Below are 55,768 nucleotides of genomic sequence, written 5' to 3'. Positions count from 1 at the left end.
GCGATGCCATCGCCGGTGGCACCGCGCGGGGCGGTGCTGAACTGATAGACCCGCCCGGCCCCGCCAGTGGCAAGTATGGTGGCGCGCGCGGTATAGGCTTCGACCCGGCCGGTCTCCTCGTTCAGGGCATAGACGCCCCAAACCCGTCCGGACCCAGAGTAGCGCAGTTCGTGCCGCCCGGTGATGAGATCGATGCACGAGCGGTGGGGCAGCAGGGTGATGTTGGGATTGGCCAGCGCGGCGCGCAGCAGCGCCTCCTGCACTGCCGACCCGGTCGCATCATCGACATGGACGATCCGGCGATGCGAATGCCCGCCTTCGCGCGTCAGGTGCAGCGCATTGCCTTCGGTGTTGAACGGTACGCCCAGATCGATCAGCCGCTGGATCGCCAGCGGCGCGCGTTCCACCACGAACTCCACCGTTTCGCGCCGGTTGAGGCCCGCCCCGGCGACCATGGTATCGCGGATATGCTCGTCGAAGGTATCGCCTTGGTCGAGGACAGCGGCGATTCCCCCTTGGGCCCAGGCGGTCGATCCGCCGGACAATCCGCCCTTGGCCAGCACCAGCACCCGTCGCTCTTCCGCCAGCGCCAGCGCCGCAGTGAGCCCGGCGGCACCGGAGCCGACAATCAGGACATCGACAGGTTCTTCAACGGATTCAGCATATTCCATCACCGGACCTTGCCGGGACTTGCGCCGTCACGCAAGATTTTGCGCACTGCAGCATGAAGGTCGTTGCCACCCTGCGCTATTACGTATATTTAACGTAGCGGATTGCGGCGCGTCACGGGTAGCCGCAATTGCAACCGCCTCCAGAACGAAGCCTTAATGGCAGTTAACTTGTGTGTCGTATCAAGTTATCGGCCTCTCTACGCAAGGTTCTACCCGAGATGCGCCCGTTTTTTTGTAAACTGAACAGACATCGACCGATACGCTCGAAAGTAACTTGGGACGGGCTGTCCTATGTCAGCAAGTGTCAGGATTGCGGTCAGCCGATTCACCGCCAGCGGCACCGCGTGTGGCGCAAGGAAACCGAAGTCGAAGCCTGATTCGCCGCGCGTAGTACCGTCATGCGCCCGGGCGCTGGTCGCCCGAGGTGAGCGATACGAACACATCCTCGAGGTCCGCCTCGCGGGTGGTGACGTCGATGATGCCGAATCCCTGTCCCTGCACGGCGGCGAGGATTTCGCCGGCGCTGGCGGCGTCCTTGTCGTAAGTGATCTCCAGCCCGCGCTCGCCCATGACCTGGCTCTTGAGGATGCCGGGATGGCTGGGCAGCGCCGCGATGTCGCGATCGAGCGTCAGCGCCAGGATCTTTTCGCGCGCCATGCCCACCAGTTCGCGGGTGGGCTTGTTGGCGATCAGTTCGCCGTGGTTGATGATGGCGATGCTGTCGCACAGTTGCTCGGCCTCTTCGAGGTAGTGCGTGGTCAGGACGATCGTCACGCCTTCGCGGTTGAGTTCGGTGACGAGATCCCAGAGCTGACGGCGCAGTTCGACATCGACCCCGGCGGTCGGCTCGTCCAGCACCAGCACGGGCGGCTGGTGGACCAGCGCCTTGGCGATCAGCAGGCGGCGCTTCATCCCGCCCGACAGCGTCCGCGCATAGGCATCGCGCTTGTCCGACAGGTGAACCGCGCGCAGCAGTTCCTCGCTGCGCCGCAGCGCCTTGGCGACGCCGTAGAACCCCGCCTGGTTCTCCAACACTTCGTAAGGGGTGAAGAACGGATCGAAGACGATCTCCTGCGGGACGATCCCGATCGAGCGCTTGGCGTTGCGCTGGTCGCGATCGATATCGAAGCCCCAGATCGAAACCGACCCGGACGACTTCCTCACCAGCCCGGCCATGATGTTGATGAGCGTGGACTTGCCCGCCCCGTTCGGGCCGAGCAGGCCGAAAATCTGCCCCTCGGGCACATCGAACGACACGCCTTTCAGCGCCAGCTTGCCTTCGGCCTCCCCCGCCGGCGCATAACGCTTGACGACATCGCGGATGGATATGGCGGCTTCGGGCTGGGCGGCTAGGGGCTGGGGGGAGGCGCTGGACATGCCCCGCATGTGGCGCACGAACGCCCGCACGTAAAGGGGCGCTCAGGGACGAGCAGCCGTCTGGAAATCGCCGGAGCGTGCTGCTATGAGCGCGACCATGATCAACCCGCCCGAAACCGTCTTCACCGATTCCCACCGCGTCAGTTGCGACGGCGCTGCCGAAATCCGCACCGCCGGGGGTTACCAGCCCGCCGCGCTGGGCCATCCGCGCGTGTGGCTGGAGATCGACGAAAAGGGCTTCGTCGAATGCGGCTACTGCGACAAGCGCTTCGTCCTCAAGGGCGGCCCGGCCGACCAGCAGGCGGCATAAGCCAAAGCACCGGCGCGGCCTTTCGCATCCGCAAAAGCGCGCCTATATCCGGCGGCATGACCAGCACCGATCCGCGTTCGCTCCTCTATCGCCAGCTCACCCCCGAAGACGCGCAGGCGCTTGCCGCCGAAACGCTCTCGGCCTGCGAAGACGGCGAGCTTTACATGCAGCTCATCGCCAGCGAGGCCTTCGGCTTCGATGACGGGCGGCTGAAGACGGCAGACTATTCGCGCGACGCGGGCTTTGGCCTGCGCGGCGTGTCCGGCGAAATGACCGGCTTTGCCCACGCTAACGAGATCAGCGCATCGGCCATCCGCCGCGCCGGCGAGACGCTGCGCCTGCTCGATCCGGCATCGGGTGCCCGCCCGCCCGCGCCGCGCCACAACAACCGCCACCTCTACACCGATGCCTCGCCGCTCGATCTGGTGCCGTTCGCCGAAAAGGTGAAGCTGCTGGAGACGATCGACGCCACCGCCCGCGCCCGCGATCCGCGCGTTTCGCAGGTCAGCGCGAGCCTGGCGGCAAGCTGGTCGGTGGTGGAAATCGTGCGGCCGGACGGCTTTGTGGCGACCGACGTGCGCCCGCTGGTGCGGCTCAACATCTCGATCGTGGCGGAAAGCAACGGCCGGCGCGAAACCGGATCGTTCGGCATGGGCGGACGCTGGCTTTACGACGATCTGTTCAAGCCGGAAAACTGGAACGAGGGGATCGACACCGCGCTGGCGCAGGCGCTGGTCAACCTTGAAAGCGTGGAGGCCCCCGCGGGCGAGATGACGGTGCTGCTTGGCCCCGGCTGGCCCGGTGTGATCCTGCACGAAGCCGTCGGCCACGGCCTTGAAGGCGATTTCAACCGCAAGGGTACCTCCGCCTTCGCCGGCCGGATTGGCGAGCGCGTGGGGGCGCCGGGCGTGACGGTGGTGGATGATGGCTCGATCTTGTCGCGGCGCGGCTCGCTGTCGATCGACGATGAAGGCACGCCGACGCAAGAGACCGTGCTGATCGAGGACGGCATCCTCAGGGGCTACATGCAGGACCGCCTCAATGCCCGGCTGATGGGCGTGGAAGCCACTGGCAACGGCCGCCGCGAAAGCTATGCCCACGCGCCGATGCCGCGCATGACGAACACCTTCATGAAAGCCGGCAACGACGATCCCGCCGAACTGCTGAGCCGTGTCAAGAACGGCATCTATGCCAAGAGCTTCGGCGGCGGGCAGGTCGATATCGTTTCGGGCAAGTTCGTGTTCTCCTGCACCGAAGCCTACAAGGTGGAAAATGGCCGGATCGGTGCCCCGATCAAGGGCGCGACACTGATCGGCGACGGCCCTTCGGTGCTCACCCGCGTTTCGGGCATCGGCAACGATCTGGAACTGGACCGGGGCGTCGGCGTCTGCGGCAAGGGCGGCCAGAGCGTTCCGGCCGGCGTCGGCCAGCCGACCCTGCTGATCGACGGCATCACGGTGGGCGGCACGGCTTGATGATTTCACGCGGAGACGCGGAGGCGCAGAGATGTCGCTCGGCGCCGCAGGCTCTCTCGCTATTCAACGTGGAGCCATACGCACCCTTGAATTGGAAGGCGGCAAAGCCGCAATCGCAACCCCTCTGCGCCTCCGCGCCTCCGCGTGACCCCCTCTTCCCTCACTCCGACATTCGTCGCCGCTAAGGTCCGGTTCAGCCGACTCCGTCTAGGACGCAAGGCAACCATAGAACCGGACTGGAACCTGGCCATGACCCCCTCATTCTCGAAAATTGCCCGATCGGCCGCAATGGCGGCAACGCTTGCGCTGGGGCTGGCCTCCGTGCCCGCCGTTCAGGCGGCTCCCAAGCTGACCGGCGAGGAACGCCTCGCCAAGATGCTGGAGGGCCGCGTTGCCGGTGAGCCGGTGTCGTGCATCTCGCTCTACCAGACGACCGACACCACCGTGATCGACGGCACCGCCATCGTCTACAAGGTCGGCTCGACTTATTACGTCAACCGGCCGAGCAACGCGAAATCGTTGCGTGACGACGACGTCATGCTGGTGAAACTGCATTCCTCGCAGCTCTGCTCGGTCGACATCGTCGAGACCCGCGATCGCTCGACCATGATGTACAACGGCTTCGTCGGGCTCGACAAGTTCGTGCCCTATCGCAAGGTGAAGCACTGACGAACGCTGCGATGCGCGCCACCATCGCGCGCATCGCGCTAGGCCTGTTCTACGGGATCGCCGGCGCGCTCCATCTGGCGCTGCCGGCCCCGTTTATCGCCATTGTCCCGCCATGGGTGCCTGCCCCGGCGCTGGTGGTCCTGCTGACCGGCCTCGCTGAACTGGCCGGCGCGGCCGGGCTGCTCCAGCCGTGGTCCGCGCCCTTGCGCCGCGCGGCGGGGTGGGGGCTGGCCCTCTATGCGCTGTGCGTGTGGCCGGCCAACGTCCAGCACATGCTGATCGATCTTGCCAGGCCGCCCGGCCACGGCTTGCCGCTGGCCTATCACATTCCCCGCCTTGCCCTGCAGCCACTGCTGATCTGGTGGGCGCTCAAGGCCGGCGGTGCCTGTCCCCGTCGCACGCGCGCGTAAGGCGCGCGCGGGATTTGTGGGTAGGTGGCGCACCCGCGCTTCCCCTTGGCGGCGACCATCCCTATAGGGCTCGATATGTCTGAAACACCCAACACCAACGCCTATGGCGCGGATTCGATCAAGGTCCTCAAGGGGCTCGACGCGGTGCGCAAACGCCCCGGCATGTACATCGGCGATACCGATGACGGTTCGGGCCTGCACCACATGGTGTTCGAGGTATCGGACAACGCCATCGACGAGGCGCTGGCCGGGCATTGCGACCTGGTGCTGATCGAACTCAACGCCGACGGATCGGTCAGCGTCGAGGATAACGGCCGCGGTATCCCGACCGATATCCACTCCGAAGAAGGGGTATCCGCCGCCGAAGTCATCATGACCCAGCTTCACGCCGGCGGAAAGTTCGAGAACACCAGCGACGATAACGCCTACAAGGTTTCGGGCGGCCTTCACGGCGTCGGCGTTTCGGTGGTCAACGCGCTGTCGGAATGGCTGGAACTGACCGTCTGGCGCGACGGCAAGGAACACTGGATGAAGTTCGCGCACGGCGATGCCGTCGGCCCGCTCAAGGTGGTGGGCGATGCCCCTGCCGGCAAGAAGGGCACGCGCGTCACCTTCCTGGCCAGCACCGACACGTTCAAGAACGTGACCGAGTTCGATTTCGAGAAGCTGGAACACCGCTACCGCGAACTGGCGTTCCTCAATTCGGGCGTGCGCATCAAGCTGCGCGATAACCGCCACGAGGAAATCAAGGAACACGATCTCTACTACGAAGGCGGGATCGGCGCGTTCGTGCAGTATCTCGATCGCAACAAGGCCGCGCTGATGGCCCAGCCGATCGCCATTTCCGCCTCCAAGGACGGGATCGGCATGGAAGTGGCGCTGGAGTGGAACGATTCGTATTACGAAAACGTCCTGTGCTTCACCAACAACATCCCGCAGCGCGACGGTGGCACCCACCTTGCCGCGTTCCGCGCGGCGCTGACCCGCACGCTGAACAATTACGCCGAACGCTCGGGGATGCTCAAGAAAGAGAAAGTCACGCTGTCGGGCGATGACATGCGCGAAGGGCTGACCGCGATCGTTTCGGTCAAGCTGCCCGATCCCAAGTTCTCGTCGCAGACCAAGGACAAGCTGGTCTCGTCCGAAGTGCGCCAGCCGCTGGAAAGCCTGATGGGCGACAAGATGAGCGAATGGCTGGAAGAGAACCCGGCTCATGCCAAGGCGATCATCCAGAAGGTGATCGATGCCGCCGCCGCCCGCGAAGCGGCGCGGCGCGCGCGCGAGCTGACCCGGCGCAAGGGGGCGATGGACATCGCCAGCCTGCCCGGCAAGCTGCACGACTGTGCCGAGCGCGATCCCGCCAAGTCCGAAGTCTTCCTGGTCGAGGGTGATTCGGCCGGCGGCTCCGCCAAGCAGGGCCGCAACAGCCACTTCCAGGCGATCCTCCCGCTCAAGGGCAAGATCCTCAACGTGGAGCGCGCGCGGTTTGACCGGATCATCGGCTCCAAGGAAGTCGGCACGCTGATCCAGGCGATGGGCACCGGCATTCGCGACGATTTCAACCTGGCCAAGCTGCGCTACCACAAGATCGTCATCATGACTGACGCCGATGTCGACGGCGCGCATATCCGCACCCTGCTGCTGACGTTCTTCCATCGCCAGATGCCCGAGATCATCCGCGCCGGTCACCTGTTCATCGCCCAGCCGCCGCTCTACAAGGTCAGCAAGGGCCGCTCGGAAGTCTATCTCAAGGACAACGCCGCGCTCGATCGCTATCTGGTCGAAGCCGGGCTTGCCGGGCGGGTGCTGGAAACCAGCGGCGGCGCGCGGTCCGGGCCGGACCTGGAAAGCCTGGTCGAACATGCCGTCCGCCTGCGCAACCTGATGGCCTTCGTGCCGCGCCGCTACGATCCGGTGCTGATCGAGGCGCTGGCGCTGGCCGGTGCGCTGGAACAGGACCTGACCGTCGCCGCCCGCACCGCAGCGCTGGAACGCACCGCGCAGTGGCTGGGCCGGGGCGATCCCGAAGGCAAGTGGAGCGCGCGGCTCAACGAAGAAGGCATCGTCGAAATCGAGCGGCTGTGGCGCGGGGTCACCGATCACCACAAGATCGAGGCGAGCTTCCTCGTCAGCGCCGAGGCGCGCAAGCTGGCGAAGCTCGCCGCCGAGCATGCCGATGCCTATTCCGGGCTCGCCCGCCTTGTCCGTGCCGGGGCGGCGGTGGAAACCAGTGAACCCGAACCGGTCGCCGCCACCGCGACCGAGGATGAAGCCGAGCCGCAGGCTGCCGCACCCGCACCGCGCGCCGCCGCCAGCGACGATGCGATCACCCGGCCCAGCCAGTTGCTCGACGTGGTGCTGGCCAACGGGCGCAAGGGCCTGTCGATCAGCCGCTACAAGGGGCTGGGCGAGATGAACCCGGAGCAGCTTTGGGAAACCACGCTCGATCCGGACAACCGCATCCTGCTTCAGGTGAAGGTGGAAGACGCCGACGTCACTGACGAGATCTTCACCCGGCTGATGGGCGACGTGGTCGAACCGCGCCGCGACTTCATCCAGGAGAACGCGCTCAACGTCGCCAATCTCGACATCTAGGGCAAAACGGATTTATCCATTCATCATCGTCTCCCCGGGCTTGCCCCGGGGTCCCGCTTCTTATGCGGGACTTTCGGGAAAAAGCGGGGTCCCGGGTCGGAGTCCGGGACGACGAAAGGGCGGGCTCGCCACCTGGCGCGGCCAGGTCGAATGGACCGAAGCAAAAGTCGCCGGCCGCGCAGGAACGCTGCCGTCGTTTCAGGGGTTTACCGGACTGGTCCGCAGACGCGGGTGGCAATAATATTGCGGTAGAGTTCGGGTCGGGGTTTCGACGGAAAGGTCAGGCATGGGACAATCATTCGGCATCGCCCCCGGCACCGCCGACTTCGAAATTCTTGCCCATGCGGCGTTCCGGCGCATCCCGGCCCCCTTCGCGCACCATCTTGAAGGCATAGTCGTTTCGATCGAGGAGTTTCCGGATGAGGAAACGGTCGAAGCGGTCGGGCTGGACGATCCCTGGCAACTGACCGGCCTCTATCACGGCCGATCGATGGACGAACAATCGGTGTGGTCAGCCGGCGAATTGCCGCCGCGCATCACCTTGTACCGCCAGCCGCTGCTCGCCGAATGGTGCGAAACCGGGGTGACCCTGGCAGAGCTTGTCACGCATGTCGTGGTGCATGAGGTCGGCCATCACTTCGGCCTGTCCGATGCCCAGATGCACGCACTGGAAGCGCGCGCCGGTTAGGAGCAGAGCCCGCCGCCGCCGTTGCCGACCACCCAGCAGGCGAGCGCCATCAGCAAGCCGGCGTCGCGGTTGGAGCGGAAGCGGGCCAGGACGTTTTCGCCATCGCCCTGCCGCAGGGTCACGACCTGTCCGGCCAGATGGACCGCCATCGGCGCGAGCGCCACGAAGGCCAGCCAGTCCGCCCGGATCATCCAGAACGCCAGGCCCCACATCAGCACCGCCACCGCATAGAACCCGGCCACGCCCCCCGTCACCCGCGCGCCCATGGCGAGGGCAGAGGAGCGGATGCCGACCAGCGCATCGTCTTCGCGGTCCTGCAACGCATAGATGGTGTCATAACCGATGACCCAGGCGATAGAGCCCAGATAGAGCGCGGCGAGCGCGCCAAGGTGGCCGCCGCAGGTATCGACTTCCACCCAGCCGACCAGCGCCCCCCAACTGAACACCAGCCCCAGCCACGCCTGCGGCCACCAGGTGATCCGCTTCATGAACGGGTAGGCGGCGACCGGGGCGATGCTCGCCAGCGCCACCGCCTGCGCCTGCCAGCGCAGTTGCAGCAGGACCAGCAGCCCCACCCCGCACAGCGCCAGCAGCCAGGCCCAGGCCGCGCTGCGCCGGACCCGGCCGCTGGCCACCGGACGGCTGGCGGTGCGCGCGACCTTGCGGTCGAGATCGGCATCGACGATGTCGTTGTAGACGCAGCCCGCGCCGCGCATGGCGATCGCTCCGGCCAGCAGCCACAGCACCAGTTGCCATTGCTGTTCGCCCCCGGCCAGCATCACCCCCCAGACGCACGGCCAGAACAGCAGCCACCAGCCGATGGGCCGATCGAACCGCGCCAGCAACGCGAAATCGCGCCACCGCGCCGGCAGGCGCGCGATCAGGCTGCGATGCTCGCTATCGGGAACTATCTCGGGATCACAGGGCGCAGCGGGCTTGTTCACGCTGCCGCCCTTAATCGATCGTCGCCGCCGTGTCATGGGCCGGTTGCACGCCACCGCCGAACAAGCGACAAGGGCCCGGCCACCCGTCCCCTTGCAGTCGTTCAGCGGATCGCCCCCATGCTTGCAAAAACTCGTCTTATTCCGGCCCTGATGTTGCTCTCCCCCCTCCCCGCCTATGCCGCCGATGAGCCGACGACGCCCGCCGGGCGCGAGGCGCTGGACATCCTGAAAGAGGCGGTGGCCGTGCCCACCGTGATCGGGCGCGGGCAAGTGCCGGTGCTGGCCGAGAAGCTGCGCGCGCGACTCATCACCGGGGGTTTTGCGGCCGACGATGTGCGCTTCGTGCCGGTGGGCGAAACCGGCTACCTGACAGCGCGCTATCCGGGTCGTGACCGCAAGGCCAAGCCGCTGGTGGTGATCGGCCACATGGACGTGGTGGAAGCAAACCCGGCCGACTGGGAGCGCGATCCGTTCACCCCGATCATCGAAGGCGGCTATATCTTCGGGCGCGGGACGAACGACATGAAGGGCGATCTGGCGATGATCGTCGCCGCCGCGATCGATCTCAGGCGCAAGGGCTGGGTACCGGCGCACGATGTCGTGCTCGCCTTTTCCGGCGACGAGGAAACCGCCATGGCGACGACCAAGGCCATGGCCCAGGCACTGTCCGGCGCAGGGCTGGTGCTGAACGGCGATGCCGGCGGCGGCGAGCTGGACAAGGACGGCAAGGCTTATGTCTATTCGATCCAGGCGGGCGAAAAGACTTATGCCGATTACACCCTGACGCTGACCGATCCCGGCGGTCATTCCAGCCGCCCGGGCGCGACCAATTCGATCGCGGCGATGGGCACCGCGCTGGCGAAAGTGTGGGCCAACCGCTTCGCGCCGCAGGTCAGCCCGCTGACCAAGGCCTATCTCGAAGGCACCGCGCCGCGCGCGCCCGCTGACCTTGCCGGGGCGATGCGCGCGTTCGCGGCCAATCCCGGCGACGCAGCCGCAGTGGAAACGCTGTCCGCCAGCCCGGCCTATGTCGGCGTGATCCGCACCACCTGCGTGCCGACCCAGATCACCGGCGGACACGCCCCCAACGCGCTGCCGCAGCGGGTGACGGCCAACGTCAACTGCCGCATCTTCCCCGGCACCAGCCGCCAGGACATCGAGGCACAACTGCGCAAGATCATCGCCGATCCGCAGATCACCATCGCCTTTCGCGACAACGGCACGCTCGAATCGCGCGAATCGCCACTCGACAAGCGCGTGCTCGCGGCCGTTACCAAGGCGGTGCGGGCCCGTGTGCCGGGGCTGGCGATCGTCCCTTCGATGAGCGCGGGCGCGACCGATTCGATGCACTTTCGCGCGCTGGGCATCCCGTCCTACGGCGTCTCCGCCACCTTCATGGACCCGGATGACGATTTCTCGCACGGGCTGAATGAACGCCTGCCGCTGGCGACGATCGATCCCGGCGTGGCGCAGTGGGAAGCCCTGCTGCAAGCGATGGCGAAGTGATCGGGGCACCGCGCTGATGGCCGCTACCCCCGCCTGGCCGCCCCGCAGCGCGCCGCGCCTGTTCGTGCCGGGGCCGCTGGCCGCAGGCGCGCAGCTTTCGCTGGAGGGCGGGCAGGCCCACTATCTCGCCAAGGTGATGCGCGCGAAGCCGGGCGATGCGGTGGTGCTGTGCGATGACATCACCGGCGAATGGGCCGCCGCCGTGGTCGAGGCGGGCAAACGCGATGTCCTGCTGAACGTGCGCGAACGGCTGCGGATACGCGAAGCGGTGCCCGACCTGTGGCTCTGCGCGGCGCTGGTCAAGAAGCCGGCCTTCGATCTGGTGCTGGAAAAGGCCACCGAGCTGGGCGTGGCGCGAGTCCAGCCGGTGCTGACCCGGCGCTGCGTGGCCGACAAGCTCAACGACGAGCGCGCCCGCGCCATCCTGACCGAAGCGGCCGAACAGTGCGCCCGCACCGCCCTGCCCGCGCTGGTCGCACCGGCCAGGCTGGATACGCTGCTCGCCCACTGGCCGGAAGCGCGCACCCTGTTCTTCGCCGATGAACAAGGCGGCGCGCCCGCTGCCGCCGAGTTCGCCGCAAACCCCGGCCCGGCCGCGCTGCTGGTCGGGCCGGAGGGCGGGTTCGACGATGGCGAACGCGCGGCCATTCGCGCCCACCCCCGGGCCCGCGCCATCACCCTGGGCCCGCGCATCCTGCGCGCCGAAACCGCGACGATCGCGGCGGCCGCACTGTGGATGGGCAGCGCCGGAGACTGGTGAAAACACTACGGTGCCGATGCGCCCTTTGTTGCGCGAAGGGCAATTGACTGTTGCCGCAGAAATTATCGCTGGCGAAGCGCAGCGCCGCACCCTACTTCCCGCGCCATGAGCACGCGCGAGGTATCGGATCGGGACGATCCGCTGATCGAAAACCTGTCCCAGCTCGCCGCGCCGATGGCCGCCGGCGAAAAGCCCGCCAGCGCCTGGCGCATCGGCACCGAGCACGAGAAGTTGGTGTACGATACCGGCGATCGCCACGCCCCGTCCTATACCGAGCCGGGCGGCATCCGCGACCTGCTGATGGCGCTGACCGAATTCGGTTGGGAGCCGATCATCGAAGGCGGCAACGTCATCGCTCTCAAGGGTTCGGACGGCAACGTCAGTCTGGAGCCGGCCGGCCAGCTTGAACTGTCCGGCGCGCCGCTGGAAACGCTGCACGAAACCTGTGCCGAAACCGGCCGCCATCTGGCGCAGGTCAAGACCATCGGCGACCGCATCGGCAAGGGCTATCTCGGCCTCGGCATGTGGCCTGACAAGACCCGTGCCGAACTGCCGATCATGCCCAAGGGCAGGTACGAGATCATGCTGCGGCACATGCCGCGCGTGGGATCGATGGGTCTCGACATGATGCTGCGCACCTGCACCATCCAGGTCAACCTCGACTATTCGTCAGAGGCCGACATGGTGCAGAAATTCCGCACCAGCCTGGCGCTACAGCCGCTGGCCACCGCGCTGTTCGCCAATTCGCCGTTCACCGAAGGCAAGCCCAACGGCTTCCTCTCCTATCGCAGCCATATCTGGTCGGACACCGATCCGCATCGCACCGGCATGCTCCCGTTCGTGTTCGAAGAGGGCTTCGGGTATGAGCGCTATGTCGATTACATGCTCGACGTGCCGATGTACTTCGTGTTCCGCGACGGCCGCTATATCGACGCGGCCGGACAATCGTTCCGCGATTTCCTCGAAGGGCGGCTGCCCGCGCTCCCCGGCGAACGGCCGCGTCTGTCGGACTGGCAGGACCACCTGTCCACCGCCTTTCCCGAAGTGCGGCTCAAGAGCTTCCTCGAAATGCGCGGAGCCGATGGTGGGCCGTGGGGTCGCATCTGTGCGCTGCCGGCGTTCTGGGTGGGGCTGCTCTACGATCAGGGCGCGCTGGATGCGGCGTGGGATCTGGTCAAGGACTGGGACATGGAAGGCCGCGAACTGCTGCGCAGCTCCGTCCCCAGGCTGGGCCTCGACGCGCCGCTCCCCGGCGGCGGCACGCTGCGCCGGATCGCCGGCGAAGTGCTGGAAATCTCGCGCGCCGGGCTCGCCGCGCGCAACCGCCTGAACAGCAGCGGCGACAATGAAACCGGCTATCTGGAACCGCTTGCGGAAATCGTCGCCAGTGGCAAAGTACCGGCGGAGAGGCTGCTCGATCTGTACCACGGCGAATGGGGCGGAGATCTGAGCAGGATATACGAGGTGAAAAGCTTCTGATGATCGTCGTTGCCGGACAGTTTCGCTTTCCCGCCGAGAACCTGGAACTGGCGCGCGCCGCCATGGCGGCTGTGATCGCTGGCAGCCGCGCCGAGGAAGGGTGCCTGCGCTATGCCTTCTCCCAGGACGTGCAGGATCCCTGCGTGTTCCACGTCAGCGAGGTGTGGACCGATCGCCCCGCGTTCGACGCGCACATGACCCAGCCGCACTTCGCCGACTGGCGGGCCTCGGCAGGCAGCCTCGGCCTCCACGATCGCGATGCAACGATCTACGAAGCGGAAGCCGTCCAGACGCTTTAGGAGTTACTCGGCCGGGTGAGCCACCGGCGCGCCGCGTGGCTTGAGCGCTGCGAAGACGCGCGAAAAGCTGCGCGTGATAAGCGCATGTTCGCCCATCCAGGCGTGGTATTCGCGGTACTTGGGATCTTCGGCCAGAAGGTGCGCTTCCTCGGTCTTGGCCCGCCAGAAATAGATCGCGTTGACCACCCCCAGCAGCACGGTGTTACGCACCATGTCGGTCAGCGCGTGGCTGGTTACGAGGAACGGCAGCGTCGACACCCACCAGTAGAGGTTCTTCGACAGATAGGCGGGATGGCGGGTGAAGCGGTACGGCCCGTTGGTCAGCACGCCGCGATAGGTGAGGTTGGAGAACCGGATGCCGAACGCGAAAGTCGCCCAGGCATAGATCGCGGTCAGCGCGGTCATGACCACGACCCACAGCCACAGCAGCGCATCGTGCCCCGCCAGCCAGTACGTCCAGCCGTTGGCGTTGACCGAATAACCGATCACATCCTCGCGGCCCATCGTTGCCCACAACAGCGGGGGATAGCAGATCAGCGCCGCCACCCAGCCCGCCAAAAACGGGTTGCCGCTGCGGATATGGGCATCGAGCGGGCGGAAGGTGCACAAGTAGCCGACCGTGCCGATCTGGACGTCGATCACAAACAGCGCCTCGGTCAACACGGTGCCGATGGCGATCGGATCAGTGGCGATGGCGCTGAAATCGGTTTCGACCACGGCCGAAAAGCCGGGCGGCAGGATCGAAATCATGAAGGCCCCGAAGAACGCCTTGATCATCCAGGCGCGCCAGTGCTTCTTCACCTCGTCCGCGTCCCACGCCTCGCGCCCGATCAGCATCGCGCCGAAGTGCCAGGCGCTATCGCGCGGGTCGATCAGGTAACGGTCCAGCCACAGGACGTAGGGAATCGACAGCAGGAACACCGGCACCGCGCAGGCCCCGATGACTTCCATGGCGAAGAGATACTGCCCGTCCCAGTACCAGCGGCCGATGCAGTAGAAGAACCCGATCCCGGCCCAGGTCGCCCACAGCCCGGCGAGCTTGGTGATCGACACATCGAGCGAGGCGGCGAGCGGTCGGGGGTTGTTCCAGTCGATCCCGGTAGAGGGGCGCAAGTGCACCTTGTCGACCAGCACCGACCATGCGGCCATGGCGCTGGTAGTGAACAGCAGCGCGGCAACGGCGGCATAAGGCCCGCTTAGCGGCGCACGAGGGCCCGGCAGCGCTAGCGCATCGGCGATTACCGGCCACGACCGGCAAACCAAAATCCACGCGATCAACGCGACGATGCCGCAAACGCCGACCGCGACGGAGACATCGCTGGACGGCCGGGCGGCGGGACCTGAACCGATACGGGAACTGGGGCTGGTCATGTCCCGGTCCTAGCGGCAATTGGTTAAGAGCCGGTGAGGCACCCTTGGCCGGCCGGATTCGCCGGCCGGGCGCAGGGCAATCTCAACTGAAATCGCCTATCCGTATTGGTCACCCTGAACTTGTTTCAGGGTCTATCGTGCCGCCGGCCCGGACGCTGAATGGTGCTGGACGCCGGAACCAAGCCCTATTCGACGGTGGGGCAAACCGAGCAATGGATGCTGAAACAAGTTCAGCATGACCAAGCTGCGTGTAAGCTCGTCATATGCGATCGCCCGCGGCCGGGTGGCGGCGCTTACCGGAAGGCGCTGATCTTGCCGTCGTCGTCCAGCACATAAAGCGTGTTGTTCGCCACCACCGGGGCCAGCGACACGCCGCTATCGAGATCGCGGTAGTGGGTATAGACGCCGGTGGTCGGATCGACCCAGCCCAGATCGCCTTCGTTGTTGGCCACCCACAGCTTGTTGCCAGCCAGGATCGGACCGACCCAGAAGAACGCGCCCTTGCGCTTCTTGACGCTCTTGTAGCGGGTCAACTGGGTCAGCCAGCGGACTTTGCCGGTCGCCCGCTGGATGGCGAGGATTTCGGCATGATCGTCAAGCGTGAACACCCAGTCGCCGGCGAGCGCCGGGGTGGAGATGCCTGCGAGGTTGAGTTCCCAGATGCGCTGGCCGGTGACCAGTTCATAGGCGGCCATGCGACCGCCCTGGCCCAGCGCATAGACGCGGCCATTATCGATGATCGGATCGGCATCGACATCGGTCAGGCTGCCGACCTCGGTCGAGATCGAGGTGCGTGCCAGCGCATCGGACCACAACTGGCGGCCGTTTTCATAACGGTACGCGACCAGCTCGCCCGAGGAATAGCCGGCGATCACGGTGCCCTGCCCGGCGGCGGGAGCGGCAACGCCGAACACGCCCGACTGCGAGGTGGAGCCCGATTCGTTCCACAGCGATTTGCCGGTTTCGACGTCGAGCGCGAAGATCTGGTTGTCCTGCGTGGTCACGTAGACCGCGCCGAAGCCGATCGTCGGCGCGCCGCGCATGGGCCCTGCCGGCTTGACCTTCCACAATTCGTTGCCGTTGGCCGGATCGAGCGCCGCCACTTCGCCGATGCCGGTGGTGACGAACAGCTTGCCCGCATCGAAGCTGACCCCGCCGCCGAACACGGACGACGAACCATCACCGCTGACCGAAAAGCTCTTCTTCCAGATGGCACTGCCGGTCTCGGCGTTCAGCGCGCTGACCTGCCCCTCGGTATCCATGACGTAAAGCGTGCCACCGGCGATCACCGGGGCTGCAGCAAGGCGGCGCTTGTTCGACGATCCGGAGACCGATGCCGTCCACACCCGCTGCGGCGCGTCGCCCAGCGCGAGATGGCCGTAGCTCTTGCTGGCGGAACCGCCCGCTTGCGCCCAATCGGCGTTGGCCTGCGCCGGCGGCAGCACCACCGTCACCCCGGCCAGCGCGCCATCGACCTTGGCACCGCTTTCGATGCGCGACAGGATCGGCACCCGTTCGCCGACGGTGGGGGTCTTGGGACCGCCCTTGCCGCCGAAAATCTTGCACCCGGACAGACCTGCAAGCAGGGCCACCGCGATCAGCGGCAGCGCCTTGCGGCGCAGATTGGAACTGCCTGCGTTCATTCGCTTACCCTCACCCATTCTTGTCGGCTCCGGTCTCGCCTGCCGGGCCGGTTTCGTCCAGCGGCTGACCCCGTTCATCCACCACATCATCCAGCGAATCGGCACCCAGCACACCGGCAAGCTGGCCGGCGCGGCTGCGCAGGCTATCGGACACGGACTTGTCCTTGGCGATGGCGGCCAGCAACTGGCCGGCCTGATCCGGGTTGCCCTGCTTGAGATAGGCCATCGCCACCAGTTCCCCGGCGACCCCGAACCAGGCATTGCCCGGCGCGGCCAGCGGCTTGAGCCGGTCTATCACCGCCTGCGGCTTCATCGTGCCGAAGCTGGCGGCAACTTGGCGCACGGTTGCCAGATCGCGCAGCGGCTGCGGCGCATCGGCATTTTCGGAGACGGTGCGGTAAAGCTTGATCGCTTCGTCCGGGCGCTTGAGTTCGAGCGCGATGCCCGCCTGCAGCAGCCGCGCCAGTTCGGCGTTGCCGCCCGTGCCCTCGGCAATCAGCGGATTGAGCTTGGCCTTGGCATCGGCAAACTTCGATGATTGCGCCGCGTCGATCGACTGGACCAGTTGCTCGGCATTCAGATCGCGCGCTTTCTTCTGCTCGTGATCCCAGAACAGGTAGCCGCCGAAAGCCGCCAGGCCGACCACCACCGCGGCGATCACGGCCTTGCCGTAAGTGCGGTAGAACCCTTCGACCTGATCGTGCCGCAGGGCATCGTCCACCTCGCGCAGGAAGACTTCCTGCTGGGCGGCCTGCCGCTGGGCCGCCTTGTCGCCGGATGGGGGATTTGTCGGGGTCAGGGCCAAGATCGAGCGCTTTCTTGCGGAACGGGTGCGGCATCCGCCGCGAAGCGGGCTGTTTAGGCGGCGTTGCGCGGGTTTTCAACGAGATTGATCGGTTGGGGCCGGACAGGTGAAGGCTCTCTGAACAAGCGTCAGGGAAACGTGGCGCGACCCATCGCTTCGGCATAGACGGCGCGGTAAGCGGCGATCATCGCCTCTTCGTCATACAGGGCAAGCGCACGGGCGCGATTGTCCGCGCCGATTTGGGTCCGCGCGCCGTCATCCTCCGCCAGCTCGGCCAGCGCCGCCGCCAGCGCCGCCTCGTCGCCCGGCGCGGTGATGAACGGGCGGTTGGAATCGGCCACCATCGCCGCGACATCGCCGACGGCCGGCGAGACGACGGGCAAGGCGGCAGCCATCGCCTCCACCACCGAGATCGGGAACTGCTCGCTATCGGAAGACAGCGCGAACAGGTCCATCAGCCCGACCGCACCGGCCGGATCGGCCACGAAGCCCGGCAGATGCACGCGGTTTGCCAGGCCAAGCGCCGCCGCTTGCGCCACGATGGCCCCGCGCTCCGGCCCTTCGCCCAGGATCACGAGTTGCCAGTGCGGCGGCAGAGCGGCAAAGGCGCGCACCAGCCGGGGCAGGTTCTTCACCGCGCGCAGGCCCGCCAGCGTGCCGACCCAGCGATCATCCGGATGCTTGACCAGCCCCGGCAGCGCATCGGCAGCGGGTTTGCGGGCATAGGCGGCAAGCGCGATGCCGTTGATGATCAGCCGGGTCCGCTGCGGCGGCTGGTGCCAGGCGTCCAGTGCGATCGCCTGCAACCGCTGCGAGGGCACGACCAGCGCCGAAGCGCGGCCGAGTGCGATCCGCCGGAACCAGTTGCGGCGGGGCATGAGCCCGCCCGCCTCGTCTTCGTTGAACCCGTCCTCGTGATGGACCAGCGGCGGCAGGCCGAGCAGGCGGCCGAACAGCCGGTGCGCCAGCACCGCGTCCATCGCCCCCCAGTTATAGGTCAGCACCAGATCGAACGGCTTTAGCGCGCGGGCGATCCGCAGCAACCGGGCAGGCGTCGGCCGACCCTGGAGACCGGGGAAATCGGCGGGATAATCCACCGCGATATCCGCGCCGATCGCCCGGGCCGCGCCGTAAGCGCCGGGCTGCGCCGACACCACCACGTGATCGATGCCGGGCCCGAACGCTGTCATCAGCCGCGCCGCGCGCAGTTCCTTGCCGCCGGCCGAAAAGCTGGAATGAAGATGGAGGACGCGCAGGCGCGCGGGGCTTTGCGGCAAGATCAGTCCAGGCGAGCCAGCAGCCGATCGATGGCCGCTTCGGCCGCGGGTTCGGACAGGGTGGGGGTGTGGCCGACATCGGGCAGCGTGACCGCTTCGGAGCCGGGTGCGCGGCGGACCATCTCGTCCAGCGTCGCGGCACTGAGGATATCGGACAGAGCGCCGCGCACGAACAGCAGCGGCCGCCCGGCCAGCGCATCGAGCGCGGGCCACATATCCGGGATGGCCGAGGTATCGAAATGAGCGAAGGGTTCGGCGATCTTCATGTCATAATCGAACACGATCCGCCCGTTGCTGCCCAGCGTCATGCGCTGCTTGGCAATGCCCAGCCAGAACTCGAGATCCTGCCCGGGATGCGCCACGGCCTGCGATTCCTCCATCGCCCGCGCGGCATGGACCCAGGTAGGAAAGCTGCGCCCCTGCCCGACGTAATCACGGATGCGTTCCAGCCCCGCTGCTTCCAGCACCGGCCCGATATCGTTCAGCACCGCCCCGGCGATGCGATCGGGCTGGAACAGCGCGAGCCCCATCGTCATCAGCCCGCCCAGCGACGTGCCGACCGAAACGAACCGTTCGATCCCCTCCTGATCGAGCAGCACCAGCAGATCGTCGATATACTGGGCGGGAACGTAGTTGGTCGAATCCTTGGCATATTCGCTATCGCCGCGCCCGCGCAGATCAAGGCACAGCACCCGGCGTTCCGGGGCGATCCGTTCGGCCAGCGTCTCGAAATCGCGGGCGTTGCGGGTCAGGCCGGGCAGGCAGACGACTGGAGCCTTCCCCCCTTCTCCGCCCGCGTAATCCCGGAAATGAAGTTTCAGTCCATCGCGGCTCGACCAGAACCGATCTTCGTAGGCTGCCATGCCGCTTTGCAAAGTCCCTCAACCGCGCGCCTTGATTGGCGGCCGCCGCACGCCCACTATCGCCTGATGCGCAGCGAACCGCAAGCAAGCCCCTATCGCCCCGATCCCGCAATCCTCCCTCTGGCCGGGTGGCTGGGCGATCCGGTGGAAGCCGCCCGCTTCCCCGACCACACCCTGCGCTGGCGCAATGATCGCTGGGCCGCCGCCGTCGGCCTTGGCGATCTGACCGATGCGGAATGGATCGCCCACTTCGGCGAGTTCGTCCCGCTGGCCGATAATTTGCCCGGCCCGCTGGCGCTGCGCTATCACGGCCACCAGTTCCGCGTGTACAACCCTGATCTGGGCGACGGGCGCGGGTTCCTGTTCGCCCAGATGCGCGATGCACAGGGGCGGCTGCTCGATCTGGGCACCAAGGGCTCCGGCCAGACCCCGTGGAGCCGCGCCGGCGACGGGCGGCTGACACTGAAAGGCGCGGTGCGCGAGATCATGGCGACCGAGCTGCTCGAGGCGCTGGGCGTGCCGACGTCCAAGACATTCAGCGTGATCGAGACCGGCGAAAGCCTGTGGCGCGGCGATGAACCTTCGCCGACCCGTTCCGCCGTGCTCGTCCGGCTCGGCCACGGCCATATCCGCTTCGGCAGCTTCCAGCGGCTGATGGTGCTGGAAGAGCCCGATCATGCCGCGCAACTGATCGATTATTGCCTGGCCGCCTTCCCCGGCCCGCCCCCGCCCACCGATGCGCCGGGCCGCGACGAGCCGGCGGTGCGGCTGCTGCATCAGGTGGTGGAGCGCATGGCCGATCTGGCCGCCGCCTGGATGGTTGCCGGGTTCGTTCACGGCGTGCTCAATACCGACAACATGGCGATATCGGGCGAAAGCTTCGATTACGGCCCCTGGCGCTGGCTGCCGAAATGGGACCCCGGCTTCACAGCCGCCTATTTCGACCATTCGGGCCTTTACGCCTTTGGCCGCCAGCCCGATGCGGTGCGCTGGAACTGCGTCCAACTGGCGATCGCCCTGCGCGCCCATGCCGAAACCGAAGCGCTGGTCTTCGCGATCGACCGCTTCGGGCCGCTCTATGAGGCGGCGCTGCGGCGGCGGTTCTGCTGGCGGCTGGGCGTCGCGCCGAAGGGGCCAGGGCCCGACGCGGCGCTGATCCAGGCGGCGGAGCAGGCGATGACCGCCAGCGGCGAGGCGCCGGACATCTTCTTCCTGCGCCATCGCGGCGGGCGAACCACCGGCACGGACGATTTCGACACCCTGCTGCGCGGCTACGCCCCGACCTGCGCCGCCGACGATCGGTACGCCGCAGCCGCGCCCGGACTGCTTATCGAGGAAGTCGAGCGCATCTGGTCCGCCATCGCCGAACGCGACGACTGGGACGAACTGCACCGCCGGATCGAAGAAATCCGCGAGCTTGGCCGATACCTGGGAACTCCGCCGGAGCCGGTCCATTGGAGCTTCGAGCGGGGTGCCAGCGCCGCTGATACAGGCAAATGATGCGATTAACGCGGGGTCGTTAGCAACCCGGTAGTAATCGCTATGGCATAGAGCCCTCTATCTCGAAGTTTACCAGCTAACGGATTATTAGCCTTAATGGACGGTCCAGCTACCACCACTGCAATCGAGGGCGCGGCAGCTCCCGGCCAGACAGCGGCAGGTCCGGACGGCCATGGCCGACTGGGCACTGCGGCCGAACGGGGCAGTGCGCGAAGCGCGAACCGGGCCGAGATCGTTTCCTTCGAGCCGGCCACCGGTGCCGAAGTCTGGCGCGGCAAGGCCAGCGATATCGATGACGTCGTGGCCCGCGCCCGGCGCGCCTGGCCGGCTTGGGCCGCGCAGCCGCTGTCCACCCGCATGGAACTGGTCCGCCGCTTCGCCAACGAAGTGCGCAAGGACGCCGATAAACTGGCGACCATCATCGCCCGCGAAACCGGAAAGCCCATGTGGGAAGCCCGGATCGAGGTGGAAAACGTCGTCAACAAGGTCGAAGTCTCGATCCGCGCCTATGCCGAACGGACGGCGCAGCGCAAGCTCGACAACGCGCTGCAGGGGACGATGGCGGTACGCCACAAGCCGCATGGCGTGCTGGCCGTGCTGGGGCCGTACAACATGCCCGCGCACTTGCCCAACAGCCACATCGTGCCGGCGCTGATCGCGGGCAACGTGGTGATCTTCAAACCGAGCGAGAAAGCCCCCGCCACCGGCGAACTGCTCGCCCGCTGCTTCAACCGCGCCGGCATTTCCGCCGCCGTCTGCCAGATTGCCATCGGCGGTCCCGCCGAAGGGCAGGCCCTTGTCGCGCACGACGATGTCGATGGGGTGCTGTTCACCGGATCGGCCAACACCGGCATCACCATCAACCGCAAGCTTTCCAGCCGGCCGGACAAGATGGTCGTGCTGGAAATGGGCGGCAACAACGCGATGGTGGTGTGGGACACGCCCAAGATCACCGATGCCGCCGCGATCATCGTCCAGTCCGCCTTTGCCAGCAGCGGCCAGCGCTGCACCGCCGTGCGCCGGCTGGTGGTCAAGTCCGGCATGTACGATGCGGTGATGGCCGAGGTGAAGAGCCTGGCAGATCGCCTGGTGTTCGGCGCGCCGTTCGACGAGCCGGCCCCGTTCATGGGCCCGGTGATCGACAACATCGCCGCTGACGGGCTGACCGAAAGCTTCCTGTACCTCCTCAGCCACGGCGGCCGCGCGATCAAGCACCTGGTCCGACCGAACGATTCGCTGCCGTTCCTGTCCCCCTCGATCATCGATACCACCGCGATGAAGGACCGCCCCGACGTCGAACTGTTCGGCCCGATCCTGCAGGTCATCCGCGTCGATGATTTCGACGAGGCGATCGCCGAGGCGAACAACACCCGCTTCGGTCTTGCCGCCTCGCTGGTCGGCGGCAGCCCGCAGGAATACAACAAGTTCTGGGCCAACACCCGCGCGGGCATCGTCAACTGGAACCGGCCGACGATCAGCCCCAGCCACGCCGCGCCGATGGGCGGCATCGGCCTTTCGGGCAACCATCGCCCGACCGGCTATTACGCCGCCGACTATTGCGCCTACCCGGTCGCCTCGGGCGAGATCGAGCAGCCGCGCGCGATGATCGGGGTGGGCCTGCGCTGAGCGTGTGGTGCCGGATCAGGCGCCGCTGGTGACGAGATCGACTTCGCTGAGCCCATCGTCGCGCGCACGGGCAAAGGCTTTCCACGCTCGCCCGGCCTTGCGGCCCGCCATCACATAGTCCGCGCCGTCCTGGCGGTATTCGATGGTGAATCCGGCTCGCCGCGCCATCGTGTAGTAGAAGTTCATCACATCGCCGGTCGTCACCGGCGTGACGAAATGGACCACCCGCAGCGCGCAGCCCTTCGCGTCCGAACCGGCCGCTTCCTGCACCGCGCCGCGCGGGAATACCGGCAGGTCGGCGGGCAGCTTCGCCGCCCAGACATTGGAATAGCTGATCCCGGCGGCGCAGTTCGCCGCCACCATCCCGGATCGGCCGGCGACCCGCGCCGCGGTGATCGCCGCCTCTCCCGCAGCTTCGCCCTTGGTGGGAGGCGGGGCCTTGGCCAGCGGCCCGCCGGCGATCCGCGCCGCATCCTGGAGCGCGGCGGCCACCGCTTCGGGGGTCTTGAGATCGGGGGGGATATTGATCGCGCCGGAATTGGCCGAAAGCGCCGCGCCTTCATCGCCCGCCATCTGCGGATCGACCATGATCGGATCGGCGAGCGCCCCGGTGATCGCCGGGTCCTTATCCGCGTCACCCGGCTCCGGATCCCGCGCACCGTCACAAGCGGCCAACGGCAGTGTCGCCGCGCCGACCAGTGCAATCAGCAACGCCCGCAGGATCGGGGAATGGACGGGCGCGGACATGAACGGACGGGCTCCCAGCGGCATAGCCATGATGCGCCATCTTCGCCGTTTATGCCGGGGCCGTAAACTGACAAACGCGATCGGGGTTTGCGGTTGAAGGCACGAAGGAGGCGGGGCAACAGCCAACCAACCTTCGCTCGAAACGAACGGAACGGGGTGGTCAAGCTTAATGCAACGAGGGCGCCTCCGGACCGCCGGAAGCGCCCTCCCGCGTCAGCGGGCGTCCAGGACGCCTGCCGCCACGGCTTCCCCCGCGCGTCGCCGTCCGCGCGCAAGAAGCTTGTTCGCATCGGCCGAACCGGTCGCCCGGAGTGGTCGCTGCATCTTGGTGTTCATCTTTATAGGTGTTTATATGAACGTCCTGCAACAGGACTGTCAGAAACGCCGCCCCGTGAAAAAAGATCACGCGACGCCCCTGCGGCTTGCCTGCACACCGCCGCGCTCGTAAGTCGGAAACGAGGCGGCGATTTCCGCCGATGCAGCGCCCGTTGGCAGAAGCCCGTTTATGTCTCCCCCCGAAAAGCCCAGCCTGGGTGGTCTGCCGCAGGCGCTGGGTGCCTATTTTCTCTGGACACTCTACCCGCTCTATTTCGCATTGCTGCGCGCGGTGTCGGCGTTCGAAGTGGTGGCGTGGCGGATGCTGTTCACGCTGCCGTTCTGCGCGGTCATGATCGCACTGCTGCGCCAAGGGGCGGAACTGCGGGCAGTCCTGCGCAACCCGCGCATGCTCGGAGCACTGGGCTTGAGCGGGGTGCTGATCGGCACGAACTGGCTGATCTACGTGATTTCCGTCACGCACGGCCACATCCTCGCCGCCAGCCTTGGGTACTACATCAACCCGCTGGTCAGCGTGCTCGCCGGCGCGGTGTTCCTGCATGAACGCCTGTCGCGGCTGCGGATCGTCGCACTCGTGCTGGCGGCGGTGGGCGTGGTGCTGCTGGCGCGCGATGCGCTGCCCACCTTGTGGATCAGCCTGACGCTGGCGTTTTCATTCGCCGCATACGGCCTCATCCGCAAGCTGGTGCCGGTTTCGGCGCTGACCGGGCTGACGGTAGAAACCCTCGTCCTGCTGGCACCGGCGCTGGGCATGCTGGCATGGTGCGCGACGAGCCCTGCGGGGCTGGGCATGGGCAAGTCTGTCACGGTCAGCGTGGCGCTGGCTTGCGCCGGGGTGGTAACGGCAGTGCCGCTGATCCTGTTTGCCGCAGCCGCGCGGCGGCTGGACCTGTCTGTGCTCGGGTTCCTGCAGTTCATCACCCCGACCGGGCTGTTCCTAATGGGGCTGGCGCTGTTCCACGAGACCCTGCGGCCGGTGCAACTGATGTGCTTCCTGTTCATCTGGACGGCGATGATCGTGTTCTGCTGGGACCTTTACCTGCAACGCAACAGGGCTGCGCGAGGATAGGGCCAATGCGGGAAATCTGAATCATTCTCCGTTCGGGTCGAGCGTAGTCGAGACACGGAAGGCACAGCGCCAGCGTGTCTCGACTACGCTCGACCCGAACGATGAGGTGGATTTCAAAGCTGCTCCGTCACAGCGCGTGCGCGAAGCGCAGGGGTTCGCCCTGCGCCTGGTTGGCAAGCTGGCCTTCCCACATCGCCGACTGGCCGCGTATGATCGTGCCGATCACCCGGCCCTTCAGCTCCATGCCGGTGAACGGCGACCAGCCGCAGCGGCTTTCGAGCCAGTCCTCGGTCACGGCGAACCGGCCCTTGCGATCGACGATGGTGAAATCGGCATCATAGCCGGTGGCGATCCGGCCCTTCCCGACCAGCCCGAACACGCGCTGCACCCCGGCAGAGGTCATGTCGATCAGCCGCTCTAGCGTCATCCGCCCGTTCGCGACATGATCGAGCATCAGCGGCAGCAAGGTCTGCACACCCGGCATGCCGGAAGGGCTCGCCGGATAGGGCTTGGCCTTTTCCTCGCGCGTGTGCGGCGCGTGATCCGATCCGATCACATCGGGCACGCCCTGGCGCAGCCAGTGCCACAACCCGGCAACGTGCTCTGCCGAACGGATCGGCGGGTTCATCTGCGCGTAGGTGCCCAGACGCGGATAGGCGTCTTCCGCGGCCAGCGTCAGGTGCTGCGGGGTAACCTCGCAGGTGGCGATATCGCGGTGCTGCGCGATCAGTTCCAGCTCGGCCGGGGTGGTGACATGGAGGATGTGAATCGGCCGGCGCGCCTCGCGCGCCAGGCGCAGGATGCGCCGCGTGGCCAGTATCGCGCTGGTATCGTCGCGCCATACCGGGTGGCTCGCCGGGTCGCCTTCGACCCGCAGGTCCTTGCGCGCGTTCATCCGCGCCTCGTCCTCGGCATGGATGGCGACGCGGCGGCGGCCATGCGCCAGCACCCGCGCCAGTTGCTCGTCCTCGGCGACCAGCAGGCTGCCGGTCGATGCGCCCATGAAGATCTTGACCCCGGCGGTGCCCGGAATCCGCTCCAGCTCGCCCAGTTCCTCGGCGTTGTCCGCCGTCGCGCCGACATAGAACGCATGGTCGCAGTACATGCGGTGGTGCGCCCGCTCCAGCTTGTCATGCACGCGCATCAGCGAATCGGTGTTGGGCGAGGTGTTGGGCATCTCGAACACGGCGGTGATCCCGCCCATCACAGCGGCGCGGCTGCCCGATTCAAGGTCTTCCTTGTGCTCCAGCCCCGGCTCGCGGAAATGGACCTGGCTGTCGATCACGCCGGGCAGCACATCGAGCCCGGTACAATCGATCCGCCGCGCCGCATCAGGATAGCTGCCCACGCCGATGATCCGGCCATCCCGAACTGCCACATCGGCGATGCCGACGCCGTTCGGGGTATGGACCATGCCGCCGGACAGCACGAGTTCGGGCGCGGGTCCGCTGGTGCTGGCGTTCATCGGTCTGGACCTTTTCTGCTGGAAGATGATCCCGGCGAGGTAGGCCCGCTACGCCCGCCATGCAACCCGTAGCGCCCGGTGTTCGGCCTTCCGGCGTCAGTTCCGGTTGCCGAGGCTGCGGGTAATCGTCTGCGATTGCTGGACCTGGTTCTGCAACCGCAGGAAAGCGTCGGACACCTGCTTGTCTGGCCGCGACAGCAACTGATCCGCCCGCGAATAGTATTGCAGCGCCGCTGAAGGCTCGTCCGGCAGCATGACCTCCTGGCACACGCCCATGTCGTAAAGCAGCGGCACGTTGCTCTGGTTGGCCGGATCGTTCATGTAGATCGTCTGGAAAATGCTGCACGCCCGGTCCATCCGCCCGGCATTGGCGAAGGCGACCGCATTGCCGAACTGGACCGAATCCTCCTTGCTCAGCCCGCTCGTGCGATCCTTGAGATCGACCTTCACTTCGCGGTTATAGGGCGCAACCAGCGTGCGGATGCGGCTGGCGGCGTTCAGGCGCATCGCTTCGAGCAGGGCATCGGGCGACGCCACTTTCACTGTCACCGCATCGTCGGCCTTGGCCGCAGCACCGCTGCCGCCGAACAGGTTCTTGAGCGCATCGCCCAGCGCACCGCCGCCGGTTGACTGAAGCTCGCCACTGCACACCGTATATTCCCCGGAGGTGCGGACGGTTTCGGAAAACAGCATCGCGCCGGTGCTGACCTGAATGGCGCGTGGCGTCACCGAATAGAGCCCGATGACCTTCGTGCACGGTTCGTTGACGGTCGATTTGGTCTCGCACTTGAACGGCGAGGACTGCTTCGTGCAGACTTCCTTGGGCCGCGTGAAGTTGGTGACCGTCGTCGACGCGGCGGTGATCGTTCCCGTAAACACGGTGGCCGCGCCAAGCCGCCGCCCGGTGGCGACCGTTGCCGATACCTCGGTCTTCGAGATCGCCGCGCTCGACTTGTACGAGATGCTGTCTTCGGTGCGCACATTGAAGACCGGACGCCCGTCCAGTTCCGCCGTCTGCAGCGCGCTGGCAAGGGCCATGGCAAAGTCGGTGCCATCCTTGCCGTTGAAGTTGACGATGGCGACCGAACCCCCGGACGAGACCGCCGGATATTTCGGGCTGACCTGCGACTTGTACGTGATGCTCTTGGCTTGCGCCTGCGGCGCGGCCATCGCGCCGAGCAGCCCCGCAGCCGCCGCCAGTATGCGCCAGTTCTTCATTGCGATGTCGTTCCCCTGTATATCTCTCAATTGGACCGCAGGACGACCGTCGCGGTGCTCGGCCCGCGCCGCACCAGTAGTTGCGCCCGGCCGGCGGCAAGCGCACCGTCGAGCTGCTGCGCTGCATCCACATCGCCACGCGTCTTCTGGAAATTGATCGCCGTGATCACATCGCCTTCGAACACCTGCCCATAGGCCGGCCCGCGACTGGAGACCCCGGTGACCAGCAGCCCCGCGCCATCGTCGGTCAGCCGCAGCGACAGCCCGGCGCGCTGCGCTGTGCCGACCATCCGGGTCACGGTCGGCGCGGGCGGCGGCGAAAAGGTCATCGCTGCCGGCGGCACTGCGCTGCTGGAAACCGGTGCAACCGGGGATGCAAGCGCTGCCGCTGACACGGGGGCCACGGATTGCTTCAGATAGATGGCATCGGATGACAGCGAGCCATAAGTGAACGGCTCCTGCCGGTTATGGGTCTGCCGCATGACATCATCGCGCACCCGCCGCAGGGTCATGCCGATTTCCACGCCCGGTTCGGCCAGCCGCGCGGAGAGAGCCCGCGCGAACGGGCTGTTGCCGGTATCACCATCGGCGGCCAGGCTGCCCGCCTTGGCAGCATAAAGCACCAGGCTCTGCCCGCCCGGTTCGATCGGCATCAGCCCGCGCGACATGCCCAGCGACCGGGTGCTGCCACTCGCCGTCTGCATCGTCGCGGCGAAGGGATTTTCGCGGCAGGCATCGAGGATTATCAGCCGCAGCGTGCGCGCACTCTTGATATAGGACAACACCGTTTCGAGCGGCACCGCCTCCAGTTCGGCATCCGTCTCGTCCTTGAGCTGGGCGTCTACCGGGATCAGATAGTTGACGTTCTTCACTTCGATGCCATGCCCGGCATAATAGACCGTCGCCATATCGGCACCCCGCGCGCGGACGCCGAAGTCCTTCAGCGCCCTGACCATGGTGGCGCGATCGGCGTTTTCGACCAGCGTGACGGTGAACCCCAGCGACTGGAACGTCTGCTGCATGAGCCGCGCATCGGAGGCGGGGTTGGCGAGCGGCCGGTAGGATTGATAGCGCGCGTTGGCGATCACCAGCGCAACCTTGGCCCCGGCGGCTTGCGCCTGCGCCGGTTGCACCAGGCCGCAGATGATGAACAGCAGCGCCGCGATCACACCTGCGGCCCGCTGCCACCGGGGCAACGGATAGCGGTCCCGTGCGCGCACTGCCCCCTCTGCCATCAAATGCCCTGCCCCTTGCCGACCGCGCCTTCGACGGTCACCCGTGCTGCCGGCGAATCGATCCCGATCGGCCGCAGACGAGCCCGGTCATGGTAGAAGCGAACGCGGCTACCTCAAGACAATCTTTTCAATTCGCACCAGTCATGGACTTGCGGGATTGCCGATCGCACCGGTGTTTCAATTCTGACATTGGCCAAAGGCAAAGAATTCAAAGAAATAAGGACAATTACGCTGGCCCAATAGTGTGCCTTGTGCACACAGCACACATCTCGCCTGTGACCGGCACCGCAGCCGGCTGCCGCACCCCCGGACTGCGCGGGAGCTGCGCAGAACCGGGAGGCAGCAACTGCCTCCCGGCCCGCGAATCGATCGTCAGGCGAACTTGCCCGCGCGGGCGATTTCGGACAGCGGCTTGCGGCCTACCGCCACTTCGCGTTCCTGCAGGAAATCGGGCAGCGTTTCCTTCGCCGCCTGGCGACCGATGGCGAACGCCGCTTCAAGGCGATGATCGTCCGGAACGCCGAGCGCCGCTTCGGCCTGGCCGAAGGAGATGCCGGTCATGCCGTGCGTGTGATACCCCATCGCCTGCGCCTGCAGCGCCGCCAGCGCCCAGGCCGCGCCGGAATCGAACGTATGGCTGTAGTTGGGACCTTCGCCGGCCGGGCCGACCGAGTTCTTTGCCGAGACAATGTACACCAGCGCCGAAGCGTTCTGCACCCAGCTCTGGTTGAATTCGACGAGCTGGCCCAGCAGCAGGTCCCAATTGGCATCGCCGCGCCGGGCGTAAAGGAAGGTCCAGGGCTGGACATTGAACGCCGACGGGGCCCAGCCACCCGCTTCGAGGATCACATCGAGATCTTCCTGCGGCATGTCGCTGCCGTCGAATGCGCGCGGCGACCAGCGTTCGACGATCAGCGGCAGGACCTTGGGATGGGCTTCATTACGTTCGGGCATGGGGATTTTCCTTAGAGGTTGAGAGGGAGGGATAAAGGTTCAGGCCGCGTCGACCAGCACCACTTCGGTGTCTTCGAGCGCGGTGACGGTCACTTCGGCAAGGCCGGTCACCGCCACGCCGTCGCGCGCCGCCGCCTCGACATCGCCGATCCGCACCCGGCCGAGCGCGGGCACCAGATAGATGTGGCGTTCGGGACTGGCGGGATAGGTGACGCTTTCGCCGGCCTTGAGGGTGACACCGGCAACACGCGCATCGGCACGGATCGGCAGTGCATCACCGTCACCCTCGATGCCGCTGGCCAGCGTCACGAACCGGCCATCGCGGCTGCCTTGCGGGAACGGGCGGGTGCCCCAGCTTGGCGTGCCGCCGCGCGCATCGGGAAGGATCCAGATCTGGAACAGCGTGGTCTCCGCATCTTCGCGGTTGAATTCGCTATGGGCGATGCCGGTTCCCGCGCTCATCACCTGGACGTCGCCGGCTTCGGTGCGCCCCTCGTTGCCGAGGCTGTCGCGATGCGAGATCGCGCCGCTGCGCACATAGGTGACGATCTCCATGTTGGCGTGCGGGTGGGTGGGAAACCCTGCCCCGGCGGCGATGGTATCATCGTTCCACACCCGCAGCCGCCCCCAGTTGGTGCGCGCGGGATCGTGGTAATCGGCGAAGGAAAAGTGGTGGCGGGCATCCAGCCAACCGTGATTGGCGGCACCCAGCGTGGCAAAGGGACGAAGTTCGATCATCAGGGGTTCCTGGCGGTTTCACTTGGAGAAGTCACCGCGTTGGCATCCATCTAGGGCTTGCGAGCCATTCTGATAATTGAGATAAATTCGACCATCATATTCAAGGAAGTTGAATGGTTGACGTTATCCAGCCCAGTCTCGACCATCTGCGCACCTTCATGGCGGTGGTCGAGGAAGGCAGCTTCAACGCCGCCGCGCGCAAGCTGGGGCGGGCGATTTCGGTGGTCAGTTACGCCATCGGGCAACTGGAGGCCGAGCTTGACTTGCGTCTGTTCGATCGCGAGGGCTCGCGCCGGCCGCGGCTGACCGTGGCCGGACAGGCGTTGCAGGCGCGGGTCAGCATGATCGCCGACGATGTCGATGCGCTGGTGGCGCAGGCGCGCAGCCTGCGCCAGGGGCTGGAGGCGGAACTGTCGCTGGCGGTCGATGTTATGGTGCCGGGCAAAGTGCTGGCACCGCTGCTGCGCGATTTCCAGGCCCGCTTTCCCACGGTGTCGCTGCGCCTCCACGTCGAGGCGCTGGGCGCGGTAGCGGCGCTGGCGGTCGCGGGCCGCGCCACGCTGGCGATCGCCGGGCCGGACATCCAGGACCTGCCCGAACTGGCGCGCGAGACGGTGGGATCGGTGGAGATGGTGCCGGTCGCCGCCCCGGACCACCCGCTGGCGCGCGGTGGCCGGATCGCGCCGGGCGGCACCCGGCGGCATTTGCAACTCGTGCTGACCGACCGCTCGCCGCTGACCGAAGGGCGCGATTTCGGCGTGCTGGGGGCATCGAGCTGGCGGCTGGGCGATCTTGGTGCCAAGCACGCCCTGCTCAAGGAAGGGATCGGCTGGGGCCTGATGCCGCGCCACGCCATCGAAGGCGATCTGGCCGAAGGCGCGCTGGTGCTGCTCGATCTCGCCGAACAGCAGATCACGCGGTATGCGCTGGTGGCGCTGTGGCGCAAGGATTGCCTGCCCGGCCCCGCCGCGACCTGGGTGCTGGACGAAATCCGCGAGCGGCTGGCGGGCGCGGCTTAGGTCAGGACCCGGGGCCTCTTGGCAAACCCCTCGGCAACCCCATCTGCATGACATGACAGCCACCCGCCTGACCGCCCGCGCCGTGATCCGGATCGCCCCCCGCCCCGATAGCGGCGAAAATGCCGCCGCCTTCCTGCAGGGACTGGTGACCAACGATGTCGTCAAGGGGCCGCTGCCGTGCTGGGCGGCGCTGCTGACGGCGCAGGGCAAGGCACTGTTCGATTTCATCGTCTGGCCGGCCGGCAACGACCTGCTGATCGATTGCGAGGCGGACAGCGCGCCGGCGCTGGTGAAACGGCTGACGATGTACCGGCTGCGCAAGGCGATCGATATCGCCATCGATCCGCACCTCGCGGTTCACTGGCGTCCGCACAACGGTGACGGCGCGGCACCCGACCCCCGACATCCGGGCTTGGGCGAACGGTGGCTGGCCCCGATCGACGGCGATGGCGACGGGCTGGCAGAAGACGGCAGCGGAGCCGATGCGCTGTGGCTCGCCCATCGCCTCGCCCTCGGCATCCCCGAAGGCTGCGCCGAGCTGGGCGATGGCGAAACCCTGTGGCTGGAATGCAATGCCACCGAACTGCATGGCGTCAGCTTCACCAAGGGCTGCTACGTCGGGCAGGAAAATACCGCGCGAATGAACTGGCGGCAGAAAGTGAACCGCCGCCTTGTGGTGGTGCCTATGCCCCAGTCTGACGAGAAACGCCGCCGCGTGGCCTATCCGGCACTGGGCCTGGCGGTCGATTTCCTGCGCGTCGATGACATCGATCCGGCCGCCGCCCCCGCCTGGCTGGCCGCAGCGCTGGCGGCCGATCGCGCTGTTCATGATGAGGCGATGCCCGAGGCGTAGCGCGCCGTTTGACCGCGGCGGATCAACGGTCAAATAGTGTCATAGGGCGCTTGAACAAATTCGAACATCCCGTTTCGCCCGTTAGCGGACGTCAGGGCCGCACATTAGAGCTTGTGCACATACCCATTGGAAGCATTTAAGGTAACGGATAATGGATCAAGTGCCTGCGGTTCCCGCATCTCAAGAGCAAATCATCGAAAAGCGCCTTGTAGAGTGTGGGCTTGTGCGCACAGGCATTTCTGTGAGGTACGAGCGGGAGCTCGAGAGCATCGAAGTGATCATCCGACCTGAGGCAGCAGCGGATCAGACCCAATTTGAGTGCATCAAAGATGCGGTTGGGCATGAGCTCGTGAGATTTACGGACGGTGCGATGGATGCAGCGTATATCGAGTATAAAGCGGAAGCAGCAAGGCCACAGATGCTAAAAAGCCTAACGGCGACCTTGCAAGAACGTAGGTTGCTCCAAGGGTTTCCCGTATGCGATAATTTCCCGTCTTTATCTGAGTACGCGAAGGCTCTGGAGAAGCATGCGGGAACAAAGCCCGGTTCAGCGCTCCGAGTCGACGGAAATACAATTGTGTTTGATCCGCCGCAAACGGCGACGTTCCAGGGCTTTACAGCCGAGTATTCGGACTTGCTGAGCGTCGTCATGTTCGCGTCCGTTCGCGATCATATTCGCCTCGTCTTCATCGGGAATGGGGCGGTTGCGCCTGCTAGGTAGGTTCATTTCCATCCACCTAGCTCGCTCCAGTCAGCGCTGAACCGCTGTACCCCTTCAACGGCGACAATCCAGGACCGCCCGAAGGGTCCTGGATTGCCTCGCTGCGGGCGCAAGGGGAAGCGCCGCAAAACCTGTGATTGTCAGTGGACGCGCGCGGCTGTCGGCACGTGCCGGGTGAATGCCGTTTCCGCGACGTAATACTGGGTGAGCATTTCGTCCGCACCATCGTCCAGATCGCGCAGCCGCCATTCGCCGGTGGGGCGGAAGCCGACCGCTTCGTAGACGCGGCGGGCATCGTCCTCCTGCTCGCCCGGCCGTGCGACAAGCCGCCGGTGGCCCAGCAGTACGGCATGGCGCAGCACCGCATCGACCGCTTCGGTGGCGAAGCCCCTGCCGCGATGGCGGGGGACGATCCAGTAGCCGAGTTCGGCATCCTCACCGCCCGACTGCGCCAAGCCGACCGCGCCGACCACTTGCGGCCCGCCGGGGGTGCGCAGACAGATCATGAAGACCGGGAGCCTGCGGTCCCGATCCGCCACCAGATATTGACGCACGATTGCCGGATCGACCGGCGGCGCAAGCGCGCCCTTCCGATCAATGCCCTGTTCTTCCAGCATGGTTCGAAGATCATCGTAATCTTCGGGCCAGGCAGGTCTCAGAAACAATCTCTCCGTGCGGATGAACATGACATGGTTCTCCGTCTATTATTTCCGCGAGAATCCTTATGCAGCATTCCTTGCAGCATTGCACGGAAATTGCGTCAGGACGCCCGGCTGCCACGCCATATCTGCGCCGACGGTAATGGCAGCACCCCCGTTAACGCCCGCCTCACGCTGCATCCGTGCTTATCCGCAGAGCGCAGCGGAACAGGGTCAGGCTGCGCACAGCCCGCCATCCCTGTCTGCCGCCAGCGCCGCGCGAGGTCCGCCCGGCCCCTGGGCCGCGCCCGCCAGTTCGATCGCGTATTCGCGCGCCGGGAACGCCATCTTGCGGCTCTGGCTGTAGCGTTCGAAGATGCGCCCGGTGCGGTGGAAGCCGAGCTTTTCGAGCACCCGGCCGCTGGCGGGATTATCGATGAACGGCACCGCGCGCAGATCGCGATGGCCGAGGGCGGCGGCGATGCGCAGGATGGCCCGCCCGGCTTCGGTTCCGAACTCCTGCCCGGCATGACCGCGCGCGATCCACAGGCCGACCTCGACGCCCGCGCCTTCGCGGGTGAACCCGGCACCGCCGATCAGCCGGGCCCCGCCGGCCCCGGGCAGCGTGATGAGGAACTGTGGCAATCCCTGCTCCGCCGGGCGTCCGGCATAGGCGCGCGCGTGCTCCATCTCGAACGGCCACGGCACGCGCGCAAGATTGCGCACGACCTGCCGGTCCTGGAGCGCTGCATGCAGGTCTTCGGCATCCTCGGGCCAGGCAGGCCTCAGGAACAGCCGTTCGCTGCGAATGAACATGATCACCTCCGCTCGAACGCCCCCGCCGCGCCTTTAGGGCGGCCAGGTGACATTGCCATTACGCACGTGCGCGTGAACGCGCGAAACCCCTGTTCCGCTTGGAAAAATTCACCAATTGCGGACGATGCGGGGCCGACGTGCGACGAACTGAGGGAGATACGAAAAGAGGGAGACGGGCGGGGCCCTCTCCCTCTGTCAGCCGGGCCTTTTCAGGAACCGGCAGGGCCACCCCGTCAGGATGGCCCTTGGCGTGACCATCCGATTATTCGGCTGCTTCTGCCATCATGTCGACCGACACGTACTTGCGGCCTTGCTTGCCATCGTGGAAGCGCACGCGGCCACCGGTCAGCGCGAACAGGGTGTGATCCTTGCCGATGCCGACGTTCACGCCCGGGTACACGCGGGTACCGCGCTGGCGGATGATGATGTTGCCGCCGACGACTTCCTGGCCGCCGAACTTCTTGACGCCGAGGCGGCGACCAGCCGAATCGCGACCGTTGCGCGAGGAGCCGCCTGCTTTCTTATGTGCCATTTCCTGCTACTCCGATTGCGCGCTTAGCCGACCGACACGATGCGCAGCAGGGTCATCTGCTGGCGGTGGCCGTTCTTGCGGCGATAGTTGTGGCGGCGGCGCTTCTTGAACACCACGACCTTCTCGCTCTTCGCCTGGGCGATGATCTCGGCCGAAACCGTGATCGAAGCGGCGTCGGCGATGTCGCCGTCCTTGCCCGCGAGCAGAACGTCACCCAGGGTGATCGTTTCACCGGCTTCACCAGCCAGCTTTTCGACCGCGATCTTGTCTCCGGCGGCAACCCGATACTGCTTGCCGCCCGTGCGCACTACTGCGAACATGGTGCCCTTACCTAATCTCAATATGCCCGTAACGAGCCGAAACAACCTGCCCCGGCCGCGCTTTCGCCGCCGACCTTGCGGAAGAGCGGGCGTCTTGCGGGCGACGCACCGGACACTCCGCAGGAACGCGGAAGGGGCCGGAAAGAGTGGGTGCCGTTAGGGCAAGGCCTGATTCGTGTCAACCAACGATCGCGGGCCCCGGCCGCTTCCGCCCACATGACGCGATAGCCCGCGCGATAACCCTCTGGCCCGGTCCGCGCGCCGTGCTATGGCTTGCCCCATGTTCGCCCGTTCCGCCTCCGGCCGCCCTGCCCAGCTTCGTATCCTGCCCGTCCTGGCCGCCGCGCTGGCGATGACCGGCTGCGCCGCTTCCAGGGACTATCCCTCGCTGGCGCTGCGCCCGGCGGAGCGCGTTTCAGGCACGATGACCCCGGTTCCTGCCGAGACCGCGGCACCCGCCCCGCCCGCCAGCGTCGATGCCAGCCTGGCCGGCCGGCTCTCTGCACTGGTCGATAGTGCCCGCGCCGGGGACCGCTCCTTCGCGACGCTGCGCGCCGATGCCGAGCGCGCGGTGGCCGCCGGTGCCGGGGGTGACGAATTCGGCCGCGCGCGCCTGAACGCGCAGGTCGCGCTGTCGCACATGCAGGTGGGCCGTTCGGAAACGATGGCGGCGCTCGCCACGCTCGACACGCTCTATGCCACCGCGCGCGATGCGCAGCCGGTCGCCGATACACCCGACCTGCAGGCGATCGGCGCGGCGCGCAGTGAAGTGGAAGAGATTGTCCGCCGCCAGGACGCCGCGCTCGATTCGCTGGCCGGTCGGCTCAAGGGATAGGGTTCCACTGAAAACCCCTCCCCCCGTGAGAAGGGAGGGGCTCTCCGTGCGTCGGGAAGCGATGCCGTCAGCCCCCCAGCTTCAGGCGGTTCGCTCCCCGCAGGGTCGACGACGCCGCGGACGGGCCGTGCCAAGGATCAGCGCAGGCACGTGCGGGCCCGGCGCGACTTGATGCCGCCGGCCTTGCGCCCGGAGACAGGCACCGCCACTGCCAAGGAACCCCCGTACCCGGCAGTGACGGCTAACCGATGAGGATGGACCCGGTGGGTCCTCCCAGCCCTGCCTGCATGGCGCGCCGCGAGTGACCTTGCCTTGATCGAAGTCAAATGGAGCGATTTGCCGGTCAGCCCCAGCGGGCGAGGTCGGAAAAATCCTCTGCGCGGGGTTCGATCCAGCGCCATGCCCCGGCCACCTTCTCGCGCTTCCAGAACCACGATTCGCTCTTGAGGTGGTCCATCGCGTAATCGGCGGCCGCAAAGGCATCACGGCGATGCCGGGCCGCCGCCGCGACCAGCACGATCGGATCGCCGGGGGCCATCGCGCCGACCCGGTGGATCGCCAGCAGGCCGTCCAGCGGCCAGCGCGCCATCACCGTGGCCGCCAGCGCCTGCATCGCCGGCAGCGTCAGCGGTGTGTAGTGGCGCAGTTCCAGCGCCTCCACCGCGGCACCGCCATCACCGGCGCGGACCTGGCCGAGGAAGCTGACAAAGCCGCCACTGGCGGGATGAGCCGCCGCGAAAGCGGTCAGCACTGCGGCCGGATCGAACCCGGCATCAAGGAGGCGTACATCGACCGGACCGGCCACGCTCACCCACCCGAGACCGGGGGCAGGAAGGCGATCTCGTCGCCGTCCTGCAACGCCAGGTCATCGCGCTCGCCCGCCAGCACCCCGTTCACCGCCAGCTTCACGCGCGGATCGCGCAGCGCCAGCGCCAGCGCCGGATCGAGACTGTCGATGATCGCGGCAATCGTGCCGAGCGTGGGCACGGCCAGCGTTGCCGCACCGGCTACGTCTTCCAGCCGCCCGAGAAATGCCAGCGTCAGCGCCACTGCCGGATCAGCCGCCGGTCATCGACATATGCCGTGACAGCGCCGGGGCACCGCCGGGGCGATCGATCGCGAAGTGATGGCGTTCGGGCTTGATCCGCATCGCGGTGTCTAGCGCGGCCTGCAGTTCCGCTTCGGGATCGGCCGAGCGCAGCGCCGCGCGCAAGTCCACCTGCTCGTCCCCGCCCAGGCAGGCATAGAGCCGTCCCGTGGCGGTGACGCGAATGCGATTGCAGCCTTCGCAGAAGTTGCCGGTCAACGGGGTGATGAGGCCCAACCGTCCGCCGGTTTCGGCGATATCCCAGTAACGCGCCGGCCCGCCGGTGCGATGGCCGGTGGCGGTCAGCGTCCAGCGCCGGTCCAGCACATCGCGAACGGCGGTCAACGGCAGGTAGTGATCGAACCGGTCTTCACCCACATCGCCGAGCGGCATCACCTCGATCAGCGTGGCATCGTGACCCTCGCCGTGTGCCCAGGCGATGATGTCCGCGATCTCCGCCTCATTGATGCCTTTCAGCGCCACGGTGTTGAGCTTGACCCGCAGGCCCGCCGCCTTGGCCGCAGCCAGCCCTTCGAGCACTTGCGGCAGACTGTCGCGCCGGGTGATGCGGGCGAACGTGTCGCGATCGAGCGTATCGAGCGAGACGTTGATCCGCCGCACCCCCGCCGCAAAGAGGTCTTCGGCGTGATCGGCCAGATGGGTGCCGTTCGTGGTCAGCGTCAGCTCATCGAGCGCCCGCTCCTCTCCGGGGGCGATCTTGCGGCCGATCGCCCGGACCAGTTCGATCATGTCGCGCCGGACCAGCGGTTCGCCGCCGGTCAGCCGGATCTTGCGAATGCCGCGATCGATGAAGCCGAGCGCGAGATCGTGCATCTCCTCAAGGCTCAGCACATCCTTGCGCGGCAGGAACGTCATCCGTTCGGGCATGCAATAGCCGCAACGCAGGTCGCACCGGTCCGTCACCGAAAGGCGCAGGTACGTGATGCGACGCTGGAACTGGTCGACAAGGGGTGTCGGGGGGGAGGTCATTTGCAGAGCCATACCACAGGCCCGGCCCCGACACCATCCAGATCAAAGAGCTGCCCTGTCACACCGGCCGCGCGGTCCAGCCAGACCAGCGCGGCAGCAATGGCATCCGGGTCATCGCTGACCAGTGCATTGACCCGGCGCGGCGCCATGTCGCGCGCCAGTTGCTGGATCGCTGCCAGCCGCCAACCGCGATGCTCGTGCGGGGCGGGCGTAAAAACGATCGCCACATCGTGCTGGGAATGGATGTCGCAGTCATCAAGGATTTCCGGCAGATCGACGGTATAGAATTCCGCTGCCGCAGCGAGCGGCTCAGTCGGCGATTCACCGATGTCGATCCGCAGCGTCGGCATTCACCGGCGCTCGCGGCGCAGCGTCATCCCGATCTTCTCGCCGTTTTCGCTGATCGCCAGCTTGACGATCTTCACCGTCACTGCGGTAACCCGCGCATCCTGCAGAAACAGCGTCTCGCAGACATGATCGGCCACCGCCTCGATCAGCCGGAAGTGGACATCGGCGGGCAGCGCTTCGGATGCCGCGAACTTGAGGTCCATGTAGTTCTTGCTGGCGCTGAGCGCGGTATCGGGATCGAACCGGTCGATCGGGGCCAGTTCGACGCTGATGGTGAAGCGCAGCGGCTGCGGCTTGCCGGTCTCTTCCGAATAGATGCCGGTCAGGACATCGTGTTCGAAGTCGGCGATTTCCAGGATGAGCGAATCGGCCATGATGTCCCTTAGCGAGGATTGGACCAGCGCGCGAAGATCGCCGTCGGCAGCAGTCGGCCGGTTCCGTCCGGCATGGCATCCTCGCGCACGGCCAGATCGCCATGCTCGATCGTGCCGGGCAGGTCGGCGAACAGTTCGGCCATCAGCCCGGCCAGCGCCAGCGACGACATCCGCACGGCATAGACCGTCAGGAACAGGAAGCGGCTGTCACTGTCCACCAGCCGGCGGCAATCCGCCAGCAGCCCCGGCAAATGCTCTTCCAGACGCCAGACCTCGCCATCGGGACCGCGCCCGAACTTGGGCGGATCGAGGATGATCCCGTCATAGCGCTTTTCCCGGCGCACCTCGCGCGCGGCGAACTTGGCGGCATCATCGACCAGCCAGCGCACCGGACGGTCGGCCATGCCCGAAAGCGCCGCATTCTCACGCGCCTGCGCCACCGATTTCTTCGAGGCATCGACGTGGGTGACCCGCCCGTGGGCCGACAGCGCCAGCGTGCCGACGCCGGTATAGCCGAACAGGTTCAGCGTTTCGGCATCGGCCACGCCCGCCAGCATGGTGCGCATCCAGTCCCACACGGGGGCCATATCGGGGAAGAACCCCAGATGGCGGAACGGGGTGCACTGCGCGGTGAACGCCACCTCGTTCCACGCCAGCGGCCAGCCTTCGCGCGCGACCGGCTTGCCGAACTGCCAGCGCCCGCCGCCGTCCTCGTCCGAACCGGGCACGAATTCGCCGTGCGCGTCCCACTGGGCCTGCCGCGGGGTCCACATCGCCTGCGGTTCGGGCCGGATGAAGCGGTACGCGCCATAGCGCTCCAGCTTGCGGCCGTGGCCCGAATCGACGAGGCCATAATCAGCCCAGCCATCGCCGGCGAGGATCAGGGGTTCAGCCGAAAGCGTAGCCAAAGGCTGTCTCCTGTTTCCCCTCCCGCCTGCGGGAGGGGAGCATAAAGAACGCCGACTGTCGCGGCGCAGGTCATACCTTCGCCGTCGCATGCTCTGCCACGAAGGCGGCAACGGCGTCGTAATCGCCCGACAGCTCTACCATCCGCTCCTCGCGCTCGAACAAATCACCCACGCGCGCGGGCAGCACCGGGTGTTCGCCGGTGGCGCGGCTGACGGCATCGGGGAACTTGGCCGGGTGCGCGGTCGCCAGCGTGACCACCGGCACCGCCGGATCGATCCCGCCGTTGCGCGCGGCGTAAAGCCCGCAGGCGGTGTGCGGATCGATCAGTTCGCCGCAAGCCTCGCGGGCCCAGCGGATCGTATCGCGCATCGCATCGGCATCAGCGGCGGCCGACTGGAACAGCGCCGCCGCCCCCTCGCGCTGGGCGTTGGTGAGCTGCATCGCCTTGCTGGCTTCGAACCCGGCCATCTGCGCAGCCAGCGCCTTGCCATCACGGCCACCGACATCGAACAGCAGCCGCTCGAAGTTGGACGAGACCTGGATGTCCATCGACGGCGCTTCGGTAGGCGTCACCGTGCCTTGCGAATAATCACCGTGGGCCAGCGCCCGGTGGAGGATATCGTTGACATTGGTGGCGACGATCAGCTTCTCGATCGGCAGCCCCATCTGCGCCGCGACATAGCCGGCGAAGACATCACCGAAGTTGCCCGTCGGCACCGAGAACGCCACCTTGCGTGCCGGTGCCCCCAGTTGCAGCGCGGCCGCGAAGTAATAGACCACCTGCGCCATCAACCGCGCCCAGTTGATCGAATTGACCGCGCCGATGGCAAAGCGATCGGTCATCACGGTATCGTTGAACATCCGCTTCACCATCGCCTGGGCATCATCGAACGAGCCTTCGATGGCGATGTTGTGGACGTTGTCGGCCAGCACCGTCGTCATCTGCTTGCGCTGGACGTCGGACACCCGGCCTTTGGGATGCAGCATGAAGATCTGCACCTTGTCACGCCCCGCCACCGCATCGATCGCCGCCGATCCGGTATCGCCCGAGGTCGCGCCGACGATCGTCAGGTTGCGATCGGACCTTCCCAGGAACTCCTCGAACAGCAGCCCCAGCATCTGCAACGCCACGTCCTTGAACGCCAGCGTGGGGCCGTGGAACAGTTCGAGCAGCCAGTTCTGTTCATCAAGCTGGCGCAGCGGCGTCACCGCCTTGTGGCTGAAACGGCCATAGGCGGCGGTGGTCAGTTCCAGCAGGCGATCGTAGGCAAGGCTGCCTTCGACGAACGGCCACATGATCTTCGCCGCCAGTTCGGCATAAGGCATGCCCGCCAGCGCCGCGATCTCGGCTTCGCTGAACCGCGGCCACGCGCTCGGCACGTAAAGTCCGCCATCGGAAGCCAGGCCGGCCAGCGTCGCGCCGGCGAAGTCAAGAGCGGGAGCGCTGCCGCGCGTGCTGATGTATTCCATGGCCCCGCGCGTTAGCCGCGCCGGGAAAAACTGGCAATGCCTGGATGTTCGGCCCTCTCCCCGGATCGCGGAGAGGATAGCGCAGCTTGCTCCGCGAGGAGCTAGCGAAGCTTGGAGAGGCGCGCGCCACGCCGAGACCGCAGAGCCCCTCTCCAACTGCGGCTAGCGAGCAGGCTCGCAAGCCTGCGTATCCTCTCCGCGATCCGGGGAGAGGGCTAAGGGCGGTCTTTCCGGCGCTTGCGCAGGGCGATGGCATAGATCACCAGCGCAGTCAGCGCGAAGAGGAGCCACTGGATCGCATAGGACAGGTGGTTGTTGGGAATATCCGCCGGATCGGGGCGGGCATTGGCCTCAAGCCCGGCGAGCGGCGGATCGGCCACCAGGCGCGGGCCCGGCGCGATCCATCCGGTCACCGTGCCGCCCGTCCAGCCCTTTCCGGCATTGGGGTCGGGAGACCAGCCCAGCACCACGAGCGCTTGCGACCCGTGTCCAAGATCGCAAAGGGCGGTCGCGGCGGGGCCGGCTTCGCCCTTGGTATTCTCGCCCGCCATGCTGGAATGGCTGACAACCTTGCTGCAGAGCACCGACGTGCGCCTGTAAAGTCTGTCTTCCCATTTAGGGTCGCTGCCCGGCCAGTTCACGATGATATCGCTCTGTTGCGCGGCCTCATACCGCGCCAGCAATGCTTCCTTCTGGTGCAGCCGGTCCAGTTGCCAGAACCCCATGCGCACCATCACGGCGGCGGCTGCCAGCACAACCAGCGTAGGCAGGATCGGGATCGCGCGCTTCATATCAGCGCAAGCGCTCGTTCAAATCGCCCACCCCCGTTCGTGTCGAGCGAAGTCGAGACACGTTCGCGCGGCGCTGGCGTGTCTCGACTGCGCTCGACGCGAACGGAATGGGTCCGGAAATCCAAAGCTAATCCTTCAGGCGGCCTTCGCCGGCCTTGCGCCGGTGCTCGGCGATCAGGAGCCATGCCTTGGCAACGCGCAGGCCGCCCACGGTGAGCAAAGTCGAGAGCGGCAGCCACAGCAGGATGTGGACCCAGAACGGCGGTTCGAACGCCAGTTGCACCCAGATCGCGCCGCCCGCGATCACCGCGCCGACAAAGAACGTCAGGAACGCGGCCGGGCCATCGCCGACGTTGTAGGTGGAAAAGTCGAGGCCGCAGACCCTGCAGCGGGCGGCGAACTTCGCGATCCCGTCGAACAGCGTCTTCGAACCGCAATCGGGACACAAACCGAGAAGGGCAGCCGACGCGGTGTCCGGCTGCCCCTTCGATTGCGGTTCCTGGCTGTTGCCGGGCTGCGTCACTCGATGACGCCGCCCCAGTTGCCCCAGATGTAGATCGCGGCGAACAGGAACAGCCACACCACGTCGACGAAGTGCCAGTACCAGGCGGCGGCTTCGAAGCCGAAGTGCTGGCGGGGCGTGAAATCGCCGTTGTAAGTGCGCTTGAGGCAGACGATCAGCATGATCGTGCCGACGATGACGTGGAAGCCGTGGAACCCGGTGGCCATGTAGAAGGCCGAACCATAGGTGTTCTGGCCGAAGCCGAACGGCGCATGGATATATTCGTAAGCCTGGATGCACGAGAACAGCAGGCCGAGCAGGATGGTTGCCCACAGCCCCTTCTTCAGGCCTTCGCGATCACCGTGGATCAGCGAATGGTGCGCCCAGGTGACGGTGGTGCCCGAGCACAGCAGGATCAGGGTGTTGAGCAGCGGCAGCGCGAACGGGTCCATCACCGCTTCGATCGCCTTGGGCGGCCACTGACCGCCGACGGCTTCCGAAAGCGTCGAGGGGAACAGCGAGAAATCGAAGAACGCCCAGAACCAGCCGACGAAGAACATCACTTCCGAAGCGATGAACGTGATCATGCCGTAGCGCTGGTGAAGCTGCACCACCGGGGTGTGATCGCCGGCATGCGCTTCCTTCACGATCTTGGAGAACCAGGCGAACATGCTGGCGAGCAGGATCGCCATGCCCAGCCACGGCACGAAGGCACCGCCGGCCATGTCGTGCATGTGCAGGACCATGCCGCTGGTGAACACGAATGCGCCGATCGTCGTCGCCAGCGGGACGATGTCGGGCGGCAAGATGTGGTAATCGTGGTTCTTGGTCCCAGCCATGGTTCCCTGCTTCCCCATTCTCAAAATCCGCAACGCCATGCCGATCAGGGCGGCACCGCGCGCGTTCTCAACAGCGGCCCTTAACCGCCCGCCTTGCTCCGGTCCAGTGTCTTTCCGTCGATCGCGGTGACATGGAATGTGTAGCTCAGGGTGATCTCCTGAACGTCCTTGTTGTCCGGGTCCTGAAGGATCGCCGGATCGACATAGTAGATCACCGGCATGCGCACTTCCTCGCCCGGCTTGAGCGTCTGCTCGGTGAAGCAGAAGCACTGGATCTTGTTGAAGAACCGCCCCGCCTGCTCCGGCTCGACGTTGAAACTGGCGGTACCGGTAATGCTGTGGCTCGACGTGTTGCGGGCCCAGAACAGCGCCATGTCCCGCACGCCGATCGATACCGTATCGGTGTTCTGAAGCGGCTTGAACTGCCACGGCATGCCGCGTTCGACATTGGCATCGAAGCGCATGGCGATGGTGCGACCGCTGTCGCGCACGGTGGCGGCCTGTTGCTCGGTGGCCCGGGCAGTCGTACCGCCAAAACCTGTCGCCTGGCAGAAGATGCGATAGAGCGGCACCGCTGCAAAGCCCATGCCCAGCATCGCCAGCGCGCCGCCCAGCGCCAGCAGGGCAACCTTGCGGTTCGCCTTGGGCGCGGGCGCGCGCGCAGGAGCGTCCGCCACCGGCATCAGCCGATCCCGGCCTTGATCCTGGCGATCGAGACAAAGAATACGAGGATCACGAACCCGGCCAGTGCCAGTCCCAGCACGCGGTTGCGGCTGCGGCGGATCTGCTCGGGCGTGCGGGGCGGCTGGTTCATGGTTGTGTCCTTAGGCGACCTGAAGCATCAGGTAGTGGTCGGCCACCAGCGCCGCGAACAGCGCGAAGAGGTAGAGTACCGAATAGGCGAAAAGCTGCTTTTCAGGCTTCATCGCATCGTCGTCGGTCTGCCGTTGGCGCAGGCCCACGCGCAGGGCGAGCGCCAGGAACAGCAATGAGAGCACGGTGGCGCTGACGCCGTAGATCGCGCCCGCCCCGCCGATCCACCACGGCAGGACCGAGATCGGCAGCAGCACCAGGCTGTAGATCAGGATCTGGTGCCGCGTCACCCGTTCACCTGCGACGACCGGCAGCATCGGGATGCCGACCTTGGCATAGTCGCTCTTCACGAACAGCGACAGCGCCCAGAAGTGCGGCGGCGTCCAGATGAAGATGATGGTGAACAGCAGCACGGGCATCAGGGTGATATCGCCGGTCACCGCGACCCAGCCGATCAGCGGCGGAAACGCGCCCGCACCGCCGCCGATGACGATGTTCTGCGGGGTGCGCGGCTTGAGCCAGATGGTATAGACAACGGCATAATAGACGATCGAGATCGCCAGGATCCCGGCGGCCAGCCAGCCGATCGCCAGCCCCATCAGGAATACCGAAGCGGCGCACAGCACCCCGGCGAAATCGCGCGCGGTGGTGCGATCGAGCCGGCCCTGCGGCAGCGGCCGGCCGGCGGTGCGCTTCATGCCGGCGTCGATATCGGCTTCCCACCACTGGTTGAGCGCAGCGGCACCGCCCGCGCCCATGGCGATGCACAGGATCGCGGTAAAGCCCAGCACCGGGTTTATCTGGCCCGGCGCGGCGAGCAGGCCGCACAGGCCGGTGAAGATGACGAGGCTCATCACCCGCGGCTTGGTCAGCGCCAGAAGGTCGCGCCAGTCGGCCGGCAGGGGCTGGGTAAGGGCCTGTTCCATATCGCGATCGTCAGCCATTCTTCACACAGACGGAGGCTTCAAACAACTAGGGAGGGCCGACAAGCCCTCCCCCGGCCCCTCCCGCGAGCGGGAGGGGAGCTTTGGGTGCCCGACCCCATTGGGGGCGGGCACTGCCATCAGTGGTGACCTGCGTCTTCGATGACGGGCAGGGTCTCGAACTGGTGGAACGGCGGCGGGCTGGACAGCGTCCACTCCAGCGTGGTCGCGCCTTCGCCCCAGTAGTTGGCTTCGGCCTTCTTGCCGGCGGTGTAGGCGTAGATGATGTTGATGAACCAGATCACCAGGCTGAACGCCATGACCATGTAGCCGTCGGTCGCGACCTTGTTCCAGTGCGCATAGGCCTCGGCATAGTCCGGGTAGCGGCGCGGCATGCCCTGAAGGCCCAGGAAGTGCATCGGGAAGAAGATCATGTTCACGCCCACGAAGAAGATCCAGAAGTGGATATGGGCGAGCAGTTCCGAGTGCATGCGGCCGCTCATCTTGGGGAACCAGTAATAGAACCCGGCGAACAGCGCGGTGACCGCACCCAGCGACAGCACGTAGTGGAAGTGAGCAACGACGAAGTAGGTATCGTGCACCACGTCATCGATGCCGCCGTTGGCGAGATAGACGCCGGTGACGCCACCCACGGTGAACAGGAAGATGAAGCCGATCGCCCAGACCATCGGGCTCTTGAACTCGATCGAGCCGCCCCACATCGTGGCGATCCAAGAGAAGATCTTCACGCCGGTGGGCACCGCGATGACCATGGTGGCGGCGGTGAAGTACATCTTGGTGTTCACCGACATGCCCGTGGCGTACATGTGGTGGGCCCACACGATGAAGCCGACGACGCCGATGGCGACCATGGCGTAGGCCATGCCGAGGTATCCGAACACCGGCTTCTTCGAGAAGGTCGAGATGATCTGCGAGACGATGCCGAAGCCCGGCAGGATCATGATGTAGACTTCGGGGTGGCCGAAGAACCAGAACAGGTGCTGGTACAGCACCGGATCGCCACCGCCCGAAGGATCGAAGAAGGTGGTGCCGAAGTTGCGATCGGTCAGCAGCATGGTGATCGCGGCGGCGAGGACCGGCAGCGACAGCAGCAGCAGGAACGCGGTGACCAGCACCGACCACACGAACAGCGGCATCTTGTGCATGGTCATGCCGGGCGCGCGCATGTTGAAGATGGTGGTGATGAAGTTGATCGCGCCCATGATCGAGCCGGCACCCGAAAGGTGCAGCGCGAAGATGCCGAAGTCCACCGCCGGGCCGGGCGAACCGGTGGTCGAAAGCGGGGCGTAGACGGTCCAGCCGGTGCCGGCACCAAGGCCGGTGCCGCCAGGCACGAAGGCCGAGCACAGCAGCGAGCAGAACCCGGCGACGGTCAGCCAGAACGAGATGTTGTTCATGCGCGGGAACGCCATGTCGGGCGCGCCGATCATGAGCGGGACGAACCAGTTGCCGAAGCCGCCGATGATGGCGGGCATGACCATGAAGAACACCATGATCAGGCCGTGCGCCGTGATCAGCACGTTCCACACGTGGAGAGACGAGTTGAAGTCCGGATTGACGGCACCGAACCACTTGGCGAACGTATCGAGATACTGGATGCCCGGCTCGGCCAGCTCGATGCGCATCATGCCCGAGAAAGCGCCGCCGATGATCCCCGCGAAAATCGCGAAGATCAGGTACATCGTGCCGATGTCCTTGTGGTTGGTGGACATGAACCAGCGGGCGAAGAACGCCGGCTTGTGGTCATGATCCGCGTGCCCGTGATCGTCCACGTGGCCCTGGAAATGGTCTGCGGTGGTTGCCATGATTATTCGACCTGTCCTCGTGATACGGGCTTATTCGGCGGCGGCGGCGGTGGCGTCGCCCTGGCCTTCGCCAGTGGCTTCGCCGACCGGTGCAGCCTCGGCGGCCGGAGCGGCGGCAGCCTGGGCTGCCGGCTTCTGACCGTCGATGGCACCGCCGGGGTGGGTCAGCACCCAGGCATTGAACTTGTCGCGCGGGAGCGCCTCAAGCGCGATCGGCATGTAGCCGTGCTTGGCACCGCACAGTTCCGAGCACTGCCCGTAATAGACGCCCGGCTTTTCGACGAGCAGCACCTTCTCGTTGATGCGGCCCGGCACGCCGTCCAGCTTCATCCACAGCGACGGCACCGCGAACGAGTGGATCACGTCGGCCGCCGTCACCAGCAGGCGGATCGGCTCACCGACGGGAACGACCATGCGGTTGTCCACTTCGAGATGGCTCGGGCCGTCCCACGGCTTGGAGCCGACGTCACGCACGCCGTTATTGACGACCGGCTGGCCGGGCAGGTTCAGCATGTTCGAGACGACTTCGAAATCGCCGTTGTCCGGGTAGCTGTAAGTCCAGAACCACTGGTTGCCGGTGGCCTTGATGGTCAGCGCACCCTTGGGGGCCGGCTTGTACTGCTTGGCGATGAGATCGATCGAGGGGATCGCGATGCCGACCAGGATCAACACCGGCAGCAGGGTCCACACAACCTCGATCAGGGTGTTGTGGCTGGTCTTGGAAGCGACCGGATTGGCGCGCTTGTTGTAGCGCACGATCACCCACAGCAGCAGGGCCAGGACGAAAACGCTGATGATGACCATCACCGGCATCAGGATGACATCGTGCATCCACAGACCATATTCGCCGATCTTGGAGAACTGGGTCTGGATGCCGAGACCGCCATCGACCGGCATGCCGATCCCCGGCGTCGGCTTCATCGGCGTGTAGCTGCCGGCTGCGGCGGCGGGAGCGGCGGCCGGCGCAGCTTCCTGAGCCCAGGCGGCGGCCGACGCGGCGGCTATTGCAAGCGAAAGACCCAGTGCCTTGGCGACATGGCCCACGCAGCTAGCGAATCTGCCGGATTTCATCGTTGTTGCGCTTCCGTTTCCTGTTTCGCGCGGGCCCGGAACCGGCACGCGCGTACCCCGTTTGCGGAGGCGAAAGCCCCCCATTGACGGGGCCTATACGCGCGCTTGCCGCGTGTCTCAAGCGCCTCTAGGGGAAATTTTGCGTCGCAGGCGGCAATCTTGCGTCGGATCAATGCACAGCAGTTGAGGGAAGCACCGCAATGCAGGAAGAAGAAGTCCTCGCCGAGTTCCGCGCCAGCAAGGCCCTGCTCGAAGGGCATTTCCTGCTCTCGTCCGGCCGCCACAGCGCGCATTATCTGCAGTGCGCGCGCGTGCTGATGAACCCGGCCCGCGCCGCGCGCCTCGCCGTGGCGCTGGCGGCAAAGCTGCCCCACGACATCCGCAAGCGCATCGCCAAGGTGGTCTCGCCGGCGATGGGCGGGGTCATCATCGGCCAGGAAATGGGCCGCGCGCTCGATGTGGACGCCATGTTCGTCGAGCGTCCGGACGGCACTTTCGAACTGCGCCGCGGCTTTGCGCTGGAGCCGGGCGACGAAGTGCTGATGGTCGAGGACGTGGTCACCACCGGCCTTTCCAGCCGCGAGGCGATTCGCGCCATCGAAGCGGCGGGCGGCAAAGTGATCGCCGCCGCATCGCTGGTCGATCGCTCGGCCGGGACGGTGGACCTTGGCGTGCCCTATTTCCCGCTGGTCGCGCTCAATTTCCCGACTTATGCCCCGGACGAACTGCCGCAGCACCTTGCCGCGACCCCGGCCGTAAAGCCGGGCAGCCGCGCCCAGCCCTGACCGGGAACCGCCGATCGTGACTAACGCCCTCGCCCCTGCCCGCCTGCGCCTCGGCGTCAACATCGATCACGTCGCCACCATCCGCAACGCGCGCGGCGGCGCGCATCCGGACCCGGCCCGCGCGGCCGAGGTCGTGGCGGCGGCGGGCGGTGACGGGATCACTGTCCACTTGCGCGAGGACCGGCGTCATATCCGCGACGACGATCTTGTCCGCGTGGCGCAGGCGACCGGGTTGCCGATCAACCTGGAAATGGCCGCGACCGACGAGATGCTGGAGATCGCGCTGCGCCATCGCCCGCACGCCGCCTGCATCGTCCCCGAGCGGCGCGAGGAGCGCACGACCGAGGGCGGGCTCGACGCCGCCGGCCAGCACAACCGGCTTGCCCCGATCGTCGCCCGGCTGGCCGATGCCGGGGTCCGCGTCAGCCTGTTCATCGCCCCCGAAGCGCGCCAGATCGAAGCGGCGATGAAGCTCGGCGCGCCGGTGGTCGAACTGCACACCGGCGAATACGCCCACGCCGCCGGCGACCGGGTTGCCGTCGAACTGCGGCGGATTGCCGATATCGCCGCGCTGGCTGCCAAGAACGGCATCGAGCCGCATGCCGGCCACGGCCTGACTTACGACAACGTCCAGCCCATCGCCGCCATCCCGCAACTGGCCGAACTCAACATCGGCCATTACCTGATCGGAGAGGCGATTTTCGTCGGTCTGGACAGTGCGGTAAGACGAATGCGGCAACTGATGGACGAAGCGCGGTGAACTGCGCTGCCCCTGCAGTCTTCACCTCTCTTCCCGTCATCCTGAACTCGTTTCAGGGTCCATCGTGCTGCTGGCGCGGATATCCCGTGCAGGCGAAACCGCGGGGAAATTGCGCCATTCGGCCCTCGGGGCAAACCGATGGATGGATGGTGAAACAAGTTCAGCATGACGGGGTTGGGGATTATAGGGCCCGGCCTGATCGGCGAGGCGGTTTGATATACAGACCACACGGCCCGGGAAACACGCGATGATAATCGGCCTCGGCTCTGACCTGTGCAACATCGAGCGCATCCGCAATTCGATCGACCGGTTCGGCGATCGCTTCCTCAACCGCGTGTTCACGGAAACCGAACGGGCCAAGGCGGCGCGGCGGCCGCATACGGTGGCGGGGACGCTGGCCAAGCGGTTTGCCGCCAAGGAAGCCTACTCGAAAGCGGTGGGCACCGGGTTCAAGGCCGGGGTGTTCATGAAGGACATCGGCGTCGTCAACGCCCCTTCCGGCGCGCCGACGCTGCTGCTGACGGGTGGCGCGCGCGCGCGGCTCGACATGCTGGTGCCGGCAGGCCATGAGGCGGTGATTCATCTCACGCTCACGGACGATCATCCATGGGCCCAGGCCTTCGTCGTCATCGAGGCCCGTCCGCTGCCGGCGTGACGCGGGTTCCTTTCCTTTGCATAAGCAGTCCCCCGCCCCATGAACGAACCGCAAAGCCCCGGCATGACCGAACCGCTGCCCACTTCCGAACCGGATGAAGCACCTGCCCCTGCAAAGGTGGACTGGGCGGGCGAGATCCGCGCGCTGGCGCTGATGCTGGTGGCGGTGCTGTGCTTCCACTCGTTCGTCGCCAAGCCGTTCTACATCCCATCCATCTCGATGATGCCGGGGCTGCTGGTGGGAGACCGGCTGGTCGTTTCCAAATATCCTTATGGCTTCAACTGGTCTTCGGTCAGCTTTCACCTGCTGCCGCGCGGGACCTGGCGACTGTTCGGGCGGACGCCGGAATACGGCGATATCGTCATCGTCGTGCCGCGCAACCGCAAGGAAGACCTGATCAAGCGCGTGGTCGCCCGGCCCGGCGATCGCATCGCGGTGGTCAACGGTCAGATCGTGCTGAACGGCAAGCCGGTGCCGCAGGAAACCCAGCCGCCACTGGAATTGCCGGTCGATGCCAACCAGCCGTGCGAGGAGGAGACCTTCCCCGGCCTCAAGGGCCGCGCGCCTTCGGGCAGGGATGTGTGCGAGTTGCCGGTCTATCGTGAAACCCTGCCGAACGGCGCGAGTTACCTGATTATCGACCACCTGGACCAGTCGCTGGATCACATGCCCGAAATCACCATTCCCGACGGTTACGTGTTCCTGATGGGCGACAACCGCGACCATTCGGCCGACAGCCGCGAGCCGCTGTGGGGCAACGGTCTGGGCGGACCGGTGCCGCTTTACGATATTGGCGGGCGCGCCGAATTCACCACCTTCTCGCTGAACGGATCGGCATCGTGGAACCCGCTGTCGTGGTGGGGATCGCTGCGCGATGGCCGCGCCTTCACCAGCCTGCGCGCCGAGAAGGCCGCACTTCCCGCCGGCCGCTAGGGCGCGATGGGCGCGGGCACCTTCGATACCGAAGCGCGCGAGGCGCAGGAGCCCGCAGAGCCTGCGGCACATCGTGTCGGGCCCACCGATTTCGTCGATCCGCTGGTCCGCCACGAATCGCGCAAGGCGTTCGTGTGGATCGGCACTGCGGCTCTGTTCGCGCTGGCGGTGTTCCTGGCCCAATCGCTGCTGGTGGTGTTCGGCGGCGTGGTCTTTGCCGCGCTGATCGACGGGGGGGCGCGGATGATCGGCCGGGTCCTGCCGGTACGGCGAAGCTGGCGGGTTATGCTGGTGCTGCTGGCAGCCATGCTGTTCCTGCTGTGGATGAGCCGCTTTGCCGGCAGCCAGATCGCCGATCAGGCCAGCGAACTGCCGGCGACGCTGGAAAAGCAGGGGCGCGTCGCGCTGGACTGGCTGGCGGAGCACGGCATGCGCATCCGGCTGGGCGACTGGCGGGCGCTGCTTCATGAAGGCCTGGGCGGCGTGGGCGGCATCGGCCAGGTAACGGCGGCATTGGGCGGGCTGTTCGGCGCGCTGACGACGATCTTCCTGATCCTGGTGCTTGGCATCTACTTCGCGCTGGAGCCCCGGCTCTATCAGCGCGGCTTCGGCTGGATGCTGCCGCGCGACCGGCGCGATCACTACGAGGTGACGACGCGGATCATGGCGGCGGCGCTGCGCCGGCTGCTGATGGGCCGGGTGATCGGGATGACCGTGGAAGGGCTGTTCACCTGGGTGCTGCTGCAAAGCTACGGCGTGCCGATGGCGGCGCTGCTGGCGCTGATCACCGGAATGCTGGCGTTCCTGCCCAACATCGGCGCCCCGATCTCGGGCGCGCTGATGGTCATGGTCGGGTTTTCCGGCGGCGCCGACATGGGGATCTATACGATTTTCGTTTATCTTGTGATCCACCTGATCGACGGCTACCTGATCGTCCCGATGATCGCCCGCAAGACCGTTGACCTGCCGCCCGCGCTGGTGCTGGCCGCCCAGCTTATCATGGGCGTGCTGTTCGGGTTGCTGGGACTGGTCTTCGCCGATCCGCTGGTGGCGATGATCAAGATCTGGCTGGAACGCGAAGCATCGCGCAACGCCCCCGACGCGCCGGCAGAGGCCTGAGCCCTTGGTCCGCAAGTTCCTGTACGCCATCGCGGTGCTTCTGGTGGTGCTCGTCATCGGCCGGGTGGCGCTGACCTTCTGGTCCGAGGACCTGACCGAGCGCGCCTTCGTTCCCGACGCCGACTTCACCCCGCTGCGGCCGCTGCCCCCCGCCGCCTGGGATGATGCGGCGATGTGGGTCGCCCGGCCGGATATCGCCGGAAACCCCGCGCTCTACCGCCCCGAAGGCCTGCAGCCCGCCGCCTCCGCGCCGCCGGACACCGCCGTCTTCTTCGTCCACCCCACCAGCTTCGCCCTGAAGACCGCATGGAATGCGCCGCTGGACGACAAGCCGTCGCGCGATCAGGCCGCGTTGATGGTCAAGGCGATGGCGAGCCCGTTCAACGTCGCCGGGCGGATCTGGGCCCCGCGCTATCGCCAGGCGACGATCGGCGCGTTCCTCTCGGCCAAGCCGCAGGCCGACGCCGCGCTGGATGTGGCGACGCTGGATGTGATCGCCGCCTTCGACAATTTCCTGAAGGCCAACCCCAAAGGCCCGATCGTCCTGGCCGGGCACAGCCAGGGCGCGTTCCTGCTGCGCCGCCTGATCGCGGCCCGGATTGCGGGAACGCCGGTCGCGCAGCGAGTGGCTGCGGCTTATGTCATCGGCTGGCCGGTCTCGATCGATCACGACCTGCCGCGCATGGGCCTGCCCGCCTGCAGTACGGCGGACCAGAGCGGCTGCGTGTTAAGCTGGCTGACCGTCGCCGATCCCGCCGACACCGCCATGCTGCTGAGCGCCTATGGCCGCCGGCGCGGGCTGGACGGGCAAGCGGTGGCCGGCAGCGCCTTCGTCTGCACCAACCCGCTGACCGGGACGAACGACGGCCAGAGCGGGGCGCAGGCAAATACCGGGACGCTGGTGCCGGATTTCCGGGCGGGCACCGGCAGACTTGAACCGCAAGTGGTTCCCGCCGCATGCGGCCCGGACCATTTCCTGCACATCGGCGAAGCCCCCAAGCTCGACATGGGGCCCTATGTGCTGCCGGGTAACAATTATCATCTCTATGACATGACGCTGTTCTGGGCCAATCTGCGCAGCGATTTCCAGAGGCGCTTGCAAGCATGGCACAAGCAGCAGTCCTGATTACCACCAGCGCTCTGGAATACCGCGACGCGCTGCCCGAGGGCGGCGGGCTGATCGGGCTCGATCTGGGAACGCAGACCATCGGCACGGCCTTCTGCGATGCCGGCTGGCGTTTCGCCACGGCCGCCAAGACGCTCAAGCGCGGCAAGTTCGGTGCCGACAAGGCGGCGCTGGAGGCGCTGATCCGCGAGCGAGCGATCAAGGGTATCGTCATCGGCCTGCCGCTCAACATGGACGGTTCTTCCGGCCCGCGCGCGCAATCGAGCCGCGCCTACGCCCGCAACCTGGCGGTGTTGGGGTTGCCCATCCTGCTGTGGGACGAACGCTGGTCCACCGCCATGGCCGAACGCGACCTGATTGGTCAGGACATGAGCCGTGGCAAACGCGCGGAGCGGATCGATTCGGCGGCCGCCGCCGTTATCCTGCAAGGCGCGATCGATGCTTTGGCCGGCGGGGTATTGTAAGCAACCCCGCTGCAGAGCGGGGATTCCCCGAGCAGCCGTCAACCGCTATGGGTAATCTCAGTTAAATAACTGAAATTACGAAATGTTATTTTGACCTGTGAATTCACGTTGCCGTAAAGCGCCGTCGGCACTGGACCGCGGGATTGGCCTTTGGTTCGAACAGGTGCTGGATCAACCGGGATAACCGGCACCCGCCTACCGTCCCTGTCGATGGCAAATTGGCAGGCACCCCGCACCCGAAAAACGGGGCCTGAAGCGGGAGAGAATGGCACAGGGGCGGTCGCGCAATCGGCCGCCCCGATGCCAAGTCGCACCCCTCAGCCGTGTTCCTCCAGCAAGCGGCGCAGCGATTCCGACAGGACATAGCCCCCGCCCGAAAGCCAGGTCAGCAGCACGTCCTGGTGCGTGCGTCCGTCCCCGGCGCGCAGCGCGCAGCCGAGCGACAGCACCAGTTGCTTCCAGGTGCAGAAAATCTTGTGCCAGGCCAGTTTTTTGCGATCGATCGGCAATCCGCCGGCAGCTTCGTACTGCTCGACCAGATCGTCGGTCCCGGCGAACAGCCCGCAGTGATAAGGAACGCCGGCTTCGCGGGTGATGTAGAGATCGGTGATGACCCAGCCGAGATCGCCGTGGCGATCGCCGATATAGCCCAGTTCCCAGTCCAGCACCGCCGTGATCGAGCGGCTGGCTTCATCGAACAGGAAATTGCCGGTGCGGAAATCCCCGTGCACCACCGAGGCGCGATCCAGCACGGGGGCATTGCGGCGCAGCCAGTGTTCGGTGATCGTCGCGATCGGCGCTTCCTCGTAAAGATCCTCCGCCCAGATCCGCGCCCACCAGTTGACCAGCAGTTCGGACGCCTCGGTCGTTCCGGCGGCGGGACGCACAAAGCTGGGAAGCCCGTCTGCCGGAATCTCGGCCTGGTGCAGCGCCACCATGTAGCGCACGTATTGCGGCGCAAGAGCGGCACGGTAGTCGGCGGGGAAATGGATGCCCATGCCGGAGACGTTGGATGAAACCTGCGCCGGCTTCTGCGTGCCGGTGACGAAGCCCGATACCAGCGAGGGCATGCCCATCATGCTGCCGTCTTCGTCCAGCCAATAGACCGGGGGGACCGGCATCAGACTGCCACCGAAGCGCATCAGTTCGAATTCGCGCCGACGGCTGGTCTCGACGATCGAGGCCGCCGGTTCGCAGCGCAGGACCATCCGGTCGCCCACCCGCTGCTCGCCATCGCGAACCCAGTCCAGATCGAACACGAACTGTTCCTTCGACGCCCCGCCGGTCAACCGCTGGAGGTTGCGGATCGCCACCGGGCCTTCGGCCTGCGATCCCAGGAACTTCGCCAGGCGTTCGCCGACGTGATCGAGCGTGGGCGAGGAATAGGAAACGGTCTGCCCGCGCTTGCGCAGCCGCCGCGTCAGCGCCTCGTCGATCGAGGGTTCGGTCGGGTATCGCGCGCGCATTTGCGCGATCCATTCATCAGTCGGGTGACTGCGCAACTGCCGGACATCGGCCATCCGTTCCTTACTCCCAGTTCAATTTCATTGGCACGATTAAAACAAACCGTGCACTTGATTTGTTAGTTTGCCACTGGTAACACGTCAATCGGTAACGGCACGATAAGCCGTACCTGAGGAGAGAAAATGCAGCCGGGAATCGATCTGCGCATCCGCTCGATGATCAAGGCACTATCGGAAACGGTCCTGCCTGCGGTCGATCCGGCCAACAAGGCCGCGATCGAGCAGTTGCACATCACGCTGGGCTCGCTGGCTCTGCTGAACGACCAGATCGATCATGCCTATGCCTTCGAGATTGCCGATCTGCGCGATCTGATCGCCACGGTTGCCGGATTGGCCGACCACGTGGGGACGCTGTCCGACAGCAGCCGGGAAGCCGCAGCCGCCGGTGAGGCGGTTGTTGCAGGGCCGCCGGTTTCGCTCGCCCGCGTGCGCGATGCCAACAACGCGGTGCGCGCCGCCGTCGCTGACGAGATCGCCGCCGCTTATGCCCGGCTCGATGGCCAGGACACGGCGCGGCTGGAATCGTGGCTGCTCGCCAACGCCGCCGGCCAGATCGGGCGCGAACGGGCGTTCGTCGCGGCGACCGGGTTCGACGTGTTTCCCGATACGCTCCAGCCGATCGGGGCGCTGCTGAACGACTAGGGGTTGTGGGGATTTATCGTGAATTGATGACGGCTGCGGCGAGGTAGATCATGG

59 protein-coding genes (1 of these 59 cut by a window edge) are annotated in these 55,768 nt (G+C 66.3%); 25 read left to right on the top strand and 34 right to left on the bottom strand.

All coding sequences use genetic code 11. The features are described from left to right. Together nadB and IE122_RS14665 are read right to left on the bottom strand one after the other, a co-directional pair. Positions 1-671 carry the beginning of an L-aspartate oxidase gene (nadB, locus tag IE122_RS14670; protein WP_189621999.1) on the bottom strand. The gene continues 928 nt to the left of window position 1, outside the view, so the window shows 671 of its 1,599 coding nt (coding positions 1-671); the start codon lies at positions 669-671; its stop codon lies off the left edge, out of view. 396 nt (positions 672-1,067) lie between these two features. Next, on the bottom strand, positions 1,068-2,048 hold the full coding sequence (locus tag IE122_RS14665; RefSeq protein ID WP_189621998.1) for an ABC transporter ATP-binding protein: 981 nt from the start codon (positions 2,046-2,048) through the stop codon (positions 1,068-1,070). 97 nt (positions 2,049-2,145) lie between these two features. Between IE122_RS14665 and IE122_RS14660 the strand changes: the two genes are divergently transcribed. The 6 genes from IE122_RS14660 to IE122_RS14635 all read left to right on the top strand — a co-directional run bounded on the left by IE122_RS14660 (position 2,146) and on the right by IE122_RS14635 (position 8,195). Further along, a complete protein-coding gene (locus IE122_RS14660; RefSeq protein WP_189622035.1) occupies positions 2,146-2,358 on the top strand; it encodes a zinc-finger domain-containing protein in 213 nt (70 codons plus the stop codon). Positions 2,359-2,414: 56 nt separating this feature from the next. Further along, positions 2,415-3,833 carry a metalloprotease TldD gene (tldD, locus tag IE122_RS14655; protein WP_189621997.1) on the top strand — a complete coding sequence of 473 codons (1,419 nt, stop codon included), beginning with the start codon at positions 2,415-2,417 and terminating at the stop codon, positions 3,831-3,833. A 288-nt stretch (positions 3,834-4,121) separates the two neighbouring features. Next, positions 4,122-4,502 carry a hypothetical protein gene (locus IE122_RS14650; protein ID WP_229814219.1) on the top strand — a complete coding sequence of 127 codons (381 nt, stop codon included), beginning with the start codon at positions 4,122-4,124 and terminating at the stop codon, positions 4,500-4,502. An 11-nt stretch (positions 4,503-4,513) separates the two neighbouring features. Then, a complete protein-coding gene (locus tag IE122_RS14645; protein ID WP_189621995.1) occupies positions 4,514-4,912 on the top strand; it encodes a DoxX family protein in 399 nt (132 codons plus the stop codon). A 75-nt stretch (positions 4,913-4,987) separates the two neighbouring features. Then, the gene (gyrB, locus tag IE122_RS14640; RefSeq protein WP_189621994.1) at positions 4,988-7,507 is read left to right on the top strand and encodes a DNA topoisomerase (ATP-hydrolyzing) subunit B; all 2,520 of its coding nucleotides are present in this window, start codon (positions 4,988-4,990) and stop codon (positions 7,505-7,507) included. Between the two features lie 286 nt (positions 7,508-7,793). Beyond that, complete coding sequence (locus IE122_RS14635; protein WP_189621993.1) at positions 7,794-8,195, top strand: metallopeptidase family protein; 402 nt, start codon at positions 7,794-7,796, stop codon at positions 8,193-8,195. Here the strand turns inward: IE122_RS14635 and ubiA are convergent. Then, the gene (ubiA, locus tag IE122_RS14630; protein WP_229814217.1) at positions 8,192-9,139 is read right to left on the bottom strand and encodes a 4-hydroxybenzoate octaprenyltransferase; all 948 of its coding nucleotides are present in this window, start codon (positions 9,137-9,139) and stop codon (positions 8,192-8,194) included. The genes IE122_RS14635 and ubiA overlap by 4 nt on opposite strands. 150 nt (positions 9,140-9,289) lie before the next feature. On the opposite strand from ubiA, the gene IE122_RS14625 reads away from it, so the two are divergent. From IE122_RS14625 to IE122_RS14610, 4 genes are all read left to right on the top strand, one after another. Beyond that, positions 9,290-10,645, top strand: a complete 1,356-nt coding sequence (locus IE122_RS14625) for a M20/M25/M40 family metallo-hydrolase (protein WP_229814215.1) — start codon at positions 9,290-9,292, stop codon at positions 10,643-10,645. Positions 10,646-10,661: 16 nt separating this feature from the next. Next, positions 10,662-11,405 carry a 16S rRNA (uracil(1498)-N(3))-methyltransferase gene (locus IE122_RS14620; protein ID WP_189621990.1) on the top strand — a complete coding sequence of 248 codons (744 nt, stop codon included), beginning with the start codon at positions 10,662-10,664 and terminating at the stop codon, positions 11,403-11,405. 105 nt (positions 11,406-11,510) lie between these two features. Further along, entirely contained in the window at positions 11,511-12,884 is a 1,374-nt protein-coding gene (locus IE122_RS14615) for a glutamate--cysteine ligase (protein ID WP_189621989.1), read from the top strand. After that, complete coding sequence (locus IE122_RS14610; RefSeq protein ID WP_189621988.1) at positions 12,884-13,183, top strand: putative quinol monooxygenase; 300 nt, start codon at positions 12,884-12,886, stop codon at positions 13,181-13,183. Before IE122_RS14615 ends, IE122_RS14610 begins: the two co-directional genes overlap by 1 nt. Positions 13,184-13,186: 3 nt before the next feature. Here the strand turns inward: IE122_RS14610 and IE122_RS14605 are convergent, their stop codons facing one another. The 5 genes from IE122_RS14605 to IE122_RS14585 form a co-directional block, all read right to left on the bottom strand. Further along, entirely contained in the window at positions 13,187-14,554 is a 1,368-nt protein-coding gene (locus IE122_RS14605) for a methyltransferase family protein (protein ID WP_189621987.1), read from the bottom strand. 293 nt (positions 14,555-14,847) lie between these two features. Next, complete coding sequence (locus IE122_RS14600; protein ID WP_189621986.1) at positions 14,848-16,197, bottom strand: outer membrane protein assembly factor BamB family protein; 1,350 nt, start codon at positions 16,195-16,197, stop codon at positions 14,848-14,850. Between the two features lie 10 nt (positions 16,198-16,207). Continuing rightward, positions 16,208-17,002 (bottom strand): tetratricopeptide repeat protein, encoded by a 795-nt coding sequence (locus tag IE122_RS14595; RefSeq protein ID WP_189621985.1) that lies wholly within the window; start codon positions 17,000-17,002, stop codon positions 16,208-16,210. A gap of 128 nt (positions 17,003-17,130) precedes the next feature. After that, on the bottom strand, positions 17,131-18,279 hold the full coding sequence (locus tag IE122_RS14590) for a glycosyltransferase (RefSeq protein ID WP_229814213.1): 1,149 nt from the start codon (positions 18,277-18,279) through the stop codon (positions 17,131-17,133). Positions 18,280-18,281: 2 nt separating this feature from the next. Then, complete coding sequence (locus IE122_RS14585) at positions 18,282-19,142, bottom strand: alpha/beta fold hydrolase (protein WP_189621984.1); 861 nt, start codon at positions 19,140-19,142, stop codon at positions 18,282-18,284. A gap of 66 nt (positions 19,143-19,208) precedes the next feature. Here IE122_RS14585 and IE122_RS14580 point away from each other — a divergent pair, with 66 nt between their 5' ends. Together IE122_RS14580 and IE122_RS14575 are read left to right on the top strand one after the other, a co-directional pair. Then, a complete protein-coding gene (locus IE122_RS14580; RefSeq protein WP_189621983.1) occupies positions 19,209-20,642 on the top strand; it encodes a protein adenylyltransferase SelO family protein in 1,434 nt (477 codons plus the stop codon). Between the two features lie 96 nt (positions 20,643-20,738). Then, positions 20,739-22,268, top strand: coding sequence for a succinylglutamate-semialdehyde dehydrogenase (locus IE122_RS14575; protein ID WP_189621982.1), 1,530 nt, complete (start codon positions 20,739-20,741; stop codon positions 22,266-22,268). 15 nt (positions 22,269-22,283) lie between these two features. Here the strand turns inward: IE122_RS14575 and IE122_RS14570 are convergent, their stop codons facing one another. Next, a complete protein-coding gene (locus tag IE122_RS14570) occupies positions 22,284-23,045 on the bottom strand; it encodes a hypothetical protein (RefSeq protein ID WP_229814212.1) in 762 nt (253 codons plus the stop codon). A gap of 475 nt (positions 23,046-23,520) precedes the next feature. Between IE122_RS14570 and rarD the strand changes: the two genes are divergently transcribed. Further along, positions 23,521-24,420 (top strand): EamA family transporter RarD, encoded by a 900-nt coding sequence (gene rarD, locus IE122_RS14565; protein WP_189621981.1) that lies wholly within the window; start codon positions 23,521-23,523, stop codon positions 24,418-24,420. A 127-nt stretch (positions 24,421-24,547) separates the two neighbouring features. Here the strand turns inward: rarD and IE122_RS14560 are convergent, their stop codons facing one another. The 5 genes from IE122_RS14560 to IE122_RS14540 form a co-directional block, all read right to left on the bottom strand. After that, positions 24,548-25,885, bottom strand: a complete 1,338-nt coding sequence (locus tag IE122_RS14560; protein WP_189621980.1) for a dihydroorotase — start codon at positions 25,883-25,885, stop codon at positions 24,548-24,550. A gap of 96 nt (positions 25,886-25,981) precedes the next feature. Beyond that, positions 25,982-27,103, bottom strand: coding sequence for a hypothetical protein (locus tag IE122_RS14555; protein ID WP_189621979.1), 1,122 nt, complete (start codon positions 27,101-27,103; stop codon positions 25,982-25,984). 26 nt (positions 27,104-27,129) lie between these two features. Next, positions 27,130-28,338 (bottom strand): caspase family protein, encoded by a 1,209-nt coding sequence (locus tag IE122_RS14550; RefSeq protein WP_189621978.1) that lies wholly within the window; start codon positions 28,336-28,338, stop codon positions 27,130-27,132. 372 nt (positions 28,339-28,710) lie between these two features. Continuing rightward, a complete protein-coding gene (locus IE122_RS14545) occupies positions 28,711-29,292 on the bottom strand; it encodes a nitroreductase family protein (protein WP_189621977.1) in 582 nt (193 codons plus the stop codon). A 39-nt stretch (positions 29,293-29,331) separates the two neighbouring features. After that, the gene (locus IE122_RS14540) at positions 29,332-30,030 is read right to left on the bottom strand and encodes a pirin family protein (RefSeq protein ID WP_189621976.1); all 699 of its coding nucleotides are present in this window, start codon (positions 30,028-30,030) and stop codon (positions 29,332-29,334) included. Between the two features lie 113 nt (positions 30,031-30,143). Between IE122_RS14540 and IE122_RS14535 the strand changes: the two genes are divergently transcribed. From IE122_RS14535 to IE122_RS14525, 3 genes are all read left to right on the top strand, one after another. Continuing rightward, positions 30,144-31,049, top strand: coding sequence for a LysR family transcriptional regulator (locus IE122_RS14535; protein WP_189621975.1), 906 nt, complete (start codon positions 30,144-30,146; stop codon positions 31,047-31,049). Between the two features lie 52 nt (positions 31,050-31,101). Then, on the top strand, positions 31,102-31,902 hold the full coding sequence (gene ygfZ / locus IE122_RS14530; protein WP_189621974.1) for a CAF17-like 4Fe-4S cluster assembly/insertion protein YgfZ: 801 nt from the start codon (positions 31,102-31,104) through the stop codon (positions 31,900-31,902). Between the two features lie 151 nt (positions 31,903-32,053). Then, positions 32,054-32,623, top strand: a complete 570-nt coding sequence (locus IE122_RS14525; protein WP_189621973.1) for a hypothetical protein — start codon at positions 32,054-32,056, stop codon at positions 32,621-32,623. A gap of 140 nt (positions 32,624-32,763) precedes the next feature. Here the strand turns inward: IE122_RS14525 and IE122_RS14520 are convergent, their stop codons facing one another. The 4 genes from IE122_RS14520 to rplU all read right to left on the bottom strand — a co-directional run bounded on the left by IE122_RS14520 (position 32,764) and on the right by rplU (position 34,929). Next, positions 32,764-33,309 (bottom strand): GNAT family N-acetyltransferase, encoded by a 546-nt coding sequence (locus IE122_RS14520; RefSeq protein WP_189621972.1) that lies wholly within the window; start codon positions 33,307-33,309, stop codon positions 32,764-32,766. Between the two features lie 186 nt (positions 33,310-33,495). Beyond that, positions 33,496-34,077 carry a GNAT family N-acetyltransferase gene (locus IE122_RS14515; protein ID WP_189621971.1) on the bottom strand — a complete coding sequence of 194 codons (582 nt, stop codon included), beginning with the start codon at positions 34,075-34,077 and terminating at the stop codon, positions 33,496-33,498. A 262-nt stretch (positions 34,078-34,339) separates the two neighbouring features. After that, positions 34,340-34,609, bottom strand: coding sequence for a 50S ribosomal protein L27 (rpmA, locus tag IE122_RS14510; protein ID WP_189621970.1), 270 nt, complete (start codon positions 34,607-34,609; stop codon positions 34,340-34,342). A gap of 23 nt (positions 34,610-34,632) precedes the next feature. Next, a complete protein-coding gene (rplU, locus tag IE122_RS14505; RefSeq protein ID WP_189621969.1) occupies positions 34,633-34,929 on the bottom strand; it encodes a 50S ribosomal protein L21 in 297 nt (98 codons plus the stop codon). 280 nt (positions 34,930-35,209) lie between these two features. Here rplU and IE122_RS14500 point away from each other — a divergent pair, with 280 nt between their 5' ends. Next, a complete protein-coding gene (locus IE122_RS14500) occupies positions 35,210-35,764 on the top strand; it encodes a hypothetical protein (RefSeq protein ID WP_189621968.1) in 555 nt (184 codons plus the stop codon). Between the two features lie 343 nt (positions 35,765-36,107). On the opposite strand, the gene IE122_RS14495 is transcribed toward IE122_RS14500, so the two are convergent. From IE122_RS14495 to coxB, 15 genes are all read right to left on the bottom strand, one after another. Beyond that, complete coding sequence (locus tag IE122_RS14495) at positions 36,108-36,569, bottom strand: molybdenum cofactor biosynthesis protein MoaE (RefSeq protein ID WP_189621967.1); 462 nt, start codon at positions 36,567-36,569, stop codon at positions 36,108-36,110. A gap of 2 nt (positions 36,570-36,571) precedes the next feature. Further along, positions 36,572-36,814, bottom strand: coding sequence for a MoaD/ThiS family protein (locus IE122_RS14490; RefSeq protein WP_189621966.1), 243 nt, complete (start codon positions 36,812-36,814; stop codon positions 36,572-36,574). Positions 36,815-36,821: 7 nt separating this feature from the next. Further along, positions 36,822-37,841, bottom strand: a complete 1,020-nt coding sequence (gene moaA / locus IE122_RS14485; protein WP_229814208.1) for a GTP 3',8-cyclase MoaA — start codon at positions 37,839-37,841, stop codon at positions 36,822-36,824. Next, positions 37,838-38,191, bottom strand: a complete 354-nt coding sequence (locus tag IE122_RS14480) for a Rossmann fold domain-containing protein (RefSeq protein ID WP_189621964.1) — start codon at positions 38,189-38,191, stop codon at positions 37,838-37,840. The genes moaA and IE122_RS14480 overlap by 4 nt, the downstream gene beginning before the upstream one ends. Beyond that, positions 38,192-38,563, bottom strand: coding sequence for a dihydroneopterin aldolase (locus IE122_RS14475; protein WP_189621963.1), 372 nt, complete (start codon positions 38,561-38,563; stop codon positions 38,192-38,194). Positions 38,564-38,571: 8 nt separating this feature from the next. Continuing rightward, positions 38,572-39,471 carry a class I SAM-dependent methyltransferase gene (locus tag IE122_RS14470; protein ID WP_189621962.1) on the bottom strand — a complete coding sequence of 300 codons (900 nt, stop codon included), beginning with the start codon at positions 39,469-39,471 and terminating at the stop codon, positions 38,572-38,574. A 70-nt stretch (positions 39,472-39,541) separates the two neighbouring features. Then, positions 39,542-40,942, bottom strand: a complete 1,401-nt coding sequence (gene thrC / locus IE122_RS14465) for a threonine synthase (RefSeq protein WP_189621961.1) — start codon at positions 40,940-40,942, stop codon at positions 39,542-39,544. A 215-nt stretch (positions 40,943-41,157) separates the two neighbouring features. Further along, positions 41,158-41,733, bottom strand: coding sequence for an SURF1 family protein (locus IE122_RS14460; RefSeq protein WP_189621960.1), 576 nt, complete (start codon positions 41,731-41,733; stop codon positions 41,158-41,160). Between the two features lie 127 nt (positions 41,734-41,860). Then, positions 41,861-42,256, bottom strand: a complete 396-nt coding sequence (locus tag IE122_RS14455; RefSeq protein ID WP_189621959.1) for a DUF983 domain-containing protein — start codon at positions 42,254-42,256, stop codon at positions 41,861-41,863. Beyond that, positions 42,253-43,074, bottom strand: a complete 822-nt coding sequence (locus IE122_RS14450; RefSeq protein ID WP_189621958.1) for a cytochrome c oxidase subunit 3 — start codon at positions 43,072-43,074, stop codon at positions 42,253-42,255. Before IE122_RS14450 ends, IE122_RS14455 begins: the two co-directional genes overlap by 4 nt. A gap of 80 nt (positions 43,075-43,154) precedes the next feature. Continuing rightward, positions 43,155-43,757 carry a cytochrome c oxidase assembly protein gene (locus IE122_RS14445; protein WP_189621957.1) on the bottom strand — a complete coding sequence of 201 codons (603 nt, stop codon included), beginning with the start codon at positions 43,755-43,757 and terminating at the stop codon, positions 43,155-43,157. Continuing rightward, positions 43,757-43,888 (bottom strand): cytochrome c oxidase system small membrane protein, encoded by a 132-nt coding sequence (locus IE122_RS18510; protein ID WP_268249022.1) that lies wholly within the window; start codon positions 43,886-43,888, stop codon positions 43,757-43,759. Before IE122_RS18510 ends, IE122_RS14445 begins: the two co-directional genes overlap by 1 nt. 10 nt (positions 43,889-43,898) lie before the next feature. Then, entirely contained in the window at positions 43,899-44,831 is a 933-nt protein-coding gene (locus IE122_RS14440; protein WP_229814206.1) for a heme o synthase, read from the bottom strand. A 119-nt stretch (positions 44,832-44,950) separates the two neighbouring features. After that, positions 44,951-46,636, bottom strand: a complete 1,686-nt coding sequence (ctaD, locus tag IE122_RS14435; protein ID WP_189621956.1) for a cytochrome c oxidase subunit I — start codon at positions 46,634-46,636, stop codon at positions 44,951-44,953. A gap of 30 nt (positions 46,637-46,666) precedes the next feature. Beyond that, on the bottom strand, positions 46,667-47,707 hold the full coding sequence (coxB, locus tag IE122_RS14430; RefSeq protein ID WP_189621955.1) for a cytochrome c oxidase subunit II: 1,041 nt from the start codon (positions 47,705-47,707) through the stop codon (positions 46,667-46,669). A gap of 200 nt (positions 47,708-47,907) precedes the next feature. Between coxB and pyrE the strand changes: the two genes are divergently transcribed. From pyrE to ruvX, 7 genes are all read left to right on the top strand, one after another. Further along, positions 47,908-48,492 (top strand): orotate phosphoribosyltransferase, encoded by a 585-nt coding sequence (gene pyrE, locus IE122_RS14425; RefSeq protein WP_189621954.1) that lies wholly within the window; start codon positions 47,908-47,910, stop codon positions 48,490-48,492. 16 nt (positions 48,493-48,508) lie between these two features. Continuing rightward, positions 48,509-49,252 (top strand): pyridoxine 5'-phosphate synthase, encoded by a 744-nt coding sequence (locus IE122_RS14420; RefSeq protein ID WP_189621953.1) that lies wholly within the window; start codon positions 48,509-48,511, stop codon positions 49,250-49,252. Between the two features lie 247 nt (positions 49,253-49,499). Beyond that, complete coding sequence (gene acpS / locus IE122_RS14415) at positions 49,500-49,907, top strand: holo-ACP synthase (RefSeq protein WP_189621952.1); 408 nt, start codon at positions 49,500-49,502, stop codon at positions 49,905-49,907. A 39-nt stretch (positions 49,908-49,946) separates the two neighbouring features. After that, the gene (lepB, locus tag IE122_RS14410) at positions 49,947-50,840 is read left to right on the top strand and encodes a signal peptidase I (protein ID WP_373299141.1); all 894 of its coding nucleotides are present in this window, start codon (positions 49,947-49,949) and stop codon (positions 50,838-50,840) included. Positions 50,841-50,846: 6 nt separating this feature from the next. After that, entirely contained in the window at positions 50,847-51,959 is a 1,113-nt protein-coding gene (locus IE122_RS14405; RefSeq protein WP_189621951.1) for an AI-2E family transporter, read from the top strand. Positions 51,960-51,963: 4 nt separating this feature from the next. After that, positions 51,964-53,085 carry a DUF3089 domain-containing protein gene (locus IE122_RS14400; protein ID WP_189621949.1) on the top strand — a complete coding sequence of 374 codons (1,122 nt, stop codon included), beginning with the start codon at positions 51,964-51,966 and terminating at the stop codon, positions 53,083-53,085. Continuing rightward, positions 53,064-53,549 (top strand): Holliday junction resolvase RuvX, encoded by a 486-nt coding sequence (gene ruvX / locus IE122_RS14395; protein WP_189621947.1) that lies wholly within the window; start codon positions 53,064-53,066, stop codon positions 53,547-53,549. The genes IE122_RS14400 and ruvX overlap by 22 nt, the downstream gene beginning before the upstream one ends. Before the next feature lie 317 nt (positions 53,550-53,866). Here the strand turns inward: ruvX and IE122_RS14390 are convergent, their stop codons facing one another. After that, complete coding sequence (locus IE122_RS14390; protein ID WP_189621945.1) at positions 53,867-55,015, bottom strand: phosphotransferase family protein; 1,149 nt, start codon at positions 55,013-55,015, stop codon at positions 53,867-53,869. A gap of 180 nt (positions 55,016-55,195) precedes the next feature. Between IE122_RS14390 and IE122_RS14385 the strand changes: the two genes are divergently transcribed. Beyond that, on the top strand, positions 55,196-55,714 hold the full coding sequence (locus IE122_RS14385) for a hypothetical protein (protein ID WP_189621943.1): 519 nt from the start codon (positions 55,196-55,198) through the stop codon (positions 55,712-55,714). Positions 55,715-55,768 lie beyond the last annotated feature (54 nt).

This window comes from Novosphingobium colocasiae (assembly GCF_014652555.1).
GTDB classification, from domain to species: domain Bacteria; phylum Pseudomonadota; class Alphaproteobacteria; order Sphingomonadales; family Sphingomonadaceae; genus Novosphingobium; species Novosphingobium colocasiae.
The sequence above is the reverse complement of the archived record's forward strand: the minus strand, read 5'-3'. Positions and strand labels throughout refer to the sequence as shown.

Coding starts and splice junctions, on each gene's coding strand:
- IE122_RS14600 (WP_189621986.1), bottom strand. CDS start 16,197: ATGAACGCAGGCAGTTCCAATCTGCGCCGCAAGGCGCTGCCGCTGATC.
- IE122_RS14560 (WP_189621980.1), bottom strand. CDS start 25,885: ATGAACGCCAGCACCAGCGGACCCGCGCCCGAACTCGTGCTGTCCGGC.
- rarD (WP_189621981.1), top strand. CDS start 23,521: ATGTCTCCCCCCGAAAAGCCCAGCCTGGGTGGTCTGCCGCAGGCGCTG.
- IE122_RS14535 (WP_189621975.1), top strand. CDS start 30,144: ATGGTTGACGTTATCCAGCCCAGTCTCGACCATCTGCGCACCTTCATG.
- IE122_RS14550 (WP_189621978.1), bottom strand. CDS start 28,338: ATGGCAGAGGGGGCAGTGCGCGCACGGGACCGCTATCCGTTGCCCCGG.
- IE122_RS14615 (WP_189621989.1), top strand. CDS start 11,511: ATGAGCACGCGCGAGGTATCGGATCGGGACGATCCGCTGATCGAAAAC.
- IE122_RS14540 (WP_189621976.1), bottom strand. CDS start 30,030: ATGATCGAACTTCGTCCCTTTGCCACGCTGGGTGCCGCCAATCACGGT.
- gyrB (WP_189621994.1), top strand. CDS start 4,988: ATGTCTGAAACACCCAACACCAACGCCTATGGCGCGGATTCGATCAAG.
- IE122_RS14515 (WP_189621971.1), bottom strand. CDS start 34,077: ATGTTCATTCGCAGCGAACGGCTGTTCCTGAGGCCTGCCTGGCCCGAG.
- tldD (WP_189621997.1), top strand. CDS start 2,415: ATGACCAGCACCGATCCGCGTTCGCTCCTCTATCGCCAGCTCACCCCC.
- IE122_RS14460 (WP_189621960.1), bottom strand. CDS start 41,733: ATGAAGCGCGCGATCCCGATCCTGCCTACGCTGGTTGTGCTGGCAGCC.
- moaA (WP_229814208.1), bottom strand. CDS start 37,841: ATGACCTCCCCCCCGACACCCCTTGTCGACCAGTTCCAGCGTCGCATC.
- rplU (WP_189621969.1), bottom strand. CDS start 34,929: ATGTTCGCAGTAGTGCGCACGGGCGGCAAGCAGTATCGGGTTGCCGCC.
- ctaD (WP_189621956.1), bottom strand. CDS start 46,636: ATGGCAACCACCGCAGACCATTTCCAGGGCCACGTGGACGATCACGGG.
- IE122_RS14625 (WP_229814215.1), top strand. CDS start 9,290: ATGTTGCTCTCCCCCCTCCCCGCCTATGCCGCCGATGAGCCGACGACG.
- IE122_RS18510 (WP_268249022.1), bottom strand. CDS start 43,888: ATGAACCAGCCGCCCCGCACGCCCGAGCAGATCCGCCGCAGCCGCAAC.
- ruvX (WP_189621947.1), top strand. CDS start 53,064: ATGGCACAAGCAGCAGTCCTGATTACCACCAGCGCTCTGGAATACCGC.
- IE122_RS14610 (WP_189621988.1), top strand. CDS start 12,884: ATGATCGTCGTTGCCGGACAGTTTCGCTTTCCCGCCGAGAACCTGGAA.
- IE122_RS14645 (WP_189621995.1), top strand. CDS start 4,514: ATGCGCGCCACCATCGCGCGCATCGCGCTAGGCCTGTTCTACGGGATC.
- IE122_RS14580 (WP_189621983.1), top strand. CDS start 19,209: ATGCGCAGCGAACCGCAAGCAAGCCCCTATCGCCCCGATCCCGCAATC.
- IE122_RS14665 (WP_189621998.1), bottom strand. CDS start 2,048: ATGTCCAGCGCCTCCCCCCAGCCCCTAGCCGCCCAGCCCGAAGCCGCC.
- IE122_RS14620 (WP_189621990.1), top strand. CDS start 10,662: ATGGCCGCTACCCCCGCCTGGCCGCCCCGCAGCGCGCCGCGCCTGTTC.
- IE122_RS14555 (WP_189621979.1), bottom strand. CDS start 27,103: ATGAAGAACTGGCGCATACTGGCGGCGGCTGCGGGGCTGCTCGGCGCG.
- IE122_RS14520 (WP_189621972.1), bottom strand. CDS start 33,309: ATGTTCATCCGCACGGAGAGATTGTTTCTGAGACCTGCCTGGCCCGAA.
- IE122_RS14650 (WP_229814219.1), top strand. CDS start 4,122: ATGGCGGCAACGCTTGCGCTGGGGCTGGCCTCCGTGCCCGCCGTTCAG.
- IE122_RS14605 (WP_189621987.1), bottom strand. CDS start 14,554: ATGACCAGCCCCAGTTCCCGTATCGGTTCAGGTCCCGCCGCCCGGCCG.
- lepB (WP_373299141.1), top strand. CDS start 49,947: ATGAACGAACCGCAAAGCCCCGGCATGACCGAACCGCTGCCCACTTCC.
- IE122_RS14480 (WP_189621964.1), bottom strand. CDS start 38,191: ATGCCGACGCTGCGGATCGACATCGGTGAATCGCCGACTGAGCCGCTC.
- IE122_RS14585 (WP_189621984.1), bottom strand. CDS start 19,142: ATGGCAGCCTACGAAGATCGGTTCTGGTCGAGCCGCGATGGACTGAAA.
- IE122_RS14660 (WP_189622035.1), top strand. CDS start 2,146: ATGATCAACCCGCCCGAAACCGTCTTCACCGATTCCCACCGCGTCAGT.
- IE122_RS14545 (WP_189621977.1), bottom strand. CDS start 29,292: ATGCCCGAACGTAATGAAGCCCATCCCAAGGTCCTGCCGCTGATCGTC.
- pyrE (WP_189621954.1), top strand. CDS start 47,908: ATGCAGGAAGAAGAAGTCCTCGCCGAGTTCCGCGCCAGCAAGGCCCTG.
- IE122_RS14450 (WP_189621958.1), bottom strand. CDS start 43,074: ATGGCTGGGACCAAGAACCACGATTACCACATCTTGCCGCCCGACATC.
- ygfZ (WP_189621974.1), top strand. CDS start 31,102: ATGACAGCCACCCGCCTGACCGCCCGCGCCGTGATCCGGATCGCCCCC.
- IE122_RS14575 (WP_189621982.1), top strand. CDS start 20,739: ATGGACGGTCCAGCTACCACCACTGCAATCGAGGGCGCGGCAGCTCCC.
- IE122_RS14500 (WP_189621968.1), top strand. CDS start 35,210: ATGTTCGCCCGTTCCGCCTCCGGCCGCCCTGCCCAGCTTCGTATCCTG.
- IE122_RS14445 (WP_189621957.1), bottom strand. CDS start 43,757: ATGCCGGTGGCGGACGCTCCTGCGCGCGCGCCCGCGCCCAAGGCGAAC.
- IE122_RS14385 (WP_189621943.1), top strand. CDS start 55,196: ATGCAGCCGGGAATCGATCTGCGCATCCGCTCGATGATCAAGGCACTA.
- acpS (WP_189621952.1), top strand. CDS start 49,500: ATGATAATCGGCCTCGGCTCTGACCTGTGCAACATCGAGCGCATCCGC.
- IE122_RS14570 (WP_229814212.1), bottom strand. CDS start 23,045: ATGGCTATGCCGCTGGGAGCCCGTCCGTTCATGTCCGCGCCCGTCCAT.
- IE122_RS14475 (WP_189621963.1), bottom strand. CDS start 38,563: ATGGCCGATTCGCTCATCCTGGAAATCGCCGACTTCGAACACGATGTC.
- IE122_RS14525 (WP_189621973.1), top strand. CDS start 32,054: ATGGATCAAGTGCCTGCGGTTCCCGCATCTCAAGAGCAAATCATCGAA.
- thrC (WP_189621961.1), bottom strand. CDS start 40,942: ATGGAATACATCAGCACGCGCGGCAGCGCTCCCGCTCTTGACTTCGCC.
- coxB (WP_189621955.1), bottom strand. CDS start 47,707: ATGAAATCCGGCAGATTCGCTAGCTGCGTGGGCCATGTCGCCAAGGCA.
- IE122_RS14405 (WP_189621951.1), top strand. CDS start 50,847: ATGGGCGCGGGCACCTTCGATACCGAAGCGCGCGAGGCGCAGGAGCCC.
- IE122_RS14635 (WP_189621993.1), top strand. CDS start 7,794: ATGGGACAATCATTCGGCATCGCCCCCGGCACCGCCGACTTCGAAATT.
- IE122_RS14440 (WP_229814206.1), bottom strand. CDS start 44,831: ATGGCTGACGATCGCGATATGGAACAGGCCCTTACCCAGCCCCTGCCG.
- rpmA (WP_189621970.1), bottom strand. CDS start 34,609: ATGGCACATAAGAAAGCAGGCGGCTCCTCGCGCAACGGTCGCGATTCG.
- IE122_RS14390 (WP_189621945.1), bottom strand. CDS start 55,015: ATGCGCGCGCGATACCCGACCGAACCCTCGATCGACGAGGCGCTGACG.